Annotated in this window: 36 protein-coding genes, 2 tRNA genes and 1 pseudogene (1 of these 39 cut by a window edge); 25 read left to right on the forward strand and 14 right to left on the reverse strand. The window is 35.2% G+C overall.

Features of this window, described 5'->3' with window-relative positions; translation table 11 throughout:
- The 4 genes from F6K15_RS05585 to F6K15_RS05600 form a co-directional block, all read left to right on the forward strand.
- Positions 1-1499, forward strand: the 3' portion of a protein-coding gene (locus F6K15_RS05585; RefSeq protein ID WP_293058103.1) for a pentapeptide repeat-containing protein. It extends 469 nt beyond the left edge of the window; 1499 of the gene's 1968 nt are visible here — the last part of the coding sequence; the start codon falls outside the window, past its left edge; the stop codon is at positions 1497-1499.
- A gap of 285 nt (positions 1500-1784) precedes the next feature.
- Positions 1785-3074, forward strand: a complete 1290-nt coding sequence (locus F6K15_RS05590; protein ID WP_293058106.1) for a glucose-1-phosphate adenylyltransferase — start codon at positions 1785-1787, stop codon at positions 3072-3074.
- Between the two features lie 80 nt (positions 3075-3154).
- Positions 3155-3622 carry an AAA family ATPase gene (locus F6K15_RS05595; protein WP_293058109.1) on the forward strand — a complete coding sequence of 156 codons (468 nt, stop codon included), beginning with the start codon at positions 3155-3157 and terminating at the stop codon, positions 3620-3622.
- A gap of 1196 nt (positions 3623-4818) precedes the next feature.
- Positions 4819-5829 carry a DnaJ C-terminal domain-containing protein gene (locus F6K15_RS05600; protein WP_293058112.1) on the forward strand — a complete coding sequence of 337 codons (1011 nt, stop codon included), beginning with the start codon at positions 4819-4821 and terminating at the stop codon, positions 5827-5829.
- Positions 5830-6855: 1026 nt separating this feature from the next.
- On the opposite strand, the gene F6K15_RS05605 is transcribed toward F6K15_RS05600, so the two are convergent.
- From F6K15_RS05605 to cysC, 3 genes and pseudogenes are all read right to left on the reverse strand, one after another.
- On the reverse strand, positions 6856-9267 hold the full coding sequence (locus F6K15_RS05605; RefSeq protein WP_293058114.1) for a polysaccharide biosynthesis tyrosine autokinase: 2412 nt from the start codon (positions 9265-9267) through the stop codon (positions 6856-6858).
- Between the two features lie 1571 nt (positions 9268-10838).
- On the reverse strand, positions 10839-12494 hold the full coding sequence (locus F6K15_RS05610; RefSeq protein WP_293058117.1) for a polysaccharide biosynthesis/export family protein: 1656 nt from the start codon (positions 12492-12494) through the stop codon (positions 10839-10841).
- Positions 12495-12516: 22 nt separating this feature from the next.
- Positions 12517-13062, reverse strand: a pseudogene (gene cysC / locus F6K15_RS05615) (adenylyl-sulfate kinase); the annotation flags it as partial.
- 439 nt (positions 13063-13501) lie between these two features.
- On the opposite strand from cysC, the gene F6K15_RS05620 reads away from it, so the two are divergent.
- Together F6K15_RS05620 and hetR are read left to right on the forward strand one after the other, a co-directional pair.
- Positions 13502-13741: a hypothetical protein gene (locus tag F6K15_RS05620; RefSeq protein WP_293058120.1), complete on the forward strand. Its 240-nt coding sequence runs from the start codon at positions 13502-13504 to the stop codon at positions 13739-13741.
- Between the two features lie 565 nt (positions 13742-14306).
- Positions 14307-15206, forward strand: coding sequence for a heterocyst differentiation master regulator HetR (gene hetR, locus F6K15_RS05625; protein ID WP_293058231.1), 900 nt, complete (start codon positions 14307-14309; stop codon positions 15204-15206).
- 1278 nt (positions 15207-16484) lie between these two features.
- On the opposite strand, the gene F6K15_RS05630 is transcribed toward hetR, so the two are convergent.
- The 3 genes from F6K15_RS05630 to F6K15_RS05640 form a co-directional block, all read right to left on the reverse strand.
- Positions 16485-16856 (reverse strand): hypothetical protein, encoded by a 372-nt coding sequence (locus F6K15_RS05630; RefSeq protein WP_293058122.1) that lies wholly within the window; start codon positions 16854-16856, stop codon positions 16485-16487.
- 286 nt (positions 16857-17142) lie between these two features.
- Positions 17143-17274 (reverse strand): hypothetical protein, encoded by a 132-nt coding sequence (locus tag F6K15_RS05635; protein WP_293058125.1) that lies wholly within the window; start codon positions 17272-17274, stop codon positions 17143-17145.
- 1048 nt (positions 17275-18322) lie between these two features.
- Positions 18323-20116: an ABC transporter substrate-binding protein gene (locus F6K15_RS05640; RefSeq protein WP_293058128.1), complete on the reverse strand. Its 1794-nt coding sequence runs from the start codon at positions 20114-20116 to the stop codon at positions 18323-18325.
- A gap of 284 nt (positions 20117-20400) precedes the next feature.
- Between F6K15_RS05640 and F6K15_RS05645 the strand changes: the two genes are divergently transcribed.
- The 4 genes from F6K15_RS05645 to F6K15_RS05660 all read left to right on the forward strand — a co-directional run bounded on the left by F6K15_RS05645 (position 20401) and on the right by F6K15_RS05660 (position 22018).
- On the forward strand, positions 20401-20880 hold the full coding sequence (locus F6K15_RS05645; protein WP_293058131.1) for a flavin reductase family protein: 480 nt from the start codon (positions 20401-20403) through the stop codon (positions 20878-20880).
- A gap of 27 nt (positions 20881-20907) precedes the next feature.
- Positions 20908-21354, forward strand: a complete 447-nt coding sequence (locus F6K15_RS05650) for a hypothetical protein (RefSeq protein WP_293058134.1) — start codon at positions 20908-20910, stop codon at positions 21352-21354.
- Between the two features lie 5 nt (positions 21355-21359).
- A complete protein-coding gene (locus F6K15_RS05655; protein WP_293058136.1) occupies positions 21360-21548 on the forward strand; it encodes a hypothetical protein in 189 nt (62 codons plus the stop codon).
- Between the two features lie 113 nt (positions 21549-21661).
- Positions 21662-22018 (forward strand): phenylpyruvate tautomerase MIF-related protein, encoded by a 357-nt coding sequence (locus F6K15_RS05660; protein ID WP_293058138.1) that lies wholly within the window; start codon positions 21662-21664, stop codon positions 22016-22018.
- A gap of 556 nt (positions 22019-22574) precedes the next feature.
- On the opposite strand, the gene F6K15_RS05665 is transcribed toward F6K15_RS05660, so the two are convergent.
- Positions 22575-23645, reverse strand: a complete 1071-nt coding sequence (locus F6K15_RS05665) for a Gfo/Idh/MocA family protein (RefSeq protein WP_293058140.1) — start codon at positions 23643-23645, stop codon at positions 22575-22577.
- A 1136-nt stretch (positions 23646-24781) separates the two neighbouring features.
- Between F6K15_RS05665 and proB the strand changes: the two genes are divergently transcribed.
- Complete coding sequence (proB, locus tag F6K15_RS05670) at positions 24782-25891, forward strand: glutamate 5-kinase (protein WP_293058142.1); 1110 nt, start codon at positions 24782-24784, stop codon at positions 25889-25891.
- A 368-nt stretch (positions 25892-26259) separates the two neighbouring features.
- Here the strand turns inward: proB and F6K15_RS05675 are convergent, their stop codons facing one another.
- Positions 26260-27387 carry a helix-turn-helix transcriptional regulator gene (locus tag F6K15_RS05675; protein WP_293058145.1) on the reverse strand — a complete coding sequence of 376 codons (1128 nt, stop codon included), beginning with the start codon at positions 27385-27387 and terminating at the stop codon, positions 26260-26262.
- A 1085-nt stretch (positions 27388-28472) separates the two neighbouring features.
- Positions 28473-29024 (reverse strand): DUF3611 family protein, encoded by a 552-nt coding sequence (locus tag F6K15_RS05680; protein ID WP_293058147.1) that lies wholly within the window; start codon positions 29022-29024, stop codon positions 28473-28475.
- Between the two features lie 436 nt (positions 29025-29460).
- On the opposite strand from F6K15_RS05680, the gene F6K15_RS05685 reads away from it, so the two are divergent.
- The 4 genes from F6K15_RS05685 (at position 29461) to F6K15_RS05700 (ending at position 31956) form a co-directional block, all read left to right on the forward strand.
- Positions 29461-29631 carry a hypothetical protein gene (locus tag F6K15_RS05685; RefSeq protein WP_293058149.1) on the forward strand — a complete coding sequence of 57 codons (171 nt, stop codon included), beginning with the start codon at positions 29461-29463 and terminating at the stop codon, positions 29629-29631.
- A gap of 516 nt (positions 29632-30147) precedes the next feature.
- Positions 30148-30438, forward strand: coding sequence for a hypothetical protein (locus F6K15_RS05690; RefSeq protein WP_293058234.1), 291 nt, complete (start codon positions 30148-30150; stop codon positions 30436-30438).
- Positions 30439-31021: 583 nt separating this feature from the next.
- Positions 31022-31372: a hypothetical protein gene (locus F6K15_RS05695; protein ID WP_293058152.1), complete on the forward strand. Its 351-nt coding sequence runs from the start codon at positions 31022-31024 to the stop codon at positions 31370-31372.
- 200 nt (positions 31373-31572) lie between these two features.
- Complete coding sequence (locus F6K15_RS05700; RefSeq protein ID WP_293058154.1) at positions 31573-31956, forward strand: hypothetical protein; 384 nt, start codon at positions 31573-31575, stop codon at positions 31954-31956.
- Positions 31957-32238: 282 nt separating this feature from the next.
- Here the strand turns inward: F6K15_RS05700 and F6K15_RS05705 are convergent, their stop codons facing one another.
- The 4 genes from F6K15_RS05705 to murA all read right to left on the reverse strand — a co-directional run bounded on the left by F6K15_RS05705 (position 32239) and on the right by murA (position 37348).
- Positions 32239-32412: a hypothetical protein gene (locus F6K15_RS05705; protein WP_293058157.1), complete on the reverse strand. Its 174-nt coding sequence runs from the start codon at positions 32410-32412 to the stop codon at positions 32239-32241.
- A 31-nt stretch (positions 32413-32443) separates the two neighbouring features.
- A tRNA-Leu gene (locus F6K15_RS05710) sits at positions 32444-32525 on the reverse strand.
- On the reverse strand, positions 32504-33376 hold the full coding sequence (locus tag F6K15_RS05715) for a M48 family metallopeptidase (protein ID WP_293058160.1): 873 nt from the start codon (positions 33374-33376) through the stop codon (positions 32504-32506). Before F6K15_RS05715 ends, F6K15_RS05710 begins: the two co-directional genes overlap by 22 nt.
- 2589 nt (positions 33377-35965) lie before the next feature.
- Positions 35966-37348, reverse strand: coding sequence for a UDP-N-acetylglucosamine 1-carboxyvinyltransferase (gene murA / locus F6K15_RS05720; RefSeq protein ID WP_375341047.1), 1383 nt, complete (start codon positions 37346-37348; stop codon positions 35966-35968).
- Between the two features lie 1857 nt (positions 37349-39205).
- Here murA and ald point away from each other — a divergent pair.
- The 3 genes from ald to F6K15_RS05735 all read left to right on the forward strand — a co-directional run bounded on the left by ald (position 39206) and on the right by F6K15_RS05735 (position 43708).
- The gene (ald, locus tag F6K15_RS05725; protein WP_293058163.1) at positions 39206-40303 is read left to right on the forward strand and encodes an alanine dehydrogenase; all 1098 of its coding nucleotides are present in this window, start codon (positions 39206-39208) and stop codon (positions 40301-40303) included.
- Positions 40304-42352: 2049 nt separating this feature from the next.
- A tRNA-Leu gene (locus tag F6K15_RS05730) sits at positions 42353-42436 on the forward strand.
- 486 nt (positions 42437-42922) lie between these two features.
- Positions 42923-43708 carry an RNA methyltransferase gene (locus F6K15_RS05735; RefSeq protein ID WP_293058166.1) on the forward strand — a complete coding sequence of 262 codons (786 nt, stop codon included), beginning with the start codon at positions 42923-42925 and terminating at the stop codon, positions 43706-43708.
- Positions 43709-43849: 141 nt separating this feature from the next.
- Here the strand turns inward: F6K15_RS05735 and F6K15_RS05740 are convergent, their stop codons facing one another.
- Positions 43850-44089, reverse strand: a complete 240-nt coding sequence (locus F6K15_RS05740) for a hypothetical protein (RefSeq protein ID WP_293058169.1) — start codon at positions 44087-44089, stop codon at positions 43850-43852.
- A gap of 1404 nt (positions 44090-45493) precedes the next feature.
- On the opposite strand from F6K15_RS05740, the gene lpdA reads away from it, so the two are divergent.
- From lpdA to F6K15_RS05775, 7 genes are all read left to right on the forward strand, one after another.
- Positions 45494-46924 (forward strand): dihydrolipoyl dehydrogenase, encoded by a 1431-nt coding sequence (lpdA, locus tag F6K15_RS05745; protein ID WP_293058171.1) that lies wholly within the window; start codon positions 45494-45496, stop codon positions 46922-46924.
- Between the two features lie 57 nt (positions 46925-46981).
- Positions 46982-47293, forward strand: a complete 312-nt coding sequence (locus F6K15_RS05750; RefSeq protein ID WP_363267341.1) for a helix-turn-helix domain-containing protein — start codon at positions 46982-46984, stop codon at positions 47291-47293.
- Positions 47294-48372: 1079 nt separating this feature from the next.
- Complete coding sequence (gene trpC / locus F6K15_RS05755) at positions 48373-49269, forward strand: indole-3-glycerol phosphate synthase TrpC (RefSeq protein ID WP_293058174.1); 897 nt, start codon at positions 48373-48375, stop codon at positions 49267-49269.
- A 1213-nt stretch (positions 49270-50482) separates the two neighbouring features.
- Positions 50483-50713 (forward strand): DUF5340 domain-containing protein, encoded by a 231-nt coding sequence (locus F6K15_RS05760; RefSeq protein WP_124154993.1) that lies wholly within the window; start codon positions 50483-50485, stop codon positions 50711-50713.
- Positions 50714-52268: 1555 nt separating this feature from the next.
- The gene (locus tag F6K15_RS05765; protein ID WP_293058185.1) at positions 52269-53426 is read left to right on the forward strand and encodes an alanine--glyoxylate aminotransferase family protein; all 1158 of its coding nucleotides are present in this window, start codon (positions 52269-52271) and stop codon (positions 53424-53426) included.
- 48 nt (positions 53427-53474) lie between these two features.
- The gene (locus tag F6K15_RS38155; RefSeq protein ID WP_293115595.1) at positions 53475-53534 is read left to right on the forward strand and encodes a hypothetical protein; all 60 of its coding nucleotides are present in this window, start codon (positions 53475-53477) and stop codon (positions 53532-53534) included.
- A gap of 132 nt (positions 53535-53666) precedes the next feature.
- The coding region (locus tag F6K15_RS05775) for a hypothetical protein (RefSeq protein ID WP_293058188.1) at positions 53667-53986 on the forward strand (320 nt) is incomplete at its 3' end.

The raw sequence follows: 53986 nt of genomic DNA on the forward strand, positions 1-53986 counted from the left end.
GTGAAACTATAAGTGATTTTTTGATTCTAAGTACTACTATTTTGGCAGCTATAGCTGTTACTGGAAAAACTGATGACCCACAACAGGAACAAAAAGAAATAATAATATATATTTCAGAAATTGCCACAATTCTGACAGGTTATATTGTTGCTAGAAAAGCTATCAGAGGTTCCCCACAATTTGCATGGATAAAAAAAATAGCTGTATTTTTATCTGCCACAGGTGGAACTTCTTTTTACGGTGTTGATTTAACAAATGCTTGTTTTGATAATTCACATTTGCCCCATACAGATTTTAGAAAAGCTACATTAACTGGCGCTAGTTTTAAAAATGTTACAGGGTTAGAATTATCTAGACTACAAGATACAATTTTAGAAGACCCCCATGTCAGAAAACTATTAACAAATCCAGAGGATGGCGCTGGCAAAGATTATACTGGAGCAAATCTTAGTGGTGCTAACTTAAAAGGAGCTAATTTAGCAGGAGCTATTCTCATAGGAGCAAAATTAAATGGCGCAGACTTAACAGATGCTAATTTAGAAGGAGCAAATTTATCTAAAGCTCAACTATTAGATGTAGATTTTTCCAGAGCAAATCTAACAGAAACCTGTATAGAAGATTGGAGTATAAATAGTCGTACTTGCTTTAAAAATGTTGATTGTAAAAGAATTTATATAAAACAAGGCAAACACGGTTTTTTAGAACCTAAACCAGACAGTGGAGAATTTCAAGATCGTGAATTTGAAAAATGGATAGATGAACTTCAAGAAACTGTAGATGTACTTTTACACGATTTTGATTTTGGCGGTTGGCAAGCTCTAGGTACTGCTCTAGATAAAACAGCAAATAAATATCAAGGAATCAATAAAAGTCGCTGGAAAATAGAACAAAAAGATAAGAATGTGGTCCTCGCACAAATCGGCGTTTCACCAACCGCAGACAAACCAGCAATTCATCAGAGCATTACAAATAATTATTATAATGAATTATCCATTCAAGGTAATAAAGCTAATATACTATTAAACCCTTCAGAAAAGGTAGAAATTATGGACAACAAAAATGAAAATCCCACAGTAAGTGGAGATTTAGTGAGTGGAGATAAAACCACATCTGGAGATGTTCATCTAAGCGATGTTAAGCTCACAAATTCTGGAAGTATGGCATTAGTAAACCTCAACGGTCAAATTAACAATACAATCCAACAACTCCAGGATATTAAAACAGAAAAAGGCGAAGATTTAGCAACTATTTTAACTGCCTTGCAAGAATCAATTAATGGCGACTCTGTACTATCAGAAGCTCAAAAAAAGGAAGCTCTTGAAGCTGTAGAAACCATAGCAGAAGAAGGCAAAAAAACATCAGGGGAGCGCGTGCGAAAACTTTGTTCCATGGCTTTGAATGCTCTCAAAGGTCTAACAGCAGCAGTGACAGACACTAGCAAACTAGCAACAACTCTCAAAACTTACCTGCCAACTCTCACTGCACTTCTGGGTTTATAAAAAAAATTAGTTTTTAGTGGTGCGAAGGTTAAATTGAAAAAGGACAATAATTAGCGATCGCCTACTCATAACCAAAATTTAACCTAACCATATCTACAACATAACACCACGAAAATACCTTAGAACATTTAAAAATGCTCCAACTCAGTCAGGGATAACTTCTAACTTCTAACTTCTAACTTCTAACTTCTGACTTCTGACTTCTCCTACTATCTACCCCCTTGCCAATGATCCCCTGCCGTTGGACACTGATAATGACAATGTTGTTGGCAATGAGGTTCAACCGTGAAAAACGTACTAAGTATAATTCTAGGCGGTGGCGCAGGTACCCGTCTCTATCCATTAACAAAACTGCGGGCCAAACCAGCAGTACCCCTAGCTGGGAAATATCGGTTGATAGATATTCCCATCAGTAACTGCATCAACTCAGACATCGAGAAAATCTATGTTCTGACCCAATTCAACTCAGCTTCTCTAAACCGTCATATTACTCGTGCCTATAACTTCCCTGGTTTCAGTGAAGGTTTTGTCGAAGTTCTCGCAGCTCAACAAACTAAAGATAATCCAGAGTGGTTCCAAGGAACAGCAGATGCTGTCCGTAAATATATATGGTTGTTCAAAGAGTGGGATATTGATTATTTTTTAATTCTCTCTGGAGACCATCTCTACCGCATGGACTATCGGGAGTTTGTCCAACGTCATATTGAAACAAAGGCAGATGTTACTCTTTCTGTTTTACCCATTGATGAAGCAAGGGCGTCTGATTTTGGTTTAATGAAAATTGATGACTCTGGTCGGATTATTGAGTTTAGCGAAAAACCTAAAGGGGACGATCTAAAAATTATGGCAGTCGATACTTCTGTATTAGGAGTTAGTCCAGAAGTCGCTAAAGAACAACCCTACATTGCATCAATGGGGATTTATGTTTTTAATAAACAAGTTCTAATTGACCTCCTAGATAAATCTCCAGACCATACAGATTTTGGTAAAGAAATTTTGCCTAGTTCGGCCAAAGATTATAATCTTCAAGCTTATCCATTTGAAGGTTATTGGGAAGATATTGGGACGATTAGGTCATTCTATGAAGCTAATTTGGCTTTGACCCAACAGCCTCAACCACCCTTTAGCTTTTATGATGAAAAAGCTCCTATTTATACACGTTCCCGGTATTTACCACCAAGTAAACTTTTAGACTGCCAGATTACAGAGTCAATTGTTGGAGAAGGTTGTATTCTTAAGCAATGCCGAATTGACCATTGTGTTTTAGGATTGCGATCGCGAGTTGAAGCTGGTTGTACAATTGAAGACTCTCTTCTAATGGGTGCAGATTACTACGAACCTTTTGCAGAACGAAAATCTGGCCTACAAAAGGGTATTGTCCCATTGGGTATCGGTGCTGAAACTACTGTTCGTGGGGCGATCATCGATAAGAATGCCCGCATTGGTCGCAATGTCCAGATTATTAATAAAGATCGTATAGAGGAAGCTCAACGTGAGGAAGATGGATTTATCATTCGTAGCGGTATTGTTGTTGTCTTGAAGAATGCCATTATCCCAGATGGCACAGTAATCTAGTAAGTGTTTGAGTTTTAGTTGTTAGTTGGTTAGCGGTTATTAGTAAATGCTGCTAACCACAAAATACTAATTGCTAATTTATGACCAGACTAATTATTCTTATTGGACTTCCAGCTAGTGGCAAATCCACTTTAGCCAGGAAAATAGTTACTAGATATCCTCAGTGTCAATTAATTTCTACTGATGCTATCCGTGCTCAGTTATTTGGTGATGAAGCAATTCAAGGACCTTGGCTCCAAGTATGGCAACAAGTACAGCAAAAATTTTACCAAGCTGTACGCCAAACATCTCTGGCCATATATGACGCTACAAATGTCCAACGTAGGCAACGACGACAAGTAATTGACTTGGCAAAGGAAAGTGGATTTACCCATCTAACTGGTTTATGGCTTGACAAATCATTAGAATTATGCTTAATAAGAAATCGGCAACGACAGCGTCAAGTTCCTGAAGAAGTAATCATGAAAATGTATCGGCAGTTAACAGATGCTCCTCCAAGTTGTGAAGAAGGATTAGATATAGTGAAACGAATTACTAAATTAAGGTAGGGGTTGAAAATTATTGTTATCGCAAAGTATAAAACACAAGATAAGAGATTTTTTCGCACCTTATTATACAATATTACACAATTAAGGTTTATAGCCTCTACCCATCGAAAAAAGGAAAATTTTTTTTACTAAATCCTCTTCTTTTAAAAAAAGGTAATGATTAATCATTCATTGTTAAAATGAGATTTTTTCTACATACAATACCCATTAAATTTATCGCAAAATCACAACTATAAATCAACCTTTATTCTGAGATTTTTTATTATGAATTAATTCAGCAAGCCCTAATTAATTTTAAATTGAGATTTCTTGCACCACAAAAAAGTTTGATAAGACTCATTAAACTTCAAGATATTGCAGATAATAATTTGAATTAAAGCTGATAAACTATAGCAATCCTAAATTGGTTGCGGGCAATCAAAAAATAGATAAAAAAACTGACACTCTTACCGAAAAATCGTGGTCTAAAGCCTCCCCTTTTAAGGGGATAAAAAAAGAGGATATTCTATATTTCAAGCCTCCTTATTGCAGAGATACTGATAACTGATAACTGATAACTGATAACTGATAACTGATAACTGAAATGACCTGTTCCCTGAAAACAGTAAGATTTTTATACACAAATAAAATAGGATTGCTATATAGCTGAGTGCCTATAGATAAACTCTAAAATAAAGTACGGAAATTGCTATTGCTCTTTCAGGAAAAACCGAACTTAAATCAATGTTAAATCTTGATAACTTGAAGTAAGTAAAGTCAAACATTAAAATTCAGCCTGATTGATTAGTTATTAATATGTGGCAGTAGTTTTTTTATAAAAAATGTTGCCAACCTGGATATAGGTTGAAACTAACTTCTACTGGAGAAAGTATAACGATCTTATCTGAATTTATGAATATTGCATCTGAAAAATCAAAAAAACACTTGAAACCAGATATACAGAAGATTCCAAGTATATGAAGTACAGATGTTAACCAGGGAATTTATACAATGTGGGCATCTTGCCCGCAATAGGGGTATCTTGCGCGCTATGGTTGTGCCTCACCAAGATGAAATTTGCTGTATCTATATGTATATTACTTTTGACTGTTAACGCTTGACATTTGTTATTGATAGTTTTCTTATAATTAATCATTAAGCAATCATATATTACATTCACATTGATCTGAAAAATATTAAAATGGGGAGATAGATAAATGGCTACAACTGATTTTAAAGACTATTATTCAATCTTAGGTTTAACTAAAAGCGCTACTGCCGAAGAAATAAAAAAAGCTTATCGTAAATTAGCGAGGAAGTATCACCCAGATATGAACCCGGGTGACAAGAAAGCAGAAGCTCGTTTTAAAGAAGTTAATGAAGCTTATGAAGTTTTATCAGATCCAGAAAAACGCAAAAAATATGACCAATTTGGTCAATACTGGAATCAAGTAGGTTCCACAAGTGGCGGATGGCCTGGAGGTACTGGTGGTACTACTGTAGATTTTGGAGGTTTCGATTTTAGTCAGTATGCCAGTTTTGAGGATTTTATCAATACCTTATTAGGGCGTGGTGGAACTCCAGGTAGTAATCCTGGTGGACGACAAACTTATACCTACAAGACTAATACAGGTTGGCCAGGGGGATTTAATAATGGATTTGATGGTTTTTCTAATTTTGAAAATCGTCAGTCAGGAGCTTCTCTGAATTTAGAAGCTGATATTACTCTTACTTTTTCCGAAGCTTTCCGAGGAACACAGAAACGTGTGGGTAGTGGAGAAGTTTCTATTCCTCCAGGGGTTAAACCAGGAAGTAAAATTCGAGTTAAAGGTAGAGGTCAATTAGATCCATACACTAAGAAAAGAGGAGATTTGTATCTGAAGGTAGAAATTCAGTCTCATTCTTTTTTCCAGTTTGACGGAGATAACTTGCTTTGTGAGGTACTAATAACTCCTGATGAAGCTGTATTGGGTACATCTATTGAGGTGCCAACTCCTGATGGTATGGTTAATGTTAATATTCCTGCGGGTATTCGTTCCGGTCAGTCTTTACGGTTACGAGGTAAGGGATGGCCAAAGGCTAAGTCAGGGGGACGTACTGACCAGTTAGTACGGGTTACTATTGCTGTCCCTAAAGATATTAGTGGTATAGAAAAAGAGTGCTACGAAAAAATTAAAGCTAATCGTACTTTCAACCCTCGTAGTCATTTGCAAAGTATATCGTTGTAGTTTAAGTTCACTTCGGAGATGGGGAGATGGGGAGATGGGGAGTGTTCATTAATGGATAATTGATAATGGATAATGGATAATTGATAATTACCTCTGGTTAAAACCGCTCTTGATTGAATATAAGTAAATACTATTTCTTCTCTTGGTCTCATGGATATGGCTCCGAGACCCGCTCTTATCAGAGCCGCTCCGAATTGCGCCATCCCACCCAACGGGGAAGCTGCGAAGAGAGAACTCCGTTCCGCTGTCGCGTTTCGCGTCAGCGTTGCGAAGCAAACGACCGCTGTCTTGGTCTCATGGATATGGCGAGGGGACCTCGCCATCCCTCGACCGCTTTTTTTCCCTTTTAAAAGGGGAGGCTTCAAGGCGCTAATTATTTAATTATTAATTATTAATTATTCGGTAAAAACTGTGGACGTTGCTGAATCACTGAAATGAAAACTGCTTTCAACAATTAATAATGAATAATGAATAATGAATAATTACCTCTGCTTGAAAAGAAGAGGATTGACTAATAATGAAAATTTTTCTTTATTATCCCCTTAAAAGGGGAGGCTTTAAACCACAATTTTTCGGTAAGCTAATCTTTGATTTTTTTTCATACTAAACTGAACAATTTGTTTGATAAATTGTGTTCTACTATTCAACTACGCAATACCATTATCTAGGTTAATTACTCACTTTTCTATCCCTCAATAATTAGCTTGATTTTCTTAATAATATCTGCTTAAATAACTAACAATAAAATCATATATTTCGGCAGAAGTCCCAAAATATTTGGATTTTTTTTCACCTTTCATATCTATAAATTTATTCCTTATCAATCGTTATCTTCTACAAAATATCAAGATAATTTTTTCTACAAATAAACTCAGGACTTACGCAAATTGACTTTTAAACCACCACCTGTAAGGGCGGATACCATTTGCCCTAGCTATATGTAGATTTTCTGCGTAAATCCTGAAACTATTAAAAAAGTAAATCCTAGTATTTTTGAGATAGTCAATAAAACTACTTCATTTCTTATTAACGTAGCTGAATATAATCATAATCATAATATTTCTGATAATAAGAATCAGCTCGATCGCCATTACCAACTATTCCCAACATCGGTACTCCTGCCATACTCAAATCATCTAGAGCTAAACTTAAAGCTTCTCGCTCTGTTTTACCTAATCCCACTACTAACATTAATCCATTAGTACAAGCTGATAATAAACTAGCATCTGCTCGACCTAATAATGGTGCTGTGTCACAAATAACTAAGTCAAAAGTTGTAGCTGCATCTTGAATTAATTGGTGCATCTGCGGTGAGGATAAAATTTTCGTTGGGTCTGGCGGAATAGGGCCAGATGTTAAAACAAACAGATTTTCATCCACGGGCGATCGCTGAATTGCTGTTTCTATTGGCACACCATCGGCAATTATACTACTCAAACCTTGTTGGTTAGAAAGTCCCATCATATTATGAATCTGTGGACAACGTAGGTCGGCATCTATTAATAGAACTCGTTGACCCATAGCGGCAGCTGCCCTGGCCAAATGACCTGCTACTGTGGATTTACCATCCCCTGGTGTTGCGGAACTAATTACAAAAGAATGAATGGGATTTTCTATATTTAGGAGACGAATATTAGCATTTAAAGTACGGAAAGCTTCTTGAAAAGCTGAGGGATATAATACTAAGGATGAACTGTTATTTTCTTTTAGTTCATCGTTCATCCAATTTCTTTGTTCATGTATAGGAATTATTCCTAAAAATGGCAAACCAATAGATTTTTTGACTTCTTTTGGTGTTTTAAAAACGTCTTGTTGAAATCCTTCTCCCAATTTAGCTAATAATATTCCTAATACTAATCCTGTTACTCCTCCCAGGGCAAGATTTAATATCATATTTGGAGAGATTTTTACTAACTGACCATTTTGAGTTTTCAGCAATTCTGGTGGTGCAATTAATTCCCAAGGTTGTACTTTTTCAAATACTACTTCTATCTGTAATTGCTGTTGTTTTTCTAACAAATCTTTGAGTATATTATTTGAATTTTTTAATTCTTGCTGAATTTCTTGATAACTCCCTACTACTTCTGGCATTTTGGCAATATATTCATTTAATTTTGCCTCTGCTTCATCTAATACTTTACTCCTTACTTCCAGAACTTCAATTTGATTAGCTGCCAAAATCATTTTATGAATTAACTCTAAGCGAACTGAGTCCTGAAAAGCCAAAGCCTTTTTACTTACTTCTTCTATATCTCTGCCAATAACTTTTTCTGCTTCTTGATTTAATAAAGGTAGTAATTTTGTTCGTTGTTGATATAAAGCTTGAATTTGAGGTGCTTTTTCTTTAAAACGAGCTGATTCTAGAGCAATTGTTGTTTCTACTTCCTGTAATTGATTTAGTAATGATTGATATCTTGCTGCTTGACTTAAAGCTGAAGCAATCAAAGCTTCTTCAGGATTAATTCCCAACTGACTCTGTAGCATGGCATAAAGCGATCGCTGTTGGTCTAGTAATATTTTATTCTCTAGTTTTTGTGATTGAATTTGATTACTTTCTGCTGCTAATTCTTGACTTTTAAGTTCTGGATTAATAAATATATATTCCTGCTGTAGTTGTTGTAATTTCTGTCGTAGTTCTTTGGTTTTTTGTTGATTTTTTGAAATTTGTTCTTCAATAAAATCCAATCCTTTATCCGTATTAGTTTTCTGGTCATTTTGACCATATTCAGTGTAAGCTGCTGCTAGTTTATCTAATACAAACTGAATTTTTTTTGCATCCGAATCTCGATAGCTAACTTCTATAATTTTTGTATTGTCTAATCTTTCAATTTTTAGTTTCTCTTGACTAAAAAATTTTCTCTCTGGTTTTTTAAACAAAAAATTATAATTTACTTCCGGATATTCTTTTTGTATCTCCGCAATTATTGGCTGCATAAATTGCGGACTTTTTAATACTTGAATTTGAGATTGATAATCTAAGCCATACTTATCTAATTCTTGATTTTGTTGAATATTTTGGTTGGGGTATGAAGTAATTCCCTCTTCTCCTGTACCATAAATTATTTTGGCTGCTTGTTGTTCCCAATTTTCTCGATTGTTTGTAGTTAATTTTTGTGTTTCTGTGCCTAATTGATAGTTTACTGAATTGGTAATTGTAACTGGTTCAACTAATATTTTAAATGTTCCCTGATATATAGGAATCTGATTTAAAGTCCAGAAATATGCCGCTGTTGTTGTGGTAGTTGCTACACTGAAAATCAAGAAAAAACGATGACATACTAAGTTCCAAATCTTATTTTCTTTTTGAGATAATTTTTCCTCTAATTGATGAAATTCAGCTTCATAGATATATTGATTCTGATTAAAATTTTTCCTCCGGTCTAAGAGTTTACCGTGATTATTATATAAAGATAATTGAGAGTTTTTTTCTGGTTCCATATCTATAAATTTCCAAGTTAAAAATAAAGTTATTACTGTGACTCAAGCAAGATAATTTTAAAAATATCCATGGCAGACCTGCAACTATTATATATATATAGAGCAGATTCGGTGGTATATGAGGTAAAAACATTAACGCTCGAATTTTTGCATTGTCAGATGAAAAGATGAATTATAGCGAAATTGGCTTTTTCCTCGATCAAATTTTATAGAACCCATTTGAGATATATATAATTATGGTAGTCAAGTATTTTTGCGCATCAATTTTGAGGAAAAATCATCTGAAGGAGTGTTGAATTTTTTGTATTATTTCTCCCCACATATTTCCTCTTCTCTTTTATACCAATTCCCAAAAATAATACTATACTTCCGATGAACTTCAGTTATTAAGTAATAATAATGATTCAGTAATGAATGTAGAGAATTATCGGCATTAATACAAAATATCTTATACCTTTGAACCCTACTACCTACTCCCCACTCCTTACTCCCTACTCCCTAGGAGATGTAGCAAAACTTTTGAGAAATGGTATTACCTCCTGTCTCCTGTCTCCTGTCTCCTGTCTCCTAGCTAAAAAAACTTAGTATTTATGAAGATAGCAAATGGGTTCTATAATTTATCATTCTCTCAATTATCTTCTTTTTTGACAACGCACGAATTTTTGTATTGCAGGCATATTGTCCGCCACAGATACACATCACTGATATGAAACACCCTGTATCTTCATTCAATAATTTTAATTCTAAACTAAGACGCATCTTAATTTTATATTCTCTGTTGGGGAATTTTTTTCAAGTTTCATATTTATAAATTTAAAAGTTAAAAATAAGATCTTGTACAGTGACGAATGATTTTAGATTTTTGATTGAATTTGATTTTGGATTAATCAATTGCTAGAATGATTAATTATTGCTCTGCTGATTAAATCTAAAAGTCTTTACAGATAAAGGTAAGTGCCTTTTTAAGTATCAAAAAGTGCTAGATTTTAGGTGGTAATGGTTCAAAAATTTAGGATTTTGGTCAAGAGTTGGGCAGAAAAATCACTCTGATGATTCTTCCTACTATCTCCTCTATAATTCCCCGTTCCTCCTGACTCCTCTCCTCACTCACAATACTTTTTCAACAAACCCTAATTAATGGTTTTTTTAGTCAAAGTCTAACTAATTTTTGGCAATATCATTCCATAGCGTGCAACCCCAAAAATCAAGTTATTACTGTGACTCAAGCAAGATAAATTTAATAATATTTCATAGCAGACCTAGAACTGCTACATATCTTTATTCAATAATTTTAATTCTCAGCTAAGACCAAGTTTAGTTTTATACTATATTTTGCCTGTTGGCTTTCCCAAAATTGAGATATATAACTTAAATGTTTAACAAATTTTTAACAGCTTAATAAACATCTCTAAAATTATATAAAGCTTTGAACAAATATTTGTATGAGGAAAAGTTTTTCCCACTATTGCCTGTTTCCTACTATATATGTATGGAGCTACTGATATATCAAACGCAATATTTTCCCTTCTTCCTTACTTCCCTCTTCCTTCTTCCTTCTTCCTTCTTCCTTCCTAATCAAAAATATCTAAAAATACCCCTAAAATTCTATTAATAGGACTGAAAGGAGCTAAAACACCCCTAACATTATCAGTCAAAGCCGCCCTACCAGAGCGACCAACTAAAATCACATCATTATTAAGTAAAGTAGGATTAGTTTCCTCATTAACTTCCGCAGAAAAATCTACTTGTACCTGACGACGAGTAACAGTACCGTTTGGGTTGAGACGAATAAGCTCCACTTCTTCAGTTTCAGCTCTTCCCTGGTTAAAACCCCCTGCTGCTAATAAAGCTTGATTAAGCGTACTATTCGGAACCATAGAAATTAGTCCAGGGCTAACAACTTCTCCAATCAAATTAATTTTTAGATTGCCAGGAGAAAAACTTGATGCGGTAACTTCCGCTAATTCATCCAAATTAACTTCATCTGCTACTGGCACATAAATTGTATCTCCTGACTCTAAAACTAAGTCCTGGTTTAAATCTCCATTTTGCAGAAGTTGCCAAAGGTCTACTTTAATAATTTGTTCCGTACCAGCACGAGTTAGTCGCCGCACCCTAATTTGTCGAATATCCGCAGATGGAGTAATACCCCCTGCCATCTTAATTGCCTTAGTAACAGTATGCAGCTTAGTATTTTGAGCAGATGAAACATTATTATCTGCTTCCGTAGAATCTAAATTTTCCTCTGTAGCTGAAAGTTGACTCTGGTCAATACCTGTTTCCAGTATATATGGACCAGGTCGTGCCACCTCTCCCACCACAGCAATATTGAGAGGTTGAGTATTAGTACCAGCAAAATTAGCATTTACTAATTGAGCAGACTCTACCGGATTAACTTCAGTAATACTAGGGACAAATAAAGTATCCCCATCCCGCAGAGGAATATCTTGGCGCAAATTACCCTCTTTCAGTAGTTCCCATAAATTAATACTAATGACTTGCTCTGGAGCATTGAGTTGGGTACGACGAATTTTGATTTGCCTAACATCTGCTGAAGTTGTCACTCCACCTGCAACCTGTAACGCTTTAGTCACTGTAGGTAATTGAGTCCCACCTTGAACATCCTCCCCTCCATCAACAATAGGAGAAATAGTATATGAACCTGGATGTTGGACCTCTCCAGCGATCGCTATTTTTAATGGCCGTGCTGCTAAGAGATTGAGATTAACTATAGATATTTGTAGATATTCCCCGTATTTTTCTTGAATTAATTCCTTTGCTTCATCTAAAGTCTTTCCCTCAACCAAGACATTACCTACCAATGGCAAATTAAGAGTCCCATCAATTTGTACTTGGTGTTGGCCATTTTCCCCACTATATTCTGGCATATTGAAGATATCTATTTGAACGCGATCGCCGCCGCCGAGTGTATATGCTGTTGAGTATGGTAAAGGAGTTTCTGGTTCAGGAATAGATATTGGTTCTGGTGCTGGAGGCAGCAGTGGTGGTTTTGGTTCCGTACCTTCAGGCCAAGGTTCTGTTAGTTTTGGTAAAGTTGAATTTGCTGGTGCTTTCTGAAATTTTTGAGAGAGGGGTTGAGCTTGTGCAGAATATGCCAATCTCCAGCAACTGCATAATAAAACTATTATTCCACAGCTTAGATTTTTGGATAAAGATGTCATCAGTAAAATGTCACCTTTCCCATCTCTAGATTTATTTTGCCTCATTGCCTGATCCCTCCCTATTTTTCTACGCCAAATGACCTGATTTTTCTAAACTACTAATTATATGAGCTACGCTTTCTTCTAATGTTTCTTTATCTGTGCAACAAATAATTTCTGGATTTTCTGGTGCCTCGTAAGGGTCGTCAATACCAGTAAAATTTTTAATTTCTCCTGCCCTAGCTTTGGCATATAATCCTTTTACATCCCGTGTTTCACATACTGCTAAAGGTGCATTTATATAAACTTCTATAAAATTTTCATCCATTTCCCTAATTTGATTGCGTATTTCTTTGTAGGGACTTATTGCTGCAGTAATTGCCACTACTCCGTTACGACTGAGGAGATGAGCTACAAATCCAATTCTCCGGACATTTATATCTCGGTCTTCTTTGCTAAAAGTCAACCCTTTTGATAGATTTTCTCTAACTATATCTCCATCCAATATCTCTACTTTACGACCTCTTTCCATTAATTTTTCTGCCACAACCTTACTGATAGTTGTTTTCCCAGCTCCACTTAAGCCTGTAAACCAAAGAATAAAACCTTTTTCCATTTTAACTTGATTTTTGTGAGTTTTGACTAATTTTACATTTTACCGGAATTTGTGAATTAGTACTTAAGCAATACTCATGTAACTAAATTTTTTGACAAAAACAAATAAATTTTTAGGCCACCAACCTTTTCATAGTTTTATTTACTGATCAAGGTGATCTAAACCGGATAATAATGGGTAGGTAGTTGAAGCGTTGTTTTTGTTCTTTCATAATCTGTAGAATTTATTTAGGTCTTAATTTTAAATCCGCTTCTATTCGTCTACCCACTTTAACATCTTTTACAAACCCCCCTTTTTACAGCTCTAGTATTACTTATTTGCCACAATTATTGGTGAATTTTTCAGTGCTAAAAATAGGTATAAAATCAAATTAAATTCATAATTTATTGGCTAACTGTCCTGATTTTCTCTTCAAGGTCCGTATCAGAGAATAGACACTCTCACACGGATTTTACCTATGCAAAGTTATACAGCGATTATTTTTTCTTTTTTATTATTACTAGGTAATGCTCCTAGTAGCAAAGCTTTAATCATTGAAAATGAAGTAGCATTTTCTTCTATATTTTATAGAGGATCTGCTCGAACTAAAACTCATAAAGATCATGTCAGAAAGAGAAGCATACGAGCTTTTGTTAACACAATTTGTACTTCTGGAACTGATAGTGAAAAATGTCCTCATCGTGGTAGTGGACGCTAAAGCCGATCAAAATGTCTCTTGCTGTATTAAGTTTTAATTCTTAATTAGAGCTTTGTTAAAGTTACTTGAGGCTTTGGTTTGATAATATTAACTATCGAAAAATTGTCAACAATTCTCTTGTTAATTAACGAGAGAATTTTATTATTCAATATCATAGTAAGCTGTTGGGGATTTAAACTATATAACTTTAGACCCTTAAGTTATAACAGAGAACATAAAATCTAAATGCGTTATTAACTTTAATAACCATTGATACTACTGCTATAAGTGGGTTCAATGGTACTTTTTTATGTTATATTGATATAAATATGTCTGTCAGTCAAAAGTACACAGGGTGTAAAAATCTACTAAGATAACAATCTATTCGCACGCTTAATTTGCGTGCCTGCTCTTACGCCAAATACAAAAAGTCTCAAAGACATATACTTGCTTGGTATAAGAGTTATATTTGGCTGGCTTTCTATGATTGAAGTATCATCATGGTCAGCATATTTTTAATGGAGGATAATAATATGCCTCTTAAGTTTTTGTTATTTTGGGGATTGTAATGAAAAATGATACCGATCTGAAAAATGATACCGATCTGATTAATAGCCTTAGCCCCAGTGCTATGGATCAGATTATGTTATATTTAGCGTTTAGTGCCATGAGGACGAGCGGGCATCGTCATGGAGCTTTCTTGGATGCAGCTGCAACTGCGGCTAAATGTGCGATTTATATGACCTATGTTGAACAAGGTGAAAATCTTCGCATGACAGGACACTTGCATCACATAGAGCCGAAACGGGTTAAAGTGATCGTGCAAGAAGTAGAAAAAGCACTCAATGAAGGCAAACTACTAAAAATGTTGGGGTCTCAAAAACCTCGCTATTTGATTCAGTTTCCCTATGTGTGGCTCGAACAATATCCTTGGACTCCTGGACAATCAAGGGTTCCTGGTAACAATCTTACTACTGAGGAAAAGCGATATACTGAAAGAAAACTTCCTCCAAATATGCCTGATGCCAAATTGATTAATTCTTTTCAGTTTATGGAGTTAATTGAGTTTTTACACAGGCGGTCTCAAGAAGATTTACCACTAGAACGCCGAATGCCTCTGAGTGAAGCTTTAGCAGAACATATTAAACGTCGCTTGATTTATTCTGGTACGGTAACTAAGATAGATTCTCCTTGGGGAATGCCTTTTTATGCCCTCACTCGCTCTTCTTATTCCCCAGAAGATGAGGAGGAACGCACTTATATAATGGTCGAAGAGACAGCTCGTTATTTCCGTCTGATGAGAGATTGGGCAGAACAAAACAACAAGGTAATGCGTATTTTGGAGGAGTTTGATATTTCTCCAGATCGCTATGAACAAGCTAAAGAAGAGTTAGACGAAATCATTAGACATTGGGCTGATCGCTATCATCAACCAGACGGAAAACAAATGATAGTACAGATGGTTTTTGGCCCCAAGGATGATTAGTCTAATTACTTGTAAACTTCCCTCATTGAGGAGCTAGAATAACTTCTAACTCCTGATTTAATTGAGTTTTCAAGTGCAGGTGGGTAATTTGTAATTTGTAATTAGCAAACTTAATTAAACAACTTTATACCAATTTTATGTGAGGCTTTACAGAATATAGGTTTTAGGTGGTAGGTGGTAGGTGGTAGGTGGTAGGTGGTAGGTGTTGGGTGTTATACCAATTTTATGTGAAGTGGCACAGAATTAGGTGTTATATAGCTATCAGGATAATTATTTATCGTATAATTCAGTAGTTATAATACTACGTAAATAGGGCGCTGACATTGATCGATCCTCTTTGCATTTGCGTAGCATCCCGTAGGAAAGCATTTGAACAGGAAAAACTCAGCCAGGGATTACTTGCGCCTTCTGAGTCCTGACTTCTGAGTTGCGCTTAGAGTTATAGTACTTGGGAGAAAGGAAGAATGAACAATGAGAGTGGGAAAAAATCTTGGGATATTCCAGCATTTGATCTTTGCATTGAATGGAACTAGATCGGCAAAACAGAAATTATATTACGGTCAAATCATTTTATTAAGCTTCTAGGCATAGCCAAATTCTTAATTCCAAAATACACTAAATTTTACTTTTGAGCAATCAAGGCTATATTGTTTATCTATCAATATTTTCAGCTTTTTCTAGAGTGGCAGGAAATATAGGTGCGATCGCATCTTTTTTCGCCCTAAATTACACCCAAAAAAGGGATGTTGAACTAATTTTGCTAATTTGATTTTAAATAACTAATATTTAATTTAACTTTTGATAATTTTTAATTATTTAAGTATTTGTAGCTACTTATCCAAGACATGGACAAGTTTAAATAGGGTTTGCTGAAAAAGTCTTTTTAGCAAGTGGGAGACAGGAGACAGAATACAGGAGACAGAAGGCAGGAGGCAGGAGACAACCCACCCCTAACCCCTCCGGTAGAGGGCAAGGCTGTTTCATTCTCGATAGACACGGGGACGCGGAGACACGGAGAAACGGGGATTGAGGCTTTTAAGTGGCGTTGAACCAAATATCCTCTCAGAGCTTAAAGATGCTTAGGAAATCTGATTTCTTCTCTTGGTCGATGGTCGGCCAGCTCCGAGACCTCGCCATCCCTCGACCGCTTTTTTCCCCTTAAAAGAGGAGGCTTTAAACCAGAATTATTAATTATTAATTATTAATTATTCGGTCATGGTAATTAGCAAACTTCTCAAATAACTTCACTGTAAAATTATTCAGATAAATTTTTATTATTTAGCACAATTTTCTATAGCCTCCTTCAGCGTATTCTAATAACTCTTCCCAAGTCATCCTGCTAACTTTCCGCAAATCAATACTTTTTCCGCTCCTAAAAATTATTGTCGCTCTTGTTCCTATAATCGTTTCTTGAATATCAACTACTAGATAATTCCGCTGATCTTTTCCCCAGTGAACTTCAGCTTCATCCCACGACTTCATTCCTTCACTTTTAAACATTTGATTTTCCATCCATTTATCATCCCATTTGTAAGGATGCCAATTTTCTTTAAGTGCTTTAATTAAAAAATTATTTGGTGCATCAAAATCTTCTCCATTACTTTTTTTCCAATGCCAATAAGAGATAGTAGTCCTTAAAGCATCTTCCAAATCTTGAGAAGAGTATTCAACAATTAATAATTAATAATTAATAATTAACAATTACCTCTCCTTGAAAAGAAGAGGATTGACTAAAAGGAAAAATTTTTCTTCTCTTGGTCGATTAGATATGACGAGGGGACCCGCTCTTATCAGAGCCGATCCGCTGTTAGCGTTTGCGGTAGCATTCCGGAACGGAAAGCTTTGCGGTAGCAAACGCCATCCCACCCTACGGGAAGCTACGCTTTACATGTTGCGTAGCAAAACGACCGCTTTTTTCTCCTTAAAAGGAGAGGCTTTAAAACTTAATTATTCGGTAAATTGCTTCTTCTACTTCTGAATTCAAAAAATCTACACCTATGGTAGTCAATGCAGAAGCATACTTTTTAATTATTTCTTGGTTCCCTTCATCTAATTGTAAATAAAGCAAAATTTTGCCTCCATTTTATAAACCAGATAATTAATTAATTTGCATAGCTAAAAGGGTAGATTTTAAAGATTATTTTCCCGTATTAATTGGCATATAATTAGGGTTTGCTGAAAAAGTATTATTGCTGTTTATAGTAGTAAGTAGTCAGTAGTCAGTAGAAATCGTAGATTGAGAGAATCTAATTGGAACAATTATTTATCAAAACTTCCCGTTTTATCTTCTCCTCATCCTTGTTTTTTCCAGCTCACGAGAGCAAAAAACTGGCACTTTTTTCACACAGATAATGGCTCAAATCTTTAGTTGATCAGCTTTTTCTATTTATTCAGCAAGCCCTAATTATTTGATATTATTTTGTACTTTTTCTTTTGAGTTTAATATCAAATCCGATATAAGCATTTCCTGCGGAATGCTGCGCAAACAGCTATTAGCGGTCAGCTCTCAGTTTTTTAATAAATAAAGCAAGCATTTGCTTAACTTCGTACGACATTTTAAACAAAGAATTGAAGCACAAGAACAGCAAGCTTAAATTGTCCACTAAAATTAATAAAGCTGATAACGCAGTTCCGACCATAGGAGGCTAGCTGATAGCTGACTGCTGAATGCTTACAATCCGATAGCATCTGTGCTATTCAGTGTTCAAGATATGTAAGCATTCAGCTATTAGCAGTTAGCTATCAGCTTTTTAATAGATGAAGCAAGTATTAGTTTAACTTCTACTATATTTTTTATCAGAGAATTGAAGCATAGGAAAAACAAGCTTGAGTTGCCAACTCAAGGTAGTAAAGCTGATAGCTGATAGCTGACGGCTGAATGCTTACCAAGATATTTAGGGGCGAACGGTCGTTCGCTCCTACTCAATAAAATGTAGAAAAATTTTTGATAAATTGTATAATATCCCCGTTTAGACGGTGTTGACAATTAGTTGAGGTTTGTAGACAGGAAGTGGTTTATAAAAGACTATCCCCATCCACTTTTTCTTCTCCCTTCTTCCTTCTTCCTTCTTCCTTCTTCCTTCTTCCTTCTTCCTTCTTCCTTCTTCAAGACTTAATTACTCATTTTCAGGTGAGGGAGAAACTTCTACTTCTTGCTCATTTTTTGGTGAAGAAATAGACTCTCCATCCTGTTGACCTTCTTCTGTAGTAACTGGTTGTTCTACTTCTTCTTTTTCAGAACTTGCAGGAGACTCAACTGCTTCTTTTTCTTCTATAGTATTAGACAATTTTACATCATTAAATAGAGGTCGATTAAAAGCACCTATCTTAAAACCTTCCACCTCTGAACTACTAACATAACTCCACATCCAACCAGGACTATAAAGTGGCATCATCACTGCATTTTCCAACAAATATTTCTGAACTTCTATGACTTTTTCTTCTCGTTCTTCTAACTTATTTGTAGTTCGCATTTCTGTTAGTAATGTATCCAGTTCATCACTGTGATAACCTCCCATCCAACCAGGAGAATGCCACAATGTATAAAGAAAATCTGGGTCATACCAAGACCACCCCATCATATCAATAACACCATCACCTTCTGTTTGACTATTTTCCTGTTGTATTCTGGCATTAAGAGTGCCAATATCCATTGTTTCTAACTTAGTTTTAATTCCTACTTCTTCTAGTTGAGTTTGAAAATTTTCTATTACTTTTTGACGGTTTCCTCCTTTCCAAGTTAAAAGAGTTATTTCTAATGGTTGATCCTCACTATAACCAAGTTCCTCTAATAAAGTTTTTGCTTCTTCTGGGTCTGGTTTAATACTAAACTCGGAGCAAAGTTTTTCATCACTAGGAAACATCACATCTGCGATCGCGCATTCGGAAGGTTTGACTAAACCTGCAAATACTTCCTCAGTTGCTTTTTCGGGGTCTATTGCATAAGTTACTGCTTGTCTTGCTTTTTCATCGTCAAAGGGAGGTCGGGAAGTAACGAACTCTAAAAATACTATTTGACCAGTATTCTCAGCAGTATGAAGCTTGAATTTTGAGTCTTCCTCGAAAGCAGAAATTTCTTCTAATGGGGGTTCAGTTAAATGAATTTCTCCAGACTCCAGTGCTGCTAAACTCGCTTCCCTTTCTGGCATAGTTTTAATTATCAATTTTTTGATGTAGGGAGTACCAGAATTTTCTACTGGTCGCCCATAATTTTTGTAGTCTGGGTTAGCCTCTAGTACAAGTTGTTCCCCTTGAGTCCACTCAGTAAATTTGAATGGACCTGTACCTATTGCTCCTTCTATGCCAAATTTGTTGTTATAGGTTTGAATGGCAGAAGGACATATCATGCTGGAGTAAGGATCGGCGAGAAAGCGAAGAAAGGGGCTAAAAGCTTCAGACATTTTGACTGTAACTGTGAGGTCGTCCACAACTTCAACAGTTTCTATTGGTCCCCAACTTTCTTTAGTGTAGTTTTCTGTCTCAGGGTCGATCGCTCTGTCAATGGTAAATTTGACCGCTTTAGCACCAAAAGTTGTGCCGTCATGGCATTTTATATTTTCGTTGAGTTTAAAGGTATATTCTTGGCCATTATTGCTGACAGACCATTCTTTGGCTAGGTTTGCCTGGATTTTACCTTGGTGATCGAAGGCCAAAAGTGTGTCGTAGATTTGATCGATTATTTCTCTAGATAATGGTGATGTTGATTTGTGGGGGTCGAGGGTGTCGGAGTCACTGTAGCGTCCCCAAACGAGGGTACCTGGTTCCGGGATGGTTGGTGTTTCTGAGTTTCTAGTGGTTTGGGTGTTGTTGCAAGCGATCGCTAAGGTGGCAATTATTGATGCTACTGCTATGAAACGCCAAATCTTTTGATGAGTTAGTTTCTTGAAAAAATTGTCTAGGGAAAACATCATTAAAATATTAATTTTTTTTAACTTCGCGAGCAAAATTGATAATCACATCACAAAATGTGCTCTATATTTTTCGATGTAGGGGCGAATGGCATTTGCGTTCCGCAAAGCTCCGCTTTATATGTCGCGGAGCGTTAACGGAGTTATGCGACAGCAAAACGCCCCCTACTGATAGCGTATTGTCTAAGAATTTGCGTAAGTCCTGTAAATTTTGAGATTTAACTACAATGGGTTAAGTTTTGTTAAAATATAAAATGTAAACTTCATTAATAATATTAGGTAAAACTTTGTTAGACGAACAGGCGAAGAAAACAATATTGCGTAAGATTCCTCACGGATTATACATCTGTGGTGTTAAAGATGGTGAGGAAGTTAATGGTTTTACGGCCAGTTGGGTAATGCAAGCATCTTTTAAGCCTCCCCTAATTGTTAATTGTGTAAACAAAGATTCTAAATCCCATGCCATGATTAAGGCTAGTGGGGTATTTTCTCTGAGCTTTTTAGCAGCAGAACAAAAAGATTTAGCTCAACAATTTTTCAAACCTCAACGTCGTGTGGGAAATAAATTTGAGGATATAGAATTTTATCTGGGAGAAACTGGATGTCCAATTATTTCAGATACTCTTGGTTATGTGGAATGTAAAGTTGTTGGTGCTGTGGAAGAAGGCGACCATACTGTATATGTAGGAGAAGTAATTGCTGCAGGTGTACATCGTGAGGGAGACCCTCTATTGTTAGAAAGTACAGGTTGGAATTATGGTGGTTAATTGTTATATGTAGCAATTAGCTTTTTTGTGTTTACTTATCTTAAAACTACTGCTGGGGAGCATAAGGCCAGAAACTTAGTTGAATTAGTTCATCAACTTCTGGTGGCTCTTCTGTTTGAGGACGAGGTAACCTTGGAGACCTCCAATGAATTGATTGAACTTGCAAATTTAATTGAAGAAGAATGTGGTGTTTCTGTCATACAAGAGAAAGAAGAGTTTCAGCAGGGAGTAAAAAGTAGGCGGACAACTGCTATAGTTATAGCTTTAACTACTCTTCAAACAATTATTGGTGCAGCTCAATATTGGAAGTCTGAAAACCCAAAATATATTTTTCATATTTATTCAGATACAAATGTACTATTATGCACTCTCGACAATACAAGTCGAGAAGAAGCAGAGAGAGTTACTTCCATAATTGGTTCATGTCCACCAGATGTTACTGAAAATATTGAAATTAGAATATTAGAAAAATAATACTAATGGTTAATGAGTCTGATTATCCGAAAAGAATAGCTTTTATAGTAGCACCCGTAACAGGTGAAGAACTAGAGGGTGGAAAAAGAGATGTTAGTGAAGTTTTTGGTATTCTAACAGATCCATCTCTAGGCAGGTGTCATCCTAAACAGTCTATAATAATTCCCAATTGCCTTAGTAAAGAACAGCAATAGAAATTGGTTGCCTAATTACTTCTGATACCCCTGGTTATATCGAATGTAAAATTATTGGTATTCTAAAGGAAGGCGATCGCATTTAATACTTATAGTTAACTATTAATCAAATCATGCCATTAATTAAAGTTCAAACTTCTGTTTCTAAACCAGAAAAAGATAAAATTGACAGCCTCTTAAAAAACCTTTCCTCTGGTATGGCGAAGCATTTTGGTAAACCAGAATCTTATGTAATGACTACTTTTGAATCAGATATTCCCATGACTTTTGCTGGTAGTAGTGATGAACCTGTCTGCTATATGGAAATTAAGAGTATTGGTAATATGAACCCTCAGCAAACAAAAGGGATAAGTCAAGATTTTTGTCAACAAATTAATCAGGTTTTAGGCGTACCAAAAAATCGAATTTATATAGAATTTTCTGACGCTAAAGGTTCGATGTGGGGCTGGAATAGTTCCACATTTGGTTGAATTTTCCTAAGCATTTCCTACGGACTGCTGCGCAAACAGCTGTCAGCTATCAGCCATCAGCTATTAACTTAATTGCTCTTGAAAAAGGAATCAGATTTTGTTACTAGAAAAGTGGGAGCATCTTGCTCCCGTGCCAGGCACTTCTTCCTTCTTCCTTCTGAGATGAAACTCCGCCTAGATTAATCAACAAGGCGGAGTAATTAATTAAAGAAATAATACTTATATTGAATAATTCCTATAGCAAAGAATGGGTTGTTTAAGACTTATGCTGATAATAAACTTTAGAGGTTGTCTGATAAGTTCCATGTGCTACATCCAAGCCCCCGCGCATCCCCCAATTTTGGGTGACTTTTAGAAGCAAATTAACTCGTGTTCCCCCCAAAGTTGGGTGGCTAGGGGGGCAAAATATTAACTCGTGTTCCCCCCAAAGTTGGCTTGCTCGGGGGGCAAAATTCAGTATCAAAAAACTTTTCAGATATCCTCTTAGAGAAGTAAATATTTTTTCCACTTTTCTCTATCCCCTATTCCCTGCTATAAAGGAATTTATAGAAATACTTTAACCTACTTTTAACATAGAAGTATTCAACAAATCACACTCTGAATCTTTTAAATTCCAATCTAAACCATCAAAAGCAATTTTCTCAATTAAACTAGCTAACCGCAATGCCTTAAGAGCTTGTTCCCCTCCAACTGAAGGTTGATTTCCTCCACCCACACAATGAATAAAATGCTCTAACTCTGCATGAAGAGGTTCAATATTGCTAGTATAAACCTTTTCAATTAAACCATCCTGACGATAAAGAACCTGACCATAATCAGTCACATAATCTGCTGTTGTTTGACGGTGAATCAGAATTTCATTGTTTAGAAAATCTGCCTCTGTCAAAGAATTTTTACAGTGAGCAACAATAGAACGTAATTTTTTATGTGTCACCTTACTAGCAGTTAAAGTCGCCACAATACCATTGGCAAAACCAAGAGTAGCTGTTACATAATCTAAATTTCCAGAACTAGAAACACTACTTCCACTAGCAGTTAATTTCACAACTGGAGAAGCAACTAAATCTAGTAACAAGTCAATATCATGGATCATTAAGTCCAAAACTACAGACACATCATTAGCTCGATGAGAATAAGGACTCATCCGATGAGCTTCTAAGGCCAATAAATCTTCAGTTTTGAGGACTTTACTAAGTTCTTGAAAAGCAGGATTAAACCTTTCTATGTGACCCACTTGTAAAATTCGATTAGCTTCAGCAGCAGTATTTACCAAAAATTCGGCCTCGGCAATACTACCAGCAATAGGTTTTTCCATTAAGACATGGACTCCTGCTTCTAAGCAAGTCATTCCTACAGCGTAATGCTGAAGAGTTGGAACTGCTACACATACAGCATCAACATGAGGTAAAAGGTCTTTATAATCCTCAAAAAAACGAACTTGATATTTACTAGCAGTGTCGAGTCCTCTTTCAACATTAATATCTGCTACACCAACTAATTCTGTATCTTTGAGCAAATTTAGGACGCGGGTATGATGCTGTCCCATATTACCAACCCCAATAACTCCTACACGAAGAGATTCTGGTTGACCATGTTTAGTAAAAACGGATGAATATACTTTAGACATTCTATTTAGCACTCCTAGATTCTCCTCCACCACACCTAATTAGAGTAAGGTATTGACACTCGCCCGTTAAATCCGAGATTATAACGGGTAATTCTTGTTTTGCTAACGCGAAACTGCGCTAACCGCGATTCTTAACTAGGCAACAAATCAAAACAAGTTGAGTTGCACCCCCGTTACTACCATCTCCACAAGCTTTCTTGCTCCGTCTGCTGAGGAAACCTCAGTGCAGGCGGTGTGCTTTTCTTTAACCGTGTGCCCCATGGCCATTAATCCTCTTTTTCTAATTAGGGCTTGCTGATTAAATCTAAAAGCATTGACATATAAAGACAAGTGCCTTTTTGGGGCCTTTAAAAAGTGCCTGGTTTTCAGCTCTTCAAGCTCAAAAAGGAGTGTATTTTAGGCTCATAGTTGGGCAGAAAAATCCCAAATTGACAATTGTTACCGAATAATTAAGGTAAAAATCCTCTCCTTGGCTGCGCCACGAGCTGTCGCTCTACAAGGAGAAACAAGAAAAATTTTTCATTAATTAGGCAATCAATTCCGTTTTCAAGGAGAGGTAATTATTAATTATTAATTGTTGAATCCTACCTCCTCGCTCATTCCCCGTTTCTCCTGCTCCTGCCTCCTGTCTCCTGTCTCCTACCCCTACTAAAAGACTTTTGAGCGCAAACCCTAATTACTTTTGCAGCAGCTAAATCACGATTTATATAGGTTTTGTTGTTCAGTCTTTGCAAATTTATCTTATATGGCAGTGGAAGGAAAGGTCATTTCAGTTATCATTTTTTGAGTTACGAGTCTGGAGTGTAGTAGAGGCAATACAGGAAAAGCTTGAAAAATACTTCCTCTCAGCTCCTTTGTTCCTGAAAATCTAAAATTTAATATTTCATCAGTATAACTATCACTATACCTATAAATTATACTCAAATCTAAAGAAAATATTACGATTTTCCGAATTTACTAAAACTCTATGAAATAATTAACATCAATAAAAATTAAATTGAGGCCAGCAAATATAAAGGCCTTAAATATAAAATTCTGAAAACGCCAATCTCTTGTTTATTAAGGGTTTGGTGTTTTCTAATTTTGAGGTAATTTCTAAGAGTCGAAGCAATCAAAAATTAATTCAATATTTTTCGATGACAACAATAGTAATTAAAATAGGCACTTCCAGTCTGACTCGTTCTGAATCTGGAAATTTGGCCTTATCCACAATTGCTAGCTTGATCGAGACTATTACCAATCTACGTTCTCAGGGACATCGAGTAGTTTTGGTTTCTTCTGGAGCAGTTGGTGTAGGTTGCGATCGCCTAGGACTAACTGAAAAACCTCGTAATATTGCCATGAAGCAAGCAGTAGCAGCAGTGGGTCAAGGAAGACTAATGCGAGTTTACGAAGACTTGTTTACATCTTTACGACAAACAATGGCCCAAATATTACTTACTAGGAGCGAGCTTTCACGACGTAGTAGCTATGTCAATGCTTACAATACATTTCAACAATTGTTACGAATGGATGTAGTCCCAATTGTGAATGAAAATGACACTACTGCTGTGGAAGAACTGAAATTTGGGGACAACGATACTCTATCAGCTTTAGTTGCTGGTCTAGTAGAAGCTGATTGGTTATTTATATTAACCGACGTTGACAAGTTATATTCTGCCGACCCTAGAAATAATCCAGATGCTTTACCTATTACCTTAGTAGAACGAATGGAACAACTCGAAGAATTTCAAGTTGAAACTGGAGATTCTGTTAGTGGACGGGGAACAGGTGGAATGATTACGAAAATTGAAGCTGCCAAAATTGCCACAGCAGCAGGAGTGCGAACCGTTATTACTGATGGCCAAATTCCGGAGAATATACAAAAAATCCTGAATGGAGAATCTATTGGGACTCAGTTTGAACCTCAACCACAACCAGTAAATGCCCGCAAACATTGGATTGCCAATATTTTAGTACCTGCGGGCAAGCTGTATCTGGACATGGGTGCAGTTAAAGCAATTTCTGAATCTGGTAAATCTCTACTAGCTGCTGGTATTACTCAAGTAGAAGGAGAGTTTTATCCATCGGATGCTGTAAAACTATGCAATGAAGAAGGTGGGGAAATAGCTAGAGGACTTGTGAACTACAGCAATACTGAGTTGCAACAAATTCTGGGTTGTCGTTCAGAAGATATACCTGATATTTTGGGCTATACAGGATCTGACACAGTAGTACATAGGGATAACCTTGTAGTTAAATGTTAATAGCCTTTGACTGGAAGTCAGTCCTCAGGAGGACTGAGTCCGTAGAATTTTTTGGCTTTGCTCATCGGAGCTGACTACTAACTGGAAGCCTTATGGACTATAGAACCCATTTGATAGTTATATAATTATGGTAGTCAAGTCTTTTCGTACATCAATTTTGAGGAAAAATCATCTGAAGGAGTTTTGAATTTTTTGTATGATTTCTCCCCACATCTTCCCTCTTCCCTCTTACCGAATAATTAAGGTAAAAATCCTCTCCTTTAAAGGAGAAAAAAGAAAAAATTTTCCTTTGAGTCAATCCTATGGGTTTTCAATAATAATTAATAATTAATAATTAATTATTAATTATTAATTATTAAACTCCTTCTTCAAATCATTGTTTCTGGTGGAGCAAGGTCGGAACCAACAACTACACTACCTTTAGTAGATTTTAATCCTGGTGTTTGAATAGTTTCTAAATGTTTATCTGAGTGAGCAACTGAATCAGGAGTTTCTAATTTATCTGGAGCAAGATTTGCTCCTGGACTTGGTTGTTGAGACATCCAATTTAGTCCACCTACTGCACCGGCCATTAAAGCTGTATAACCTATATATAGATGAATGGGACCTATACCTAATCCAATGTCCTTATTGGAGTTAGACCAAGATGGCATTAAGCCTTGAAGTGGATCGGACATAGGTAAAGCTTCTGCTAAAGCTACTCCATCAAATCCTAAAGCGTTACCAATACGAAAGATGAATCCTCGAAGATATATATCTTCTGGTAGTTCGTCTGTTTGGCCTTTTTCTATGGCTTCTAGATAATGAAGGGGTACGAAGGTTTGTTTATGAATTTGTTTCATAGATAAACAACGCATTTTTCGTGCTTTTTGTAGTTTTTCCCCTAGTTGCTGTAGGTATGTATTTTTTTCTTGAACTAATAAGGCTGCTTTTTCTGCTTTTGTGAGTTTTTTTCGCCGTTTTCGTCGATTATTTTGTGGTTGTAACTCTTCTAAGGAGTTTTGGTTATTTTCTGGGATATGAGTTTCCATATTGTTGGAATCTATGGATACTAAGGCTGATTCAGTAGTAATTTCTGATTCTACGGTAGTATTTAGGTTAGTACTCATGTGTGTTTGAGGTTGATTTTGATGGTTTTGGATTAACTTTTCCTGATTCATTTGTTGGTAATTCATACTTTCTTTATGCTCATTCATATTGTGAGAATTAGAGTTAATTGGAGCTGCTGAAGATGCTTTTTTTTCTGGTATTAATGTTCTAGTCAAGTTTTTTAGGCTGAGTTTTATTGTTTCTAGTCCTAACACTTTGATTTGAGCTTCGGTTTGAGCTACTGCTTCTTCTAGAGAAGTTTTTATGTCAGTCAACATTACACTATAAACTTGGCGAGTATAAGTTTCAGCTTCAATATTACTCAGTAGCGATCGCCAATTATCTTGACCAATTTCTATAGGAATATGCCCAGAAAAACTATAGCCAGATGTAGGTTTTAATTCCATAGTTAGGGTTTTAGTTTTATTTATACTTAATAGGAGTAATCTAAGTAATTTATTCTGGAATTTAGTGTTGATTCCGGATATAAGAAGTGCGAAGATTTAAGAGGCTGTTTGTAAACAAAAGATTAAGTATGGTTTGTGAGAGCACACTTACCATTACTCCAGAAATGGTAAGTTTGACTGTTACACGCCGCCTGCTGTGGGATAGTGCATTGCGTACTAACGCACCCTACTGGACTGTTTCATCTAAAATGTTGCAATAGAAAATGGGGGATGGGGTGATGGGGGGATGGGGTGACGAAAAAAGCTAATGCACTATTTTAGGTGAAACAATCCACTACGGGAAGCTCCGAAGATAGAACTCCGTTCCGCTGTCGCGTTTCGCGTCAGCGTTGCGTTACGCCAGTTTTGCGAAGCAAAAGCAAACGACCGCTGTCTTGGTCTCATGGATATGGCGAGGTCCCCTCGCCATCCCTCAACCGCTTTTTTTCCCCTTAAAAGGGGAGGCTTCAAGGCGCGAATTATTTAATTATTAATAATTAATTATTAATAATTCGGTAAGAGAATGTAATGACGGGGTGATGGGGTGATTATCAAAAAGGCTAATGCACTATTTTAAGTGAAACAGTCCACTATACGATCTAAATATTTATTTGACAAAAACTCTCTAATTTTTGTTTTTTGTACAAGTTTCCGAATATTTAAGTTTCTTCTTTTTCTGGCAAATTTTTCTAACGAGTAACCTTTGTCTTATCTATTGCGAAATAGTTTTTTGAATATTTAATCTAGTCATTAATGTTATAGATATATTATATCAAATCCGGTAGCATCGGTATAAAATCTTTTGAAGTAGGAGTCAGTTCTCAGTCCTCAGTCCTCAGGAGGGAAAAAAATTATCAAGATTTGCTAATGGTGAAGATAGAGAATGTTTTTATACCAAATTAAACGGATTTGATATTAATTGACTACAAATTAATAATTCAATTAAAGTACAATCGAAAGTGCAATTCTATCAAACCATAACTGAATAGATAAAATTTTTTTCTCAGATAATTCTTGAAGATAGTTTGAAAATACAATTTTAATGACTACTTGTAAACCCGATCAAGTAAAAATAGTCCTACGACAATTCCGATAAAATGAGCCACAATTATATGAGTATTACCCAATACTATAAAAATATCTACTGTAAATTCTCCTAGTTCTGTAGGGTTAAACATAAAAGAGCCACTAACGAATGATTTTCCTAATAAAATACCTCCAATTGCTTCTGCTCCTAATAAACTTAGGGTCATCCCAACCAAGCTAGTAATTAAAGTCCTTTTTACTTGTTGAATTGTATCTGCCCTGCTTGGCCTTAAAGAAGGTGTAGGCGATTGTAATTTTTTTGCCAAACGAGTGTAACGGAATGCAAGGTAAATACTAAATCCCAACACCAAAAGCCCACAAACCGCAAAAAATAGGCCGCCTCCTGTACCTCCTTGATTTTTTTGACCAGGTAAGGTGACAACAGCAAATAAAAAAATGAAGCCTGAAATTACCCCCAATACAAGTTGTACCCAAAAGCAAGTCCATCCGCCGAACCGGAGTGCATTAGCTACTTGTTTAACTGCAGTTGGTAGGTCTGATAAGTTTGACATATTTGTGATTATGTATTGTCAATACTTTGATATACTCACGACGTTGCGTTTGAGAGAAAACGCTATGGGTGGTTTTTGTTTCTCGCCCAGGACATGACCAGATTAATCTTGTCTGATCTAAAGGCGCGCTCCTAAAGACAAGCCAACAGGTTATTGGAGTGCCCCCAATGAGAGACTGGCGCTGACAATATATAGACCAGTGGCCTAAGTATATTTAAGACTGTAGCATTTATGCCGACATTTGAGCAATATGAAAAATGTGGACTGATATTCCCATAAGATTCTGAATTAAGGATTACAGGGGGACTTTCTGGGGATATTGGATCGAATTTTGACAATGTGCTTGACTCTAGGTCAACTCCTTTTAAAATATATTTAAGAATTGTAAATAAACAACTCTATTTGTAAACGTTATTAAATTTGAGACCTATTGATTATGACACAACCACAACCGACTACGAAACCTAATCTGAATGAACCAAAATTCGGTTTTAACCAATATTCAGAACGTCTGAATGGTAGAGCAGCTATGATTGGCTTTGTATTAACTCTGGCAATTGAATACTTGACTGGAGAAGGTTTACTATCTTGGTTAGGTCTCAATTAAAGTTTTAGTTATACCGAGATTATATAGAGGGCTACTGCCAACTATATATAATGGACAGAGATTAAACCCATACAAAAGTCTATCTATATATAATAAGAATATAGTAGAAGTATATTGTTGGTAAGCCTAATCTTGTCAAGAACTTACCAACAATTTCTATCTAGCTTGCAAGTATACTATATTAATCTCAACTATTCCTAGACTGGGAATTAGTTTTCTGTAGCAATTAATCCACTTTCGACCTTGACAATATCAATACAATATCAATATATGAAGTTTACTTTGGGGAAAATACTAAATTATTATAATTTTGTATTAATTAATTGCTAAATATTGAAGATGTAAGAAAAATCAAAACTAATTTACTGATTTAAAGTTTAATATGGCAGTATAGTTAGTTATTAATATCTATATATATGAATATTAAGGGAATTAATTGGACGATCCACTAAATCCCTTAAATCTAAGAAACTTACGAGTAGATTTAAACTTTATCAAAATCAAATTATGCTTATGATCAACGCTTTATGGCCAAAGTTATTGAAGTCTGCTTATCGAAAAGAGCCTTTAGCCAGTTTTGTTGTGACCGTAGGATCGGTTGATGCTGTCATTGGTGGTTTAGGGGCAAGTTGGTCTCTGTTTTTCCTGGGGATGGGTACAGTAGGAGTAGCTATCATATTACGTTTCTGGTTGTTACAGCGTTCTCATCTCGATCGCTCTACTCCTGTTCCAGAATATTATCTACCGCCTAATTCTTCTCGTCCACAACTGCCAATTCTAAATAAAAAGAAAAGGCATCTTCCTTAAATTACATGATCGGCAGTAATTCCTCATCTCCGACAATTACTCAAGCTTTTAATCTTAGTGGCTTTTTTGATTAAAATTAAGCATATACTTTCTTTATTTGAATAGTCGTTACTTAGTAAGTTTCCTTTTATGAAGCACGCTAAGTTGATAGAGTTGATCTTATAGGAAATTACTTTTCAAATAGAGACATTACAAATTTGAGCTATAGGAAATTGTTCAGCATTTGGAGGATTAATTATTCAGAAGATTCGGTAAGTGATTTGTCCTACAGGGTTGTTCCAACTGATAAACCACATCTTCACAAGCAAAAGATTGTAGTGAGGTTTCATGGAACCTCACTACTTTAGTCTAACCAAATGAAAAACTCCGTAGGGCTAGAGCAATACTATGAACTTTAATTATAACTATTCAACCGGACATGATAGTATTAGTTATAATAATCTTAAGCTTCCATAATTTTACCTATACATCCTATTTGGCATTGGCCGTTTAAGTAATTTATTGAATAAATTATGGATATTTTAAAGTTTCAGATTTGATTTATACATAAGAATAAAGATGTTATTTCAAAATTTAGTTTTTTTTGGTTTTATTAGTTAGTATTTATGCTACCTTGCAGTTTCATATTGATAATAAGCTGATTTTTTTACAACAATTATCCAATAAATATATTAAGTGGATTATTGTTATTTCTATTTGTTTGACAATAGGTATAATATTTACTCTAGTGTCATCTTATTATATGAATTTCCAGGATTACTTAGTAATATTTACAAGTAAAGACTTGAAAATTATTTTAGATAAACTTCTGAGCGGTAATATTGTTGGAGCAATTGGTTTGGGTATTTCATTGGGAGTTTTAGGTAGCTTTTTGATACCATTTAATACTGAAGAGCCAAAAATAAAACGCAAACCAGAAAACAAAATTGAATAGAAAAATATCTTTAATGAACTAGCGGTGATTAAATTATGGTTGATATTTATATTTTGAATGGAAAAAAATATTTTCAGTGAGCTAATTTTCTATATGAATTAGAAAAAAAAATTGAAAGTCACTCTAAATTCTCAATAAATATTCCTACAACTGGAGATTCTATTGATGAGAAAATAGCTGAACTTTTTGATAAATATAACGTGAAGACCTATTCAAAAGGAGGTCAAGAAGCAAAGGAGATAAAACAAGCTTTTAGCAATTCAAAATTGGCTGGATATACTATAGGCGCTGGAATTGGAGGTCTTTCAGGCGAGCAAGTAGGAAATTTGCTTGGAGAAACCATAGCTGATAATGTTTCACAAGGTTTACAAGAAATATTTTTAGTTGCTGTTGAACAAGGAGCAACCGCAATACATCCTGTAATAGGTTTTGGAATAAAGTTTGCAATGGGAGGTTTATTTGGATTTGTGGGTAGTAAGATAAGTGAATCATTAACTCGTAAATATATTTTAAGAACTACTTATACAAATAATTACCCTAGAGATTGTTTTCCGTATAATCTTGTCTTCGACCCTGTTAAGTAAGAAGAACTAATTGATTGATAGTTTATTCGCTAAAAAGAATCAAACATAGCGAATATAAGAGCTAAAAAGCAGATATCTACATCATTTCATTTTCCCTACTTCCTTTTCACTTAAATTTATGGTCAAACGACAAAGAAAGTACTGCTATATGTATGAAGAGTCTAAAGCAATAGCAGCATACAAGACATTTTGTATTTCAGGAAGAATTAAGGAGGGTTAGAAGTTGAGAAAAAGTTTTAGTACCTAGAATGATTATCTGTCAAATTCGATCAAATTTTTGTTCTACAAAAGAAATAAAAAATGGGAACCATGGTTCCCATTTTCCTGATTTTTGATATTTTTTCTTAGTAGCTGTCGCTGCTTTTTGGCTTGCCTTAATCTAGCAGTTCCTCCTCTTCCCTTAATATTTCTTCCCTGGTAACGAGGAGACTCCCATCTTTTTAACTTTTGTGCCATCTCTACAAATATCACCTCATCTTAGTATAAGTGGGCAGAGAGAGACTCGAACTCTCACGACCGAAGTCGCCACATTTTGAGTGTGGTGCGTCTACCAATTTCGCCACCCGCCCTTACTTTGATTATTATAATCACTTTTTGTCAAATTTTGCAAGAGATCCTGATATTTTTGACTACTTGACCATTTATCAATTTCTCTAGCACGCAATACAGGTAATGGATGAGTTAGTTGAGCTGTTTGAAGTTGCCTTAAAACTTCACCCAGTTCAGTATGACTAAATTCTTTGTAAGCTCTTGCCTGGGCTAAAAAAGCATCAACATTAAGTTGAGCAGATATACTCGGAGAACCACCTGCCAACTTCATCAGAACTGATGCCACTACTTTTGGGTTTTGTGTCGCTAATAAAGCTGCGCGGTCGCAAGTAAATTCTGCACACCTTACCCATTCTAATATTTGATTTTGTATACTTTGAGCTATAATAGCACCCCATGTGGAAATTTGTCCAGCAGCTAGTACGATTAAATTACCTAAAGTGAGGTATACTCCATGTTCACATTTAAGATGTCCTAGTTCGTGACCTAATACTGCTTGAATTTCTTCTAGGTTCAGTAATTCTATCAAAGATGTATGAACAACAATGAAAGGTTGCTTACCTCGCATAGCAAATGTATAAGCATTGGGAACAGGATGTTGACGAACATATAATTGTGGTGGTTCTAAATCAAGTGTGTGACAAGCATCTAATAGTATTTTGTATAAATGTGGTAATTGATCTTTGCCTACTAATACACTAGATGCAATATTTTCCATGTAGAAAAATTGCTCTCCTAATGGTCCTAATAATTGCCTAACTAATAAATCTATGCCTGGTAGTTGTTTAATTGTATTAGTTGCTTCTAAATCTAATGGATGCCGAAAATTATCTGCTTTTAAACCAATTAAGGGTATTGTTGCCAAAGTCATATATTGTTAATACTAACTATAGTGACTGTTATTTTAGCACGATTTGAGAAAAATAATTTCTGTTTCAATGTTAAGGAAAGTTTGATTTTTTAGTTAGTTATTGTTATGTCGCCCAAAAAATCAACTAAATTTAGTTGAAGTTTAATATTAAGTAGAGCAAGCTAAAAAAAAGAGGTTACATTTTTAATCAAAAAAATACTCAAGGCAATGAATATCAACTTTTGAGCTAATTTATAATTTGATACATAGCACCCAAAATTTACCATGTTCTACTGAGAATGGTTTGGTGTAGTTCATTTATTCAAAAAGGATATTAAAAACTTTAAAAGCTTAAATATATACAGGATATTTCATAATCAATGAGGTACATATGTGGCGGAAAATATGCCCGTACTTTATCGTTGATCTTTGTACATCATATACCACCGAATATTCTGTATGCATATTAGTTATTTCCGGAAAAGAGGGAGTAGGGAGTAGGGAGTAGGGGAAAATAATTGATAATTTATATGCGATAATTGATTTTATTTTTGATGATCACCAGATGTCTATTAAAATTAACTACTTTCACTATCAAGTAGATAAATTTAATGTTCATAGAAGTTAATAACTTGATGATTAAAATCTAGAGAAAAAAATGTCTACATTATTAAATATATGTATTCATCGCTACGGCAAATCATTTAAAAACGCTTGTTTTTTTAGTAAGTAAATTTCATCAACAGAAAGGTAAAGCAAATCACTAGATATTCTAGAGTTATACCAACTTGATAAATGTTTGCGACAAATAGCTAGGGCGTGTCATCAATTAGCTCTAGGTGCCATGCTATGACTGAATTTCATGCCGTGGGTGACTCGGCAGTCACAACCGCTCAAAACCTATCCGTGACAGGGGTCTGGGATTTAAATGATGACACGTCCTAGGGTATTTTTTAGGAGTCATAATGAATAGCTTTGATGCCATTTCTGAGGTCATAACTTATCTTATTAGTCAAAGGAAAATCTCCTATAAAATGAATGACTACTCGTCCTTACTACCCTTATTATTTTTAACATGATTTTTTCAAATTAGTACGAGGCACTATTAAAAAGGGGTGGCAAATTATGGAATCATATTGCCAAAAATCAGTTGAGACTTTGACTAAAACAAACTAAGATTAATCATTACAGCAATTTTAAAATTAAAAATCTTGTTCATCAAAAATCTCAAATAATTCCTCACTGTGCAACACCATTAGATATATCCATAAAAGAGGTAGTAGGGAGTAGGAAGTAGGTAGAAATAATTGATAATTTCTGTGCGATAATTAATTTTTTTTTGATTATTGGAGATGTCTATATAAAAAAGTAATTATAACGTACTTTATCAAAATATAAACTCAAGCAGATGATTCTATCTAAGATAAGTTAAGTTATCAGAAGTATTGATATTGAGTGCTGAAGTTTGCCAGCACTTGGTAACTATTGAAAAAATCATACAGATTTCTACATTTCTAACAAAAATTGGTAGTCCTAATACCAGTTTTATATGAGGTTGCATAGAATAGACCTCTTGCAAAAGTTTTTATTACATCAATTCAAGATATGAAATCAACTATTTTACCGAATAATTAATAATTAAATAATTCGCGCCTTGAAGCCGACCCTTTTAAAGGGAAAAAAGCGGTCGTTTGCTTCGCAACGCTGACGCGAAACGCGACAGCGGAACGGAGTTCTCTCTTCGCAGCTTCCCCGTTGGGTGGGATGGCTCCGAAACCTGCGCCATATCCATGAGACCAAGAAAAGAAAATATTCCTTATATTCAATTCCGTAACGGTTTTAAGCAGAGGTCATTATCAATTATCCATTATCCATTATCAATTAATGAACTCCCTATTGCCTATTCCCTATTCCCTGACTTCTGCAAGAAGTCTAATGATGAAATTCATTAAATCGATCTACCTTTATTTAGGCTTACCTGCGGTCAATTATGCTTGAAATATTATTCTATGCAGCTTCATTTCTATTTGGTATAAAGTAGTTAAAATTGGTTATTTATTGAAGCAATGATACTGCATTTAATCTCGCGCAGTGAGACCGAGACTTAATAGAGTTATTTATTGTATGTAGCTTGATACAAAAATATATCGATAGATATGTGAAAAATACTGTAAGCATTCAGCCGTCAGCCATCAGCTATTGCTTTTAATTTAGGATAAAAGTTTTATTAATTGTCTTACTACAAAAGTTGGCTCCCTTGTCCTTAAAGTTAGTTGTTAATTTAAACACTGTCCTATATGATAAAGTCTTGTTGCTGATAGCTGACAGCTAATAGCTGAATGCTTACAAAATACTTAATTATACTCTAAAAAATTGGAGAATCATATTAGAGCTATCTAGTACTGCATTTACAACTACAACACATCCTTATTTTTTGAGGATGACCAAAATAAATAAACTACCTAATAGTCCATTTTGTTAGTTTCAATAAGATTATAAATTGTCACAATCAATTATTTTTCATAATTTGATCATGTACTTAACCCATCAAAATTAATTAAACAGACCATTGGTTTAAAGCTATTCCTTCTTATGAAAAATTAAATAAACTTAGACAGAAGTCTGCAATATTTCATGTTCTGTAGCTATATCTATTCTTTGCAACTGTGCTCCCAACTTTTGAAGTTTAACTTCTAGTTTTTCGTAACCTCGGTCTAAGTGTTGTAGACCTTGAAAAGTAGTTTCTCCTTCTGCGGCCAATGCTGCTATTACCAAGGCAGCAGAAGCTCTAAGATCTGTACCAATTACTGGAGCTGCTGAAAGTTTGGACACACCTTCTACAATGGCATGATTTCCTTTCACCCTAATATTAGCACCCATCCTATTTAGCTCTGAAACATGACGCATACGATTTTCAAACACTGTCTCTGTAACAGAACTACTACCAGAACACACACTTAGCAAGGCCATAAAAGGAGCCTGCATATCTGTAGGAAAACCAGGATATGGCTGAGTCTCAATATCAGTAGCTATAAGATTTTTACTAGGTAGAACGCGTAAGCTACCAGGTACTTCTTGTATGATTTTTACCCCTACTGACTGGAGTTTAGAAATAACTGCACTCAAATGTTGAGGAACAACTGGTGAAATAGTTATGTCTGAATTAGTAATTGCACCAGCGATTAAAAATGTCCCAGCTTCTATTCTGTCAGGTATAATGGTGTAATCTACAGAATGTAGTTTGGGGACTCCAGATATAACTATGTTCTTTGTGCCAGCACCAATAATATTAGCTCCCATAGCTATACATAAATTAGCTAGGTCTACTACTTCTGGTTCTTGAGCTGCATTTTCAATGATGGTTTCTCCCTCAGCCAAGGTTGCTGCCATCATTAATGTTTCAGTAGCTCCAACACTAGGATAGTCAAGATATATTTTTGCCCCTTGTAACTTTTTTTTACTACCAGTAATATAGGCGTTGACTATACCATGCTCAATATGAACTTCTGCTCCTAAAGCTTGTAAACCTCGAACATGAAGATCGACAGGTCTAGCACCAATAGCACATCCACCTGGTAATGGTACGCGGGCTACTCCTAGTCTGGCCAGAATAGGACCTATAACAAAAAAGCTAGCGCGTAACTGTCTAACTAATTCATAAGGAGCTTCAGCAGTATCTAGATTACTCGCATCAACATCTAAAGTATTACCATTCTGTTCTAACTTTGCTCCCAATGCAGATAAAACTTGTCCCATTCTATTAATATCTGCCAGAGAGGGAACTTGGTGTAACCGACAAGTGCCTGAACAAAGTAATGCTCCTGCCATTGCAGCTAAAGCGGAATTTTTTGCACCACTAATATTTATGTTTCCTTGAAGGTTAGATGGACCACAAATTTTCAGTATTGATTGGTTGATCGGGGATGATTTTGGGTTCTCTTTTGAGTTTGATGGTTGATTGATGGCTCTGTCCTCCTTCAATAACTTAATTATTAAATTCAATTTTTGCTTCTGATTGTACTGGAAAGTTAGCAGATGTCTAGGGGTTGACAAATTCTATTTCTTAATATACGTTGCAAAAAAAAATTAGATGCTTCCGGAATAATTGGGGTTTGCTGAAAAAATCGGAATAGTATTGCAAAATTATTCAAGTAAAGCGGGTGTTAACGAAGTCAGAAGTCAGAAGTCAGAAGTTATTTTTTTAATGGAGATTTGAGCAAAACTCCAAAAATTTTTCGCCTTAACAAGGCGGGGTTGCGCGAGCCAATTATTTTGATAATTTTTTGATGTTCGTTAGTGAATTAAGTATCAATTTTACTGATTAAAAATAACAGGAAAAACAGAAAAAAGGTTTCGGGGTAAAAAAGTAAAATATAAGAGAGAAAAAGCCTCTTTTAAAAGGTTGGACAGATTCATTCCCAAAAAAGTAATTGCCATCACAATTTCTGAAGTATTATTAAGTTTATACCAAGTAAAAATGAAGCTGCATAGAATAATATTTCAAGTATAATTGACCGCAAATAACTGTAGATTAAAGATAGAGGGATTTAATGAATTCGATCATTCTATGCAGACTCATATCAAACTGGTATTAATCATAATTCTATCGAGGCTAAATCTTCTTTTCTTAATTCCAAATTTTCCCGCAATTTAGTTGTAATTTTTTTCATATAAGTTATATAGAATCAGGCTATACAGTATATGTTTATAATTCTATCCACACCTTAATATTAAATCGGACTATCTCCTCATATCCCCATATCTCCCAACAACTCTAATAGACATTTCCAATAATAAACAATAAAATCAATTATCGCACTCTTATTTATCAATTATTTCCCCCTATTCCCTATTCCCTACTCCCTACTCCCTACTCCCTCTTTTATGGAGATTTCTAATAAGTATTCAACCGGATTTGATATTAGGTGGATATAGTGTGTTTATCTGGGATGTGGAGACCAAGTGCTATGAAAAATGTATAGAGGTTCTAGGGAATAGTCAAGGAGGGAAAATGGCATGAAATAATAGCAAAAATAAGGATATCAGGCACTTGAACTATGCGCTTTTTTTCTTAAAAAAAACTCAATCTAGATTTACATCTGAAATAAAAATACTATATGAATAAATGTTAAAACTAGGAAACTAGAAATGAAGCAATAAGCCAGCGTTCAAAAAAAAAATCAGTAGCTTGAATCTCCATCACTATTTTACGAATAATTAAACTAACTTACTTAAAAGTTTTTTTTATTGTTAATATTTGCTGGTGGTATTCCTTATGGGGGAAAACTTATACTAATTCCTCTCTCTTGAAAGAATTTTCGGTTTTCTCTTGTTCGGTAAATTTGAGCAATATGAACTGAATTATGAATAATCACCTGTGCAGTTTTTCAATGTTTCGCTTCGACTGGCACTTTTAAATCTCTTGATTAATTAAAGTTATCCCAACTTATCTGGTCTAAAAAAACATATTATTCAGCAAGTTCTAGTTAATACTATGTATAAATAATAAAACATACCCTATTTATAAATAGTTGCTTAATCAATTTTGAGTTAGATTTAAAGTAGTCAGGTCAGAATTTCCTGCGGAATGCTGCGCAAACAGCTATTAGCTGTCAGCTCGAGCGCAACAAGACTCTCTCATATTAGGACAGTGTTTAAATTAACAACTGACTTTAAAGGCAAGGGAGCCAACTTTTGTAGTAAGACAATTAATAAAGATTTTATCGTAAACTAAAAGCAATAGCTGTTAACGCAGTTCCTCCGATAGGAGGCTAGCTGATGGCTGACAGCTGAATGCTTATGTAGTCAGAATAAGATTATATTTTTGACTATAGAATATAGAGGTGGTGAATGGAGATAGGTATTCCCAAGGAAATTAAGGATCAAGAGTTTCGTGTAGGACTAACTCCTGCAAGTGTTAGGGTATGTACTGAAGCTGGTCACCAGGTTTTCGTAGAAACAGGAGCAGGGTTGGGTGCAGGTTTTAGTGATGAGGATTATATCCAAGCAAAGGCCAAAATTTTACAAAATGCTGGAGAGGTTTGGAATTGCGAAATGATCGTAAAAGTTAAAGAACCTCTATCATCAGAATACCAATTTCTCAAATCAGGACAAATCCTGTTTACTTATCTACATTTGGCTGCTGACCGAAAGCTAACTGAAAGGTTGATTGAAAGTGGGGCGGTGGCGATCGCCTACGAAACAGTTGAGCTGCCTGACCATAAGTTACCTTTGTTAACTCCCATGAGTATAATAGCTGGACGTCTTTCTGTGCAGTTTGGGGCGAGATTTTTGGAAAGGCAACAGGGTGGTAGAGGTTTACTATTAGGGGGAGTTCCTGGTGTTATGGCTGGTAAGGTTATGATTTTGGGAGGTGGGGTTGTTGGTACAGAAGCAGCGAAAATTGCTGTTGGTTTGGGGGCAAGGGTTCAAATTTTTGATATAAATGTGGAAAGGTTAGCTTATCTGGAGACTCTATTTGGTTCTAGAGTGGATTTGTTATACAGTAGTTCTTCTGCCATAGAAGCAGCTATTGTAGATTCCGATTTACTTATAGGGGCAGTTCTAGTTCCTGGTCGTCGCTCTCCAGTTTTAGTAACTAAAAATTTGGTAGCGCAGATGCGTTCTGGCTCTGTGATTATTGATGTAGCTGTGGATCAAGGTGGTTGTGTGGAAACTCTACGTCCAACTTCTCATACAAATCCTACCTATGTAGAATCAGGAGTTCTACATTATGGAGTACCTAATATGCCAGGAGCAGTTCCTTGGACAGCTACTCAAGCTCTGAATAATAGTACTTTGCCCTATGTATTACAGTTAGCTAATTATGGGAGTGAAGCTTTAGAAAAAAATCCGGCTTTGGCTAAGGGTTTGAATGTTAAAGGCCATTTTTTGGTTCATCCTGCTGTCCGAGAAGTATTCCCTGATTTGAGTAAAAATTCAGTTTGAAAATCACACTCCTTGAACATCATTAAGAATAAAATCATTAGATTTATATCAATATCTAAGATAAGATAAGTTTTTCAACAATTTGAATAGATAGTTTTTTTTGAAATTATCTTCATTCTATCTCTTTGATTTCTACTACTCTTTATTTGACATCCTCTTTGGTAAATCGGTTCGATAAGTAATTAGGGTTTGCTGAATCAGTTTGCATGGTAAGGGGAGGAGTCAGGAGGAACGGGGAATTATAGAGGAGATACTGGGAAGAATCGTCCCTTGATTTTTTTGCCCAACTATTGATCAAAATCCTAAATTTTTGAACCATTACCACCTAAAACTTTGCACTTTTTGATACTTAAAAAGGCTAAAACCTTATTTAGATTTTTAGTTGATTAAAACTAGCAGAGTGATTATTTATGAGGACGCTCAATTTATCTTTGGTCATATTCCTAAAACTGGAGTAACTAGCATAACGCTATCTCTAGAAGAACGTTTTGAGGTCTAAAGACATTTTTCTAGGAGAAACTAAATATGGTGATAAGTTACAACAGATTTATGAAAAAAAATTTTTGGATGTGTAAACAGTTGTTATACCAATTTGATAAATGTTTGTTACAAATGGTAGGGACGTTGCATAAGGGAGTCCGTACGAAAGAAGGAAGAAGGGATAAATTTTGAAAAAAAGGAAAAAACAATATAAATAACTATCTAAAATGAACTGAACTAGCTATTTTTAAGCATATTTGAGCAATACCTACCTTTTTGTAGTATTCTTTTTTCAAATTGGTATTAGAGATAGAAGTCTAAGATTTAGTTGAACAGGAAAAGTGGGATAAGTTTTTCACATTTAGTGTTGTCATAAATCCTTATCCCAAAGTTATTTCTATCTACTAAGCAAACCTATAACTAAAAAAAACTAGATTATTTTTTTGAACAGGAATTTTCCACCATTCAGGCTAATAAAAATTAGCTTATATTTCCAGGGTTATCAAGTCTCAAATTAAATATTTGAGTGCTAAAGTTAATAGTTAATATTTTCAAAATACTCTTTGGGTAATCAAATAGTCTACTATTAAAGATTATTTAGATACTACTAACTTTTCTGAGTTTATTCGCCATCCTATTCTTTTCTGGTAAAAGATAATTCTTTTTATACTCTATAGGCATGGCTATCAAATCGCGATCGCTATTTCCTTATAGTTGATAGGGTCATTAAGTTAGAAAAAATTGGCTCTGCATGGTCAAAATCATGCTAAGGATGAGGAATCAGTTGTAAACTAAGCTCTGAAAATAAATCGGCTTTTAGAACTGTTAAGTTGATTCCTGAAGACCGTAGCTATATATATTCTTCATTAATTGATAATGGATAATGGATAATTGATAATTACCTCTGGTTAAAACCGTTACGGAATTGAATATAAGGAATATTTTCTTTTCTTGGTCGATTGGATATGGCGCAGGTTTCCTCGCCATCCCTCGACCGCTTTTTTTCCCCTTAAAAGGGGAGGCTTCAAGGCGCGAATTATTTAATTATTAATTATTAATTATTAATTCTTCGGTAATTCAAATTGACACTCTGAGCGTTAAATCTCGCGATTATAACGGGAGTCCTCTTTCAAAATTTATGATAGAATTTGATTTTGCTTATCATCAAAAATTTCTTTAGTCAAATACAGCAGGAAAAAGTGTTAAGCTTCATAAACTAAAAAAGCTATTTACTGCTGGTGAAATAACCATCTATACAGTTAAAGTTCACGGTGGAATGAGACTTATAAACCCCTAATTTGTGTGAAGTTAAAATGCTCTGCAAGATTATAGATTAATGTTTATATTATACCAAATCAACCAAACAACGTAAATAGGTAAAAATAAATGAGAATATTCTCAATAATCAGCATTTAATTAATTTTTGTAACAATTAAAAAGATTAAAAATTACAAAGATAATTTTGAATAATTATTAGTTTTAGTTATCAAAAATATGGTTGTAAAAAAACTTAATTTAAAGTGATTGACAAATTGGAGTAGATCGGCAAAAATAAAAAATTGTGATTTAGCGGAACTGGCGGAATTGGTAGACGCGCTAGATTCAGGTTCTAGTGTTCGCAAGGACTTCCGGGTTCAAGTCCCGGGTTCCGCATTATTTAGTGTCGCTACGCGGAAGTTAAAAGTCAGAATTCATAATTCAAAAGTCAAAAGTATTCATTGGTAAGCCTTTTAGAATTTTGTAACTGGTTAGTTATTTCTGTCATCCTGCACTAGGTATATGTAGCATTTGTTGATTAGTTATCAAAATTTCATGGGTAGGAAAATCACAATATTCTGCTCGTGTTTCACCGTAAGCATTCAGCAGTCAGCTAGCCTCCTATGGTCGGAACTGCGTTATCAGCTTTATTACCTTTAGTGAACAATTTAAGCTCGTTGTTCTTGTGCTTCAATTATTTGTTTAAAATTGTAGTAAAAGTTAAGCAAATACTTGGTTAACTCATTAAAAAATTGTTTGCGCAGCATGACAAACGAAAGAGCTGACCGCTAATAGCTGTTTGCGCAGCATTCCGCAGGAAATGCTTACGTTTCACCCCTCAAATAAAATAAGTAATACTAGATAAAAAATAAATTATAAGTAGTGCTGACCAGTGTACAAAATCCTTTAGTAAAGGAAATTCGTAAACTTCATCAATCTAAAGGAAGAAAGGAACAACAGTTATTTTTATTAGAGGGAACTCATATCCTAGAAGAAGCTTGCCATAAAAGTTATCCTCTTTTAACTGTATGTTGTACGCCTGAATGGCAAGAAAGAAATCAATCTTTGTGGGAATTATTATCTCAAAAAGCTCAAAGGATAGAATTAGTAAGTGAAAGAGTTTTGAAATCTCTTACTACTACAGTTAATCCTGATGGAATAATAGCTATAGCACCACAAAAGTCAACAAATTCTGTCAAAATTGCTAGTTTGGGAATTGCTTTGGACAAACTGCAAGATCCTGGTAACTTTGGTACTATCATCAGGACAGCTACAGCAACAGATGTAGATGGTTTGTGGTTAAGTGCAGATAGTGTGGACTTATATCATCCTAAAGTAGTTAGAGCTTCAGCAGGGGTATGGTTTAAGTTGCCTATGGCTATTTCTGAAAATTTAAAGGCTGAGGTATTAAAGTTACAAAATCAAGGTTTGCAAGTTGTAGCAACAGTACCAAACTCAACTATAAATTATTGGCAAATTGACTTACGAAAACCTACACTAATAATCTTAGGAAATGAGGGGTCTGGTATTTCACAAGATTTACTTGAGTTGGCTGATTATTCTGTTAAGATTCCTTTGGGTCATGAAGTAGAATCTTTGAACGTTGCTGTCTGTACAGCGGTAATTTTGTATGAAGTTCAACGTCAACGTCAATCTCAATCAAATTAATTAAATTATGCACCTATCCCAATAATAAGATTTTTGCTAAAAAACCTAAATATTTTGATAGTTAAAAACGAAAAATTAAGCTTTTAAAACACATTTAACTTGAAAAAATAAGCAAGTGAAAAATAGTGGGATGTTATTGTATTATTCTGAATCAGGTTCCGATAATGGTTGGCTTTGATCATTTGTCTCCATATATTTGTCTATATCGGCGATCGCTTCCTCTAACTCTGATAAACTCAATTTTTGATTGGACTCTTCAGTATCTGGAAGATCAGAATTAGACTCTTCATGGTTGGGTTCCTGAAGAGAGCTATCCAATTGTTTCTCAAAGCTCTCAATAAATGTTTTTGCAGCCTGACTACGAATATCTTTTTTATCCATATTAATTTTTGTCCTTGTTATATTCTAGTTAATCGTTCAACTTATTTTTTATAAATTATCGGGACACAGACAATAGGAGTCTAGATACTTTATTTCTAGTATATTCCCAGAGCAAAAGTTAAATCTGCTCTATGTTATTAATTCATAGCTAATATTTTGATAATTTGGAGCTTTTGACAAATTAATTTTTTTTATATCGATCTAGAACCATTAGATTATTAACTTTGACGATATTTGTTGAGCTTTTCAATTTAATATCATTTGCTCTAAAATTAATGAAAATTTCAAGTTATTTTTAGCGATATAGCGATATATTATCAAGATGTATTTAAGTTGAGTTTCTATAAATCCTTTTTAATCAAAGAAAATCATAAGTACTAATATAATAAATTGACACTCTCAGTTCTGAATATGCTGAGATGATCTAGGCTAAACCTAGAAGGAATAGTCAAATATTCCTCAAGAAACTCAAGACAACTATCGTCACTGATGCTGCAATTGTGCTTACTTTTATGTTTGCTTAAAGCTTTCAAAATCGATCACTAAACAAAAAAAAGGCCTTGCTGAATCAAGGTATGAAAATAAAAATTGAACAATCTCAAATATTTGTTATTCAATAGTTTAGCAACTACTTAAAAATACAAATCATACCCACGCATCAGCAACGCCCAAAAAAACAGTACGCTCCATATTCTGCATTACTTGCTCTTTACTGTCATAATGCCGTCAGAATAACTGACCGTTGTTCTGACAGAACCGCTATTTCTCCGTATTAAGTAGAACATTGTAAATTTTGGGCGCTATGTATCAAATTGTAAATTAGCTCAAAAGTTTATATTCAATGGTTTTAGGGTTTTTTTGATTAAATATGCAACGTCTTTTTTTTAGCCTGCTCTACTTAGGATGCTTCAAAACGTAGATAGTTATTCCTACTAACTCATCTATTTTAACATCAATCAATGTGCTTAAAACCACTTGAGTCGATTTCCTCTCAAACTTAAAAAGACTGAGCTACCCGCATTCCGCACGTTTGTTGTGAATATTGATAGATTCTAAGTATTTTGTCTGAATTATGAGATTAGTTTTTTTCAATTCTTTGTATCATAAACATAAAAATTTGATTTGTTTGCAACAGAACAGATAAGTGAAGTAATGTATGTATGCAAGGCTAGCTTATGCACACCGGAGTTAAGAGTTTTCCAATATGGATTATGTACTTAATTTTCTTGCTCCTTCTCCTTTAAACTTAAATTATGACAGTTTATTTTGGTCAAGAATTAGGTTAATATTCTAATCTAGAACAAATAATTTCAAACAAAGCCCAAATAAAATATTTAGCTACGTCTCTAAAATCTCAAATATTATAGTTTTTGCAAACATACAAACAGGTTTTAAAAACAACAGATGACTCAAAAATTTGATTACGACTTAATAATTATCGGTGCAGGTGTTGGTGGACATGGTGCAGCATTACATGCCACAAGTTGTGGCCTAAAAACAGCTATTGTAGAAGCAGCGGAAATGGGTGGGACTTGTGTTAACCGAGGTTGTATACCATCGAAGGCGCTTCTGGCAGCATCTGGTAAAGTTCGAGAGTTACGGGATACTCACCACTTAAAAACTCTGGGTATTCAATTAGATAATGTAGCTTACGACCGACAAGCGATCGCTTCTCATGCTAGTAAAATTGTTGACAAAATTAGAGGTGACATGACCAACAGTCTGAAACGTCTAGGCATAGATTTGATTAAAGGCTGGGGGCAAATGGCAGGTCAACAAAAAGTTATGGTCAAGACAGATAAGGGAGAAGAATACTTTACTGGTAAAGATATTATACTTGCCCCTGGCTCTATTCCATTTGTTCCTCCTGGAATAGAGTTAGATGGTAAAACAGTTTTTACCAGTGATGATGCTTTGAAATTAGACTGGTTGCCACCCTGGGTAGCAATTGTTGGTAGTGGTTATATTGGACTGGAGTTTTCTGATATCTATACCGCTCTTGGATCTGAAATTACTATGATTGAGGCATTAGACCAATTAATGCCCACTTTCGATTCAGATATAGCAAAAATTGCAAAAAGAGTTCTAATTGAATCAAGAGATATTGAAACTAAAGTGGGTAAGTTGGCGATGAAGGTAACTCCTGGATCTCCAGTAATTATCGAACTAGCTGATGCTAAAACTAAGGAAGTAGAAGAGGTTCTGGAAGTAGATGCTTGTTTAGTTGCTACAGGTCGCATTCCCTATACAAAAAATTTGGGACTAGATTATGTCGGTGTAGAGACTGACCGCCGGGGTTTTATTCCGGTGAACGATAAAATGGCTGTTTTGTCAAGTGGTGAACCAGTACCTAATTTATGGGCGATCGGTGATGCGACTGGAAAAATGATGTTAGCCCATACAGCTTCAGCTCAAGGTATAACAGTGGTAGAAAATATTTGTGGTCGTAATAGGGATGTAGATTATCTTAGTATTCCGGCTGCTGCTTTTACTCATCCAGAAATTAGCTATGTTGGTATGACTGAAACAGCAGCTAAAGATTTAGGAGCAGAGCAAGGATTTGAAGTGGCCAGTGTAAAAACTTATTTTAAGGGTAATTCAAAAGCAATTGCTGAAGGAGAAACAGATGGCATTGCTAAGGTAATTTATCGTCAAGATACAGGAGAATTATTAGGAGTACATATTATTGGCCTGCATGCGTCGGACTTAATTCAAGAAGCAGCAAATGCTATGGCTCAAAAGCAATCTGTTAATCAGTTATCTTTTAATGTACATACTCATCCTACTTTGTCAGAAGTTTTGGATGAGGCATTTAAACGAGCAACTGTTAGTTAGGTTTGCTGATTCCCAAATTGATGTGACAATAAAAGCAAACACTAAATTAAACCAGATATGCGAACCGCTTACCAGTACAAGCTATTGCCCAACAAAGAACAAGCCACAGTAATAGAGTTGTGGCTGGAATTTTTACGTCGGCAGTACAATTATAGGCTGTATGAGCGGTTTTCATGGTGGGAAGAAAACCGCTGTCCGGTTGATGCTTGCCCAATGGTTATGCCAATTACTCAACTAAGAGATAATCCAGATTATTACTCTCAGAAAAAAGATTTAGTCAATACCAAAGATATAGTTCTTCTGAATAAGACTGGAACACTTTTTCAGCTGAAACTCCTTCAAGGTAAGAAACCCTTGTCTCAATCTTAACTGGAATGACTATAAGTTTCCTGAGTACAAGCTGATTCATTCTCAGGTATTACAAGACTACACAAAACGGGTAAAACTTGCTTTTGATAGATGGTTTATAGTAATAGACAGCGACTTGAATGCTGCGATAAATATCAAAAATAGGGCGGTAGGGCATTCCGTTATTAGAGCTTCGTGGAGCCCGACGGGATACCGGGGCTACGAAACGAGAAGCCCACACTATAGCGTCAGCGAACGTATGGGAGATGTCACTATTCAGTCATCATTTTTTTTGTTTCTCAGAATTTAATTTTGCTTTGAAAGTTAGTAACTGTAACTTCAGCAAATTAAGAAATGCTATACTAACAAATCTTGAAAATTTGAAGACTACAAAAAGAGTCATTAAAAGATAGGGTAGTCCTAAAGATGTAAGGATATTGATTAGTATATTCCTTGAATTTTCAGGAATTAAGCTTCAAAAATTATCTTTTATTTTGCGGGTTTAATACTCCACTGTCAACGAAGGGTTAATTTATTGTCACGCTTGTAAGCATTCAGCCGTCAGCTATCAGCTATCAGCTATGAGTTATTAACTCATTATCTTGGAAGAAGGAATTAGTTGTCAAGGAGAATTAAAAGTTCTGTTAGCTCCGCATTCCGCAGGAAATGAAATATTTATGTCCGCTAACCTTAGTATTTGCTTGATTCTTGAAAAAGCTGATAGCTGAATGCTTACTCACGCTTAGAAAAATTGTATCCTTTGAGATATCGTAAATTTTGCTAGAATTAGTTAAGGACTGGTGTAAAAATAACCTGAACAGTTTTTTTGATGGAAGCTATATTTCACGATTTATCCTAGATAAAATTTGTACAACTTATTTTTACATGGCTCCTAACCAAAAATATAGAGTTGTAAGTATTCTCTGATGACAAAGAATTAGCCCTACACCGTCAACGAGGGTGCTTAAAATTGTTTGAGCTGATAAGACAGGAAGTGGCAAGTCGTTGACTATCCATAAGCAATTAGACCTTCTGCCTTCTGCCTTCTTCAATACTTATTTAACACTACCAAAACTAGGAAATTATCAAGACAAAATATAATGCAAATTCGTCGCCGACCGCCAACTTCAGCAGTAGAAATGGGTAGTTTACGTTATGAAGTTGCTTTGCCAAATTCAAAACCTCAAAATATTCTGGAAGAAATTGTTTGGTATAAAGAAAAAGAGGTAGATTATCTGCGGGATAAACAACCATTAGTTGAGTTAAAAAAGAAAATTAACTCAATGTCTGCTCCTCTGGATTTTTTAGCTACCTTATCAACAGGAAAAACTCAACCTGCTGTAATTGCTGAAGTTAAAAAAGCTTCTCCTAGTAAAGGGATAATTAGAGAAGATTTTGAACCAGTTGCCATAGCTAAAGCATATCAACAAAATGGTGCAACTTGTATTTCAGTCTTGACAGATAAAAAATTCTTTCAAGGTAGCTTTGAATATTTATCAAATATTAGGAAAAATGTTGACTTACCACTACTGTGTAAAGATTTCCTGATTTATCCATATCAAATATATCTTGCTCGTTTATATGGAGCTGATGCTGTACTACTAATTGCAGCAATTTTATCAGACCAAGATTTAAAGTATTTTATCAAGATAGTTAATGCTTTAGGAATGACTGCTTTAGTTGAGGTTCATAGTTTAACAGAGTTAGACCGGGTATTGACAATAGAAGGAGTTAAGTTGGTAGGTATAAATAATCGCAATTTAGCAGATTTTTCAGTAGATTTACAAACAACTTGTAAATTAATGGAAGCTAGGAATAAAGAGTTACAAAAACTTGGAATTTTAGTAGTAAGTGAATCAGGGATACATGGATATCAAGATGTAAACGTTGTTAAAAATTCTGGTGTGGGTGCTGTTTTAATAGGTGAGTCTCTGATGAAAAAAGCAGACCCAGGTGCAGCACTGCTACAGTTATTTACAGATAAACAAGTTAACTAAAACTGGTAAAGATATAGGGTTTTAGATTTAGATTATATCTTGACAATTTTTCAGATAAAAACTGTAGATGATAGAGTTATCAAAAAAATTACTGAATAATTAGGGTTTGTTGAAAAAGTCTTTTAGTAGGGGTAGGAGACAACCCACCCCTCGCCCCTCCCCCTCCCAGGAGGGGAGGAATGGGAATGAGCAAGGAGGTAGTAACAATTGTAAGAATGATTTTTCTACCCAACTATGCGCCTAAAATACGCTCCTTTTTGAGCGTTTTAGAAGTGATACCAGGCACTTTTTTAGATTCCAAAAAGGCACTTGTCTTTATATATCAATGCTTTTAGATTTAATCAGCAAGTCCTAATTAAATTTTCAACCCTCTCCTGGAAACTTGAAAGGAGGAAAAAATCTTTTTAGCCAGTCCTCTTGTTTTAAAAAGGGTTTCCTGACGGAATGCTCCGCAAACAGCAATTCAGTATTCAGCAAGTGATTTATACTTAAACCGAGAGAAATGCAATTTCAAAAAGGATTTATATTCGCTTTATCTAGCGAAGTTGGTATTAAGATGAAAATCAAATCTTATTTGCTTAAACCACATAAACTATATATAGCTGTCCTAAATAAGTTTTGAACAAATGTTAGTTATCTAAATACTGATGGTTACTTCTCTTGATATCTAACTAATGTTCATATTCCATCTAGAATGGCTATAGTGATTTATGTTCATATTAATTATCTTTTCTCTTATAGCCCACATTCGGAACTTCAATTTGTCTCATTAAAAGTAGTATATAAATCCGTAGTTTGGTAGGTATTTATACTATGCAAATCATCTCAATTACTTTTTTCGTCGATCAAATTCCGAGTCAAAAATTTACGCATAAATACTTGCTCTGATGATTACTCAATCACGGCAGCTATGATTTTCTTCTAAAATTCTGTCTCTTGTCTTCCCCTCCTGGGAGGGGGAGGGGCGAGGGGTGGGTTGTCTCCTGACTCCTAATTCTATACTACATTTTGTGGTGCGGAATGTGGGTTATAGGTTTAATACCCTAGCTTTACCCTCAATGTCCACAATTATTTGGGGTTTTAATCTCCATAAATTGTTCCTTGTTCCTTGTTCAAGAATAATTAGTAGTACAACAGCTCTCTGATTTCTATTTGTTGTTGAAATTATTGCATAGCATAATTAACCAATCTGTAAACCGTTATAAATAAAACTATGGAAGCAATACCAGTTCCCTCCCGTATTCATTATGAACTGCTACTTCAGTTATTAGAAAAAAAGACGATTTTAGCAGTAGACTATAATACAAAACAGCACGAAAAAGCACGGGAACTTATTGTAACTGTGAGAAAAGCTTTAGCACTACAAAAACAATTTGAAGAAAGTTGCAAGCAAGCAAATTTACCAATTGAATATCAATGGTCTCTCAATGAAACAGAAAAATAAATATTAAGTGCATTAGAACAAGCAAAAAAAAGGTATTTCTGAATTTGATAATACTCAAAAATTAATATCTAAGACTTTTGAAAATCCAAAGGTAGAATTGGCAATTAATAACTTCACTAAATAAGACCTAGAATAAAACTAACAATAGATAATTAATTAACAATCATTCATTAATTAGGGCTTGCTGATTAAATCTCAAAGCACTTCTAAATAAAGGTTTTAGCCTTTTTGGGGCCTTTAAAAAGTGCCTGGTATCACTTCTAAAACGCTCAAAAAGGAGCGTATTTTAGGCGCATAGTTGGGTAGAAAAATCATTCTTACAATTGTTACTCCTACCTCCTCACTCATTCCCATTCCTCCCCTCCTGGGAGGGGGAGGGGTGGGTTGTCTCCTGTCTCCTACCCTTACTAAAAGACTTTTTCAGCAAACCCTAATTAGAAGAAGTATTTATCAATTATTAATTTAGTCTACCTAAACAATACCATTCTTAGGGATGTCACAATTTATGGATTTGCTCAATGTAAAGTTTTTGGGAATGACACAGTTTCTTCTTTGGTATCAATCCTCTATCTCAAAGGAAGAAGTAATTATCAATTATTAATTTATACCAGTTTAAAAAAAGAATGCTATAAAAAGGTGCATCTAGATCGGAGATCCTTAAAAAGAGCTTATCTAATTCATTTTAGATAGTTATATCTATATATTTTTACCGAAGAATTAATAATTAATAATTAATAATTAATAATTAAATAATTCTGGTTTAAAGCCTCCCCTTTTAAGGGGAAAAAAGCGGTCGAGGGATGGCGAGGAAACCTGCGCCATATCCAATCGACCAAGAAAAGAAAATATTCCTTATATTCAATTCCGTAACGGTTTTAACCAGAGGTAATTATCAATTATCCATTATCAATTAATGAACTTTTTTCCTTCAATATTTATTCCCTATTCCTTACTTCTACCATTTGTAAAAAACACTTATCAAATTAGTATTAGTCTACCTAACTAATACCATTCTTAGGTATTTCACAATTTATGGATTTGCTCAATGTAAAGTTTTGGGGAATGATACAGTTTCTTCTTTGGTATCAATCCTCTATCTCAAAGGAAGAAGTAATGATAAATTATTAATTTAGTCTACCTAACTAATACCATTCTTAGGGATGTCACGATTTATAGATTTGCTCAATGTAAAGTTTTTGGGAATGATTACTAGAAGTTAATGCAGTTAGTATTTCGGCGCTCATTTGTGAAACTATTCAAAATCATTACTTTAACAACAAAAACTTTGTGATTAGTTTTAATTCCTAACTGTTACCAGATAAATAGTTGCTTCAACCATTGAATAATCCCTTAATATCTTAAATGTAAATTCTATAGAAATAAAAATCAAAAAAATCCTCAAACAAAAATACTTAAAATTAAATAACTCCTAAAATAACTAAAACTTTCTTAGGTGGGAATCTTAAAGAAAAAATAAGTTTTTTCAATAAAATGCTTCTCAATCAATAAACATATAAACTAACTCAAGTAAAACAAAACATAAGGAATAGAAATCATGAATGACAAACTAATGTTAATGATTCCCGGACCTACTCCAGTACCAGAAACAGCCTTACTAGCTATGGCCAAACATCCAATCGGCCATAGAAGTAGTGACTTTTCCAAAATTATGGCAGAGGTGACAGAAAACCTCAAATGGCTACATCAAACAAAAAATGATGTCCTAATTTTAGCATCTAGTGGAACTGGGGCCATGGAAGCAGGTATCATTAACTTTCTCAGTCCAGGCGATCGCGTATTATGTGGATGTAATGGTAAATTTGGCGATCGCTGGGCAGAAGTAGCTACTGCTTATGGCCTCCAAGTCGAAAAAATCACAGCAGAATGGGGCCAACCTCTGGACTCAGAAAAATTTCGTGAACAACTAGAAGCAGATAAAGAGAAAAAAATCAAGGCGGTAATTATTACCCATAGTGAAACTTCTACAGGTGTTCTCAATGACCTAAAAACTATTAATAGTTATGTTAAAGCTCATGGCGAAGCATTAATTATAGTAGATGCCGTCACCAGTATTGGGGCAGTCAATATACCAATAGATGAGTTGGGTCTTGATGTTGTTGCTTCAGGTTCTCAGAAAGGTTATATGATACCCCCTGGTTTAGCTTTTGTGGCAGTAGGTGCTAAAGCTTGGACTGCATATGAAACGGCCAAATTACCACGTTACTATCTTGACTTGGGTAAGTATCGTAAAGATGGAGCTAAAAATACTACACCTTTTACCCCACCAGTAAATTTATTCTTTGCCTTGCAAGCTACACTTAGAATGATGCAGGATGAAGGATTAGAAAATATATTTGCTCGGCATCAACGTTTAATGACTACGACTCGTGCAGCAGTCAAAGCTTTAGGGTTGCCCCTATTTGGGCCAGATGCAGTAGCTAGTCCTGCTATTACTGCAGTTGCTCCTCCACCAGAAGTAGACGCAGAAAAAATACGGACTATTGTCAGTAAGCGTTTTGATATTGCTTTAGCTGGTGGACAAAACCACTTAAAAGGGAAAATTTTCCGTATTGGACATTTAGGTTTTGTCAGCGAACGGGATATTCTCACCGCTATCTCTGCATTAGAAGTTGCTTTGCGAGAGTTGGGATATGAAGCTTTTACTCCAGGAGCAGGTGTAGCTACTGCTTCTAGAGTTTTAGCTGAGTCATAATTTAGCTGACCCACCAATTGCGGTGAAAAAGTCCCCAAAGAATTAAACATACGAACTCATTCTTGTCCCCATTGCTGTGTTGTGATTGACCGCGACTTGTTTGCGTAGCATGACAAACGGAAATGCAGCAATAAATATAAAAAATAGGGCGGCAGGGCATTCCGCCCTTAAAGCACGCGCTTGTCCGACGGGGTACCGGGACTGCGAAACGAGAAGTCCACACTATAGCTTCAGCTTAGTGTGGGAGCATGTCACCATCTAAAATGTTGCAATAGTAGGGGGGGGTTCCACGTTAAATTAATTAGTCTTAACCAATTAGATGAAACCGCCCCCACCCCATTAACGAAATCAGAAGTCAGAAGTCAGAAGTCAGAAGTCAGAAGCGAGTTTGTAATTCTGAGGAGACCTCAGAATGTAAGACACACTTCATTTCAGTCAGAAGTTGACCTACCCCTAACCCCTCCCAACCCACCCCTAACCCCTCCCAGGAGGGGAGGGGAAATAGGGGATTTTAGCAACTCTCCAAAAATTTTTCGCCTTAAAAGGTGGGGTTGCGCAAC

Origin of the sequence: Okeania sp. SIO2B3, assembly GCF_010672525.1 — a bacterium.
In the GTDB taxonomy this organism is placed as follows: domain Bacteria; phylum Cyanobacteriota; class Cyanobacteriia; order Cyanobacteriales; family Microcoleaceae; genus Okeania.

What these genes read in the sequence shown, in the direction of transcription:
- F6K15_RS05595 (WP_293058109.1), top strand. Translation starts at nt 3,155, where the DNA reads ATGACCAGACTAATTATTCTTATTGGACTTCCAGCTAGTGGCAAATCC.
- F6K15_RS05600 (WP_293058112.1), top strand. Translation starts at nt 4,819, where the DNA reads ATGGCTACAACTGATTTTAAAGACTATTATTCAATCTTAGGTTTAACT.
- F6K15_RS05605 (WP_293058114.1), bottom strand. Translation starts at nt 9,267, where the DNA reads ATGGAACCAGAAAAAAACTCTCAATTATCTTTATATAATAATCACGGT.
- F6K15_RS05610 (WP_293058117.1), bottom strand. Translation starts at nt 12,494, where the DNA reads ATGAGGCAAAATAAATCTAGAGATGGGAAAGGTGACATTTTACTGATG.
- F6K15_RS05620 (WP_293058120.1), top strand. Translation starts at nt 13,502, where the DNA reads ATGCAAAGTTATACAGCGATTATTTTTTCTTTTTTATTATTACTAGGT.
- F6K15_RS05640 (WP_293058128.1), bottom strand. Translation starts at nt 20,116, where the DNA reads ATGATGTTTTCCCTAGACAATTTTTTCAAGAAACTAACTCATCAAAAG.
- F6K15_RS05655 (WP_293058136.1), top strand. Translation starts at nt 21,360, where the DNA reads ATGGTTAATGAGTCTGATTATCCGAAAAGAATAGCTTTTATAGTAGCA.
- F6K15_RS05660 (WP_293058138.1), top strand. Translation starts at nt 21,662, where the DNA reads ATGCCATTAATTAAAGTTCAAACTTCTGTTTCTAAACCAGAAAAAGAT.
- F6K15_RS05665 (WP_293058140.1), bottom strand. Translation starts at nt 23,645, where the DNA reads ATGTCTAAAGTATATTCATCCGTTTTTACTAAACATGGTCAACCAGAA.
- proB (WP_293058142.1), top strand. Translation starts at nt 24,782, where the DNA reads ATGACAACAATAGTAATTAAAATAGGCACTTCCAGTCTGACTCGTTCT.
- F6K15_RS05675 (WP_293058145.1), bottom strand. Translation starts at nt 27,387, where the DNA reads ATGGAATTAAAACCTACATCTGGCTATAGTTTTTCTGGGCATATTCCT.
- F6K15_RS05680 (WP_293058147.1), bottom strand. Translation starts at nt 29,024, where the DNA reads ATGTCAAACTTATCAGACCTACCAACTGCAGTTAAACAAGTAGCTAAT.
- F6K15_RS05685 (WP_293058149.1), top strand. Translation starts at nt 29,461, where the DNA reads ATGACACAACCACAACCGACTACGAAACCTAATCTGAATGAACCAAAA.
- F6K15_RS05705 (WP_293058157.1), bottom strand. Translation starts at nt 32,412, where the DNA reads ATGGCACAAAAGTTAAAAAGATGGGAGTCTCCTCGTTACCAGGGAAGA.
- F6K15_RS05715 (WP_293058160.1), bottom strand. Translation starts at nt 33,376, where the DNA reads ATGACTTTGGCAACAATACCCTTAATTGGTTTAAAAGCAGATAATTTT.
- ald (WP_293058163.1), top strand. Translation starts at nt 39,206, where the DNA reads ATGGAGATAGGTATTCCCAAGGAAATTAAGGATCAAGAGTTTCGTGTA.
- F6K15_RS05740 (WP_293058169.1), bottom strand. Translation starts at nt 44,089, where the DNA reads ATGGATAAAAAAGATATTCGTAGTCAGGCTGCAAAAACATTTATTGAG.
- lpdA (WP_293058171.1), top strand. Translation starts at nt 45,494, where the DNA reads ATGACTCAAAAATTTGATTACGACTTAATAATTATCGGTGCAGGTGTT.
- F6K15_RS05750 (WP_363267341.1), top strand. Translation starts at nt 46,982, where the DNA reads ATGCGAACCGCTTACCAGTACAAGCTATTGCCCAACAAAGAACAAGCC.
- trpC (WP_293058174.1), top strand. Translation starts at nt 48,373, where the DNA reads ATGCAAATTCGTCGCCGACCGCCAACTTCAGCAGTAGAAATGGGTAGT.
- F6K15_RS05760 (WP_124154993.1), top strand. Translation starts at nt 50,483, where the DNA reads ATGGAAGCAATACCAGTTCCCTCCCGTATTCATTATGAACTGCTACTT.
- F6K15_RS05765 (WP_293058185.1), top strand. Translation starts at nt 52,269, where the DNA reads ATGAATGACAAACTAATGTTAATGATTCCCGGACCTACTCCAGTACCA.